We start from the raw sequence: 57,413 nt of genomic DNA on the forward strand, positions 1-57,413 counted from the left end.
GCCGCGCCAGGTGGGGCCAAAGCGGCGCGGGGCCGGGTCGATGCCTGCCGCGTACAGGATCTCCCCGACCGAAAAGGCCGCGATGGGGTGCCCGAACCGGGCCAGTTCACCCTGAATGCGGCGATGGCCCCAGCGGGGAATTTCATCAGCCAGGCGCAGCACAAGACTCTTGAGCGCGACCGCCGTCGGCGGCCGTCCGGTGCGGGAGCCGCGGGCAGAGTAGTCCCACTTCCTGGCGATCAGTTTGCGGTGCCAGGCCAGCAAAGCGCCGGGGGCGGCGGGGAAGACAGCAGCCCAGCGACCACGCGGTATCAGCGAGGTGAGGGCGGCGAGCCAGAATCGGCCGGCCGGCTCATAACGCACCCTGCCCCTCACATGCCTGCACAGGATGGCGTTCTCGTGCCGCACCACCAGCAGTTCGGCATCCTTGGCGGTGTCTCGGCGCAGCAGGACCACGGGGACGGACAACAGCGCGCGGGCGGTGCGGCAGAGCAGGAACACGATCATCAGGACACCATTACAAGTCCCCACCGACGAGCCCGGAGGCGGACGCTGACCAACAGCGACGACTTTACGAGCCCCACAGGGGCAGCTCGCGTTCCCGCCCTGGGGCGCACTGCAGCATCCGCCTGGCGCCCTCAGCGCGCAGGGAGTCCAGGAGTCGCCCCGAAACGTCACCTCTCGGCTATAACATCCCAGTGCTCGCCGCCTGCTGCTGGCGGGCTTCTCGAGCAGTAGGACGACAGCTGGGAGTTCCCCGTGACGCTGCCTCAGCGTATAGGTCCGTACAGACCCCTGCACCAGATCGGTGCCGGCGGTATGGGCACGGTCTACTTCGCCTACCACCCCGTGAGCGGGCAGCCGTCTGCTATCAAGGTCCTCAGCTCGGCGTACGCCACCGACCAGCAGTACCGACAGCGGTTCGCGCGTGAGGTCGAGGTCCTGCGGAAAGTTTCAGGCCCCTATCTGATCCCGCTGACGGACGCGGACACTACAGCGGACATCCCCTGGCTGACGATGCCGTACGTGCCGGGCGAAACGCTGCAGCAGCACGTCCAAGCCCACGGGCCTCTCCGCGGAGAGAATCTCCTCACCTTCGCCGCCGCCGTCGCCCTTGCACTCGCCTACATCCACGCTGCCGGCGTCACGCACCGCGACCTCAAGCACGCGAACGTCATCCTCGCCGAAGACGGCCCGCGCGTCCTCGACTTCGGTATAGCGGGCCACGTCGACGCCACAGCCTTCACCCGCACGTCCTTGCCGCGGTCTGGAAGCCTTGGCTGGATGGCACCTGAGCAGCTGACTCTCGGGAAGACAACCCCGGCCTGCGACATCTTCGCGTGGGGTCTCCTGGTGGCCTACGCCGCGGCCGCAGCGCACCCTTTCGGTCTGCCCACCGCCATAGACCACCGCATCGTTCACGCGAAGCCCGACCTGGGTGCCGTCCCCGATCGGCTTCGGCGGCTGGTGTTGCGGGCTCTTCGCAAGGACCCCGCCGCGCGGCCCAGCGCTGCGCTGCTTGCCGAGCAGTCCGCGGACCTGCTGGGACCGGAAGGCACCGTGGTTTTCCCAACCGTCGCCTACACGCGCCAGGCCCCGTCAACCACGGCCGAAGACTCCGCGCTAACGCACAACCTGCCCTGGTCGATTGCCGCCCCCGGAATCGACCTCACCAAAGCTCTCCCCTTTACACGGACCGAAGGCTGGCGCATCCGATCCCAGACACAGGACTTCCTCAACGACGCCACAGCCACGCTGGCTCATCTCAGGGAGACACTGGACCGCACCAAGCCAGCACGCGTGGACACGTCCGCCGCTCGCGCCGCTCTGGGTGTCGCCGACACCGCGCTTGCCACCGTACGTGAGGAGTACGACCGGGCTGGCGCCGCAGACTGCGAACCGGCATCCCGGGCCGTCGATGCGGCCACTGTCGCCACCGCCGACGTCCTCGCCACGCTGGCTGAGCAGCAGGCGGCACATCGTGAGCCGGGACGTCCGGTGCCGAGTTCTCGCGGACGGCGCAAAGCCTTCGTTGCCGCCGTGGCCGCTGTCGCCCTAGCCGGCAGCGCGGCCTACGCTATGGGGCGGTCCGCGAACCCGGCCGGAGGACAACGGCCTCGAGCGGCAGCTACCACGCCGAGCGCAGAGAAGAGCGCCGCCCCCGCCACCGTCGCTCCTACCAGCAGCAGCCCCTCCCCCACGGACACCACGACGACCGTTCCTCTCGTTCGCCCTGCGGTCCCTGTCACCCTGTTCGGCGGCCTGAAGCTCACGCTCCCAAGCTCCTGGTCCACACTTCCGGTGCCTCAGGACAGCCTGAACTTCGATGACGGGATGGACAGCAAATACGCGGTGGACCTGGCCCCCGCCGGTGCCAGCGGCGCCGGCGGCCTGGCCGTGGAGTGGGCACCTGGAATGACCAGCATCAAGGGAGGAGCCAACGGGGGCGAGAACGACAATTTTGGGATGTTCGACACGCGCTTCTCCACAGGTGGCCCCAACCCCTCCGCCGGCGGCACGTACGAATTCAACGGGGATGTTCGTCCGCAGACCGTCACACACGCCAGCGCGATGAAGCAGGTCAGCGTGGCGAACGAGGATGCTCAAGCATGGACTGTCCAAACCGACATCCTGCCGGACCACAACCACAAGCGGACCGCCGTCCACCGCGTATGGTTTCTGCCCTCCTCCCACTACGTGCTGTACGACTACGGAACCCTTGAGCCCAAGCGCGCAGCAGAGATCGAGGCCATCGTGAGGTCAGCAAAGATCACAACGATGGACATTCCGCTGGACTGTCTGGATGCGGTCGATCTCCTCGACGCCTCGGCCGCCGGCGGCGACCTCGAGGGCGACGACCCGTCACAGAGCTGTCTCGACATGACCGTGAACTTCGCTGGTTCCGGGGACACGTCCTCGTCCGAGAACGCTCTGGATCCGGGAACAGCGAAGACAAAAACCGCCGCAGCCTGCCTCAGCCTGGTCAGCGAGTACAGCATCTCCTACGTGCAAGGCGACAGCGGCTACACCCGGGTTCGGCGGAACTGCGACTTCCCCCAGAAGCCGCTAGCCTGACCCGCCGACAACGGCGCTACCACAGCCCGTCAGGCCTCCCTATGTTGACCTGTCTTCCGGACTGCCAGGTCCAGCCCGGCATGGCCTTCAAGACGTTCACGCGGTCGGCAGAGAGTTTCCCGCGACGGTGATCACGCCTGGTAATGATGACCTTCACCCCCAACGGGTAGCCGTCTTCCAGGTGGGCTTGGGGGACGCGTAGGTGGCCCTCTCTCGTTCCGAAGGCGTTCAGAGCAACAACGAACATGTTCCAGCGGGTCTCACGCCAGTCCCATGACCATCCTGGTTGAGTCTCGAGCATCTGCCGTTCCGGCTGAGGCAGCTTCCCAGCTCGGTACAGGCGCCTTTGACGCATCACCCATCGGCCAAGCTGAACGTCACCCTCAGCATGCTCGGACGGCGGGAGCGCGTGCCCCTCTCGCAGAACAAAAGCCTCCAGTGCCGACAGTCCCTCCAGGAACAGCGGGGGCGGGCTGGCCCACTGCCAAGTCGTGCGCTCTGCGGGCACGGGCTGGCTGAGTTCTCGTTCCAGGGTTTCAAGGCTTGCCGAGTCCAGGACGTTCCGCAGGTGCCCCACGATCGTGGGGATGAGCGTGTCGGCGTTCACGGGCTGGACGACAGGGACCTTGAGATCATGTTCGTCGATCGGGCCCAGCGAAGCTTCCCTGAGCCGCACGACTTGCCAGCCCGCCCGCCGCAGGGCGGAAGATTTTTCGCCATCGTGTCCTTCTCGGCCTCGGTGGTAGTAGGACCCGTCGTACTCCAGCGCCAGTCGCAGTTCGGGGATGGTGATATCGACGTACCGGGGTCGGCCGTCGGTGCGGATGACTGGAGGCCGGGAGTCGACTACGAGGCCGGGCAAGGCGTGGGCGAGGGCGGAGGCCAGGGCGAGTTGTCGCCGGGATGCGCCGTGTGGGTAGCAATAGGGGCAGCCGCCGTTGCCGCTGGCGAGGGCTCGAGTGCGTGCCCGGATGGTCATGTTCCAGGTGTGGCCGTATCCGCACGTCCACGTTGCGGGCCTGGGCGCAGTGGCTGTGACCTGGTCGGGAGTCAAGCCACCGTTGAGCGCGGGGTCGAGTTCCGCGGCTGCCTGCGGAAACCGGGTCTGCAGGCTATTGGTGACAGAAACGCGCTGACCGGCACAGAAGGGGCAGCCGTGCCCGGCTTTCGCTCGCACGGCGACGGAAACGTGCCAGCGGTGATCGGGGCCGCTCGGGCAGTTCCACCAGACCCGCTTTCTGGAGCTTTGTGCCAGCGTCTCCGGGGTCTGGGGGGCGTTTGCCTCGTGGTCGAATTCAGCGACCAGGTCGGGCCGACTGGCCAGGTGGTTCGAGACCGAAGCGCGTCTGCCCGCGCAGTACGGGCAGCCGTTCTTCTGGGCTGTCCGCGCGACGACAGGGGTGCTCCAGAGGTGGTCCGGGCCTTGAGGGCAGCGCCACATGACGGTCTCTCGAGTACCGGCCATGACCTGGTCTGGCGTGCGACCGTCGTTCAGGGCGGGGTCGAGCTGAGCGGCCAGGGCGGGGAAGCGGGTGGCGAGGCTGTTCGTCACGGACAGCTGATATCCCGCGCAGGCCGGACATCCGGTGGGGTTCCGCGAGCGAGAGCGGGCGTCCAGAGACGCCTTCCACTGGTGGTCTTCATGTACTGCGCACTGCCACCACACGGCGGTACTGCTTCCTGTGCGCACACCTTCCGGGCGGAGAGAGCCATTGCGGTCGGGGTGCCATTGCGCTGCAAGGTCTGGCCGGAGGACCGCAAGGTTGGTGTCCGCGGTCACCACGTGGCCGACGCATGCCGGGCATCCGGCACGGCGCCGGTCCGTACGGGGCCCAACCGTCGCCTCCCAGCGATGCCCGCACGTGGAACAACACCATCCCACGCGCCTGTGGGACCCCGCCACGATGCGGTCGGCGGTCAACCCTCCGGTGGCGGGCGCCTCCAGGTCGAGTTCGGCGGCGACCTCGGGGAACAGGGCGGCAAGACTGTTGGTCACCGAAGCCTGTCGTCCCGAGCAGGCAGGGCAGCCGGCGCCAGCAGCCACACGCCTGTACGGCGGTGCGGTCCATGTGTGATCGTCTGCCTCCGAGCAGCGCCAGCGGACTTCACGGCGGTTCCGGGCCCTGATCAGGCGCGCGGCACCCTCGGCGGGGTCAAGCTGGGCAGCCAAATGAGGGTAGTCGGCGACAGTGGCGTCCGCTGGCACAGGGACGCGTACGACTGATGACCTGGGCACGCGCGGAACTTACTGCCTGCCACTGACAACGGGGCGGGCACGTGGGCGAAGCGCTCGTCGGGCAGCCAAATCCCCGGCCATGTACCACCCGTCCGCCTTCGGGCTGGCCACACCTTCGGGCACCAGCTTCATGGCGTCCACCGCGCGGCGCGCCACCAGTTCGAAATCGATCGTCGGTGCAGCCGGAGCACCACCTCCGGTCGCAATGAAAGTCACGCCGACGCGACCGCCCAATGGACATCTCCACGGCGAGGGTCGAGCCGAGTCCTTCGAGCTGTAGACGGCGCCGCCGTCGCGCTGCCGGACGGAGCGGTGTGCGTGCGGTGCGGGCTGGCAGTGGTGATATGGCGCGACGGTGCGCTGCGGGCCATGGGCGGGGGCTTCGAGGCGAACTCCAGCCTGCTGCTCGGTCCCGATGCGAGCGTGTGGGTGGTGTCGGGGTCCGGTGCGACGCTCGGCACCGGCACTGTTCGATTGCGGCAGCACGGTCACCGGCTAGCCACAGCCACACCCCGAACGGCAGCGGCACCAAGTACGCCGAGGCGGCCGGGTTGGCCGGGGTCCAGGTCCCCCCGTATGCGGATGGGCCGGCGCGAGGAGGATGTCGGTGTCCGCGTCGGGGGCGGGCCGTCCCGGTCCGGCCAGGACGGCGCGCCGCGCCGGTGAACCCGCGGGCAGCAGGGCGTCGAGGGCGCGTTGGAACACCTCCGCGACCAGGCCGTCCGGGACGGTCAGCGGCCGGCCTTCCGAGGCCGCCAGCAGGTGGGCGAGCGCCCGGCCGGCTGCCGCCTCCCACTGCGGGCTCCATGACCACCAGTGGTTCGACCCCAGCCGCGATCCCCACGTGGCGATCGGCTCGAACGGGGGCGTGCCCTTCCCCTCCATCATCAGCTCCGTCCAGGAGAGCGGTGCGGCGTCCGCGGCGTCGACGCGGCGGCGGCGCACGGCGTTTGGGGCGAGCCATACCGCCTGCCAGAGCGAGCAGTCGTCGATCCTGCTCGCCACGGGCAAGCCGCATGCCTCGCAGGCCATGTTGGGGTCGTCGACCCTGTCGAGGCCGCAGCAGTAGCCGCCGTCTTTCTCCGGGATCAGCAGGGTGCCGCGTGTATCTCCGGGTGCGATGACGATCGCGCCGGGCGCGCCGTCGGACAAGGCGTAGACCGGCGCATAGATGCCGCGGGCCGCCGCCTCGTCCGGATAGATCTCCTCCCACGTCCGCCACGGCGGCCCCCAGGGCTCCGGGTCCACGGCGAACGTGCCCGACTCCATGAGCACCGGGAGCTGAATCCCGTTCCCGTACTTCTGATGGGCGTGGACCGGCAGGGCGACCTGGGACAGCGGGGTGGTCAGCTCGGCGCCGCACCCCGCACACACGAAAACGAACAAATATCCTCCGCTTGGGAAACAGGGGCATCGTCGCAGCTCGGCGACGGCCAGCCAAGGTGTTTTTCGTCCGCTGCGTGGCCAGAGGTCCGCCACGGCGTGGAGCATCAGCTCGAGCGCGAACGGGTACCGGCTGTCGCCCAAATCGACGGTGAGCGGTGGGAACGTCGCGGCGACGTTCGCAGCCCGAAGACGTTCCGCGTGCAGTGGGGCGACAAGTGGTTCTCCTACACCCTGGCCGGTGGAGCAGCCGCCACCTTCACCTGGAACGGCCCCCAGTCCGGGGCTTCGGACCCGACGGCCCGGGCCCGCACTGGCCACGGCGACGGCGGTAATCGTCGCCATGGACGTCCGCCGTCAGTCCTGACAGCACCACGCCCCCTTCGTGCGTCAGGCGCCCTCGTAGGATGCGGTCATGATTCGCGCTGTGGTGTTCGATGTCGGTGAGTGTCTGGTGGACGAGACCCGCGAGTATGGCACCTGGGCCGACTGGCTCCAGGTCTCGAGGCACACGTTCGCCGCGATGTTCGGTGCCGTCATCGCTCAGGGGCGGGACTACCGCGACACCTTTCAGGAGTTCCAACCCGGCTTCGACCTGTATGCCGAGCGGGAGAAGCGCGCGCAGGCCGGGCAGGCTGAGCACTTCGACGAGACGGACCTGTACCCGGATGTCCGCTCGGCTCTCGCGCAGCTTCGAGCCCATGGGCTGTGGCTCGGCATCGCGGGCAACCAGACTGTCCGCGCCGGCCGAATCCTGCGGGATCTCTTCTCCGACGACGTCGACCTGATCGGTACCTCGGACGATTGGGGCGCCAGCAAGCCGGACCCCGAGTTCTTCGTGCGGGTCGCCGAGGTTGTCCCGCACGAGCCCGGCGAGATCCTGTACGTTGGCGACCGCGTCGACAACGATTTGCGCCCCGCAGTGGCTGCGGGAATGCACGCCGCGCTCATTAACCGTGGGCCGTGGGGCACCATCCAGTGGAACACTGCCGAGGCCCGGGACCTGCCCACGTTCCGCGTCAAGTCGCTCCTTGAACTCCCCGAGCGGATCACGACATTCAACGAGCGAGTGCACTGACCGTCGTCGACCATCCGTACAGCCGCTCGTCCAGGTCCCGCACGCACTGCTCGTGCTGATGCGGGGTCAGGGTGCGTCGTACTTCGCGCACTCGGTCCATGCCCATCGCGTACCAGGTGACTTCCAGCTGATCGAGTGCCCGGCACGCGTATGCGCAGGCGGCTTCCGGGTTCCCGGAAGCCGCCTCCACCGCGGCAAGGTCACCGCAGATGACACTGCGCTGCTTGTCCTCGGTGGCCGGCATACCGTCGAGGACCCCGAGGAGCGTCGTCCGTGCCTGGGGTAGGTGGCCCGCCTTGAGCTGAGTGTTCCCCTTGAATGCGGCGAGGCGCACTACCGTAAACCAGTCCAGCCATGCCGGTGTTGGGTGCTCGGTTCCCGCGGCCAGGGTGTCTTCCGCGTGCCCGATCAGATGCAGGGCCGTCCTCGTGTTCCCGCATCGTGTCTCGCACTCGGCCTCTACCGCATCCAGCCACGCCCACAGTGCTGCTGGTGCGGGGCCGCGGCGGGCGTATGTGCGGGCGGCCACCATGCGTTCCACCGCCGCGTCCCGCTCGCCGGCCCACGCCGGGATGAAGGCGGAGTGTGCAAGGATCGCACTGCCGAGCAGTGGGGCATCCGCCTGGCCAGCGGCCTGGAGGGCAAGCAGGAGGGTTTTCCCAGCCTGCTCTGCGTCGCGCAGGTCGAAGAACTCAATGCGTCCGGCCAGCAGGTACGACTCCGCCAGCGCCGCGGCCACGTTGCGCCGCGTCTGCCCGGTCGTCTCGGTCAGTAGAGCGCACCCGAGAGTGGCATGGGCGACAGCCGCAGGGTGCAGGGTGGCGGGGGCAACGGACCAGTACAGACGTCGGTGTGACCTGGTGACCGCTTCGAAGTCCGCAGCCACAGAGGCGGGCTGTGTGGCGGCCGCCGTCTGCATCGGCACCGCAGCCAGACCAACCGCGGCCACGGTCGCACCCACCAGGTTGCGCCGCACCGGGTCGGGTCGGTCGCGACCTACGGGCGGGTTGAAGCCGAGCGATTCCATGTCCCGGCCGAGCAGCTGAGTGAGAGCCTGCTGCAGGTCCGGGTGGGGCCACGGCGGATTGCCAGACTCCCAGCGCCGGATCTGTCGGACGCCGACACCGAGTGCTGTGGCCAGCTCTTGCTGGGAGCGGTAGCCCGCAGCATGGCGGGCTGACCTCAGACGGACGTTGCTTGCGGGCTGCGACACGCTGCACCTCCATGACGGCGACTCAAGTCAGTGTCACAGGAGGCCCTTTCGTGGTCCAGTTGTCACCCAGATGACGGCATGAAAGTCCTCCTCGGTGTCGCAAAAAGACCTCTACAGGTCCTCGATATGCACTCCGGGAAGGGCCAGTCTTGACGCACTGCCCACCACGGCGCCCCGAGGAGCCGCAGCAATGATCACCCCCAGCATCCGCACCATAAGAGACTGCCGCCTCGAAGAGGCCGGCCGCACCTGGGACGCAGTCCGCGTACCCCGCAGCGTCGGCCTCGACGCCCTTGCCATTCTCGGAGGCCGGTCTGGAGCCGTCCTCGAAGACCCGCTCTCGGCCGCGCTGTACTGGTTCATCGTCCCCGACGATGCCACCGAGTGGGATGTGGCCGGCACCCGCGTCCTTCACGAGGACACCCACCTCGTCATCCCTCCGGACAGACGCACGTACGGCCCCGGACCGCACTGGCGCATCTGTCCCGCCACCGAGGCCTGGACGACCGATGCCACAGCCCTACAGGCCGCACTCGAAGACGCCGCCAGACCGCAGACGGGACAGGTGCAATGACCTCGGCGGCACCGGAGCGGACACCACCGGCCGAGGCCGCGTACCGGAGGTTCCTCAAACACACCTTCTCCTGCATGACGTGCCGGGCTGGAGCATCCTGCTCCACGGCGTCACGGCTCGGCCGCACATGGAAGCGAGTCCGCTCATGATCTGCATCGACTGCGACCGCGCGACCACCAGCAACTACATGGTTGCCTCACGCGGTGACTCAATTTCCGGCGCACGGCTGGACACCTACGCTCACCCACCAAAGTCCACGGAGTGCCGACTACACACCCCACGGAAGGGAAAGTTGCGGCGACTGGTCGACGGGCTGGATAGCACACCGTCGGTGCACTGATCTCCGGCCCGCTCTGCAGACCGCGCCGGTTGGCCGCGGGCGGGGCTGCCGCACGCGGTCAGCCATGAATTGATCAAGGTATCGGCAGGGACAGACCGGCTCACCCGACGGTCTTGTCAGCCATGCGAGTCCTCCCGGAGGCCGGGACGACGCGGACTCGGCGGGTCAGGAATGCGAGCTGGTCGCGGACTACGCGCTCGAATGCGTCCTGGAGTAGATGGCGAAGTGCCCGTCAGAATAGGTGATGATCTCGCCGCGTGGCGCGGCGCCCGCGTAGCGCAGCGTCGGGCCCGCCGGTGCGACAGAGTCGGTCTCGCAGACGGCGAACAGGATGGAGACCTCGATACGCACGTTCGGCGACCGGGGCGGCATGAAGGTACGGATTCCGCGCGTCCGCACGCGGCCAACCGCCGACGACGCGGGGCCCTCGGCGGCAGACCACCCACCTTCGACAAGGTCGTCTACCGCGACCGCAACGTCGTCGAACGATGCTTTGCCCGTCTCAAGCAGTTCCGCGCGATCGCGACCCGGTTCGACAAGCTCGCCGACCGCTACCGTGCCGGAGTTGTCCTGGCTTCCTTGATTCTCTGGCTCCGCGAGCCCGCCAGGTGATCATTTGTCAGACAGGCCCTAGCGGAACACACTCCGTCGGTGCGCAACTCCCACGCCGAACGGCCTGTCCATGCCGAAGCAGTCGGCGATCTGTGCGGCGCAGGTCGGGTACGCCGGGTGATAGTACCGGCGTCCTCAGCCGCTGGTTCCCCCGGCCTTGTCCTGACGTACGGGCACGAGCAGGGTGAAGCCGGTCGGACGGCGGCTGGTCAGGGAGAGCCTGCCGCCGAGGGAGGCGGCCAGATCGTGGGCGAGGGCGAGACCGATGCCCTCTCCCGTTCCGTCGCCGGTGTGTCCTCGGTCGAAGAACCGGGTCGTCTCACCGTCGACCTCACCCTCGTCGGTGACGTCGAAGGCGAGGGCGTCGTCGAGGTCCCGGACGGTGAGGCGGACAGCACCGCGGCCGTGGACGCGCGCATTGTCCAGCAGGACGCCGAGGATCTCGGCGACGAGGGCGCCGGGTGCGCACACGTCGTCCGGCACGTCACGCCTCTCGCACTCCAGGCGTCAGCCGTCGCGAGCGAGCAGCCCGTGCCAGCGTTCCTCCGTCTCCCGCAGGCACGGCAGCCCGGTGTCCGCGGCGGGGGGCCGGGCAGGCCGCGGGAACGGAACAGCCGTAGCACCTCCTCCACCGTGCCGTGCAGCCGACAGGTGGTGGCCAACGCCTCCGCGGCGGGGCGCAGCCGGGCCTCGTCGTCCTGCGCGAGGCCTGCCTCCAGGATGAGCTGAAGTCCGGTCAGTGAAGTGCGCAGCTGGTGCGAGGCGTTGGCGGCGGTACGCTGCCGCGAGGTCGGTGCAAGCAGGCTTCCCGGCCGCCGCTCGTCGGTTCAGTCCACGTTGGGCCGGGCGAGGCCGTGGTCGTAGGCGAAGATCACGGCCTGGATGCGGTCGCGGGCGCCGATTTTGGCGAGGACGCGGCCGACGTGGGTCTTGACGGTGGACTCGGACAGGACGAAGCGGGTGGCGATCTCGCCGTTGGCCCAGCCCTTGCCGACGGCGACGAGGATCTCGCGTTCGCGGTCGGTGAGGGAGCCGAGTCTCGGATCCTCGGCGGAGTCTTGGCGGTGGGCGGGGACGTAGCGGGCGAACTCGTCCAGGAGGCGGCGGGTGAGGGCGGGCGCGATGACGGCGTCACCGGCGGCGACGGCGCGGATGCCGGCGAGGAGTTCTTCGGGGCGCGCGTCCTTGAGGAGGAAGCCACTGGCGCCGGCGCGGAGGGCGGCATGGACGTACTCGTCGAGGTCGAAGGTGGTGAGCACGAGGATGCGCGAGCGGTCGCCGGCGGCGACGATGCGGCGGGTGGCTTCGATGCCGTCCATGCCCGGCATGCGGACGTCCATCAGAACCACGTCCGGGCGCAGTTCGGCAGCCATGCGGACGGCCTCGGCGCCGTGGGCGGCCTCACCGACGACGTCGGTCTCGGCGACGGAGTCCAGGAGCATGTGGAAGCCGTAGCGTTGCAGCGGCTGGTCGTCCACGATGAGCACGGTGGTCATCGGTCACCGCCTTGGGACGTGAGGTCGAGTACGGCCTCGACGCTCCACCCTCCGCCGCCGGTCGGCCCCGCGCTGACGGTCCCGCCGTACAGAGCCGCTCTCTCCCGCATGCCCACCAGGCCGTGTCCTTCCTCGTTCGGCGGTCCGGAGGGTGCGGCCGGGCCGGTGTCCTGGACCCGAATGTTCAGCCGGCTGTCCTCGACGAGGATCGCCAGGTGCACCCGGGTGTCGGTGTCGGTGTGCTTCAGGATATTGGTGAGGGCTTCCTGGACGATGCGATACGCCGTCAGCTGCACGCCACTGTCCAGGACCTCCACGTCGCCAGAGGTCCGGTAGACGACCTCAAGACCGGCGGCGCGCACCTTGGCGCACAACGCTTCGATGTCCGCGATGCCGGGCTGTGGGCTGAGTTCGGGTCCGCCCGGGGGACCATCCGTCGCCTCGCGTAGCACGCCGAGCACGTGCCGCAGCTCGCCGAGGGCCTGTCGGCCGGTATCGCCGATAAGCTGGAGGGCCTCCTTGCCGCGTTCGGGGGCGATGTCGGTGGCGTAGGCACCGGCGTCAGCGAGCGTGATGATGACGGACAGGTTGTGGCCGACGATGTCGTGCATCTCGCGGGCAAAACGGGTGCGTTCGGTGGCCGCGGCCAGCCTGCTGCGCTGGTCGCGCTCGATCTCCAGCCGGGCGGCCCGTTCCCGCAGTCCGGCGAGCTGGGCCCGGCGGATGCGTACCATCAGGCCGAGCGCGAGGGCCGCGGTCGCCGTGCTCAGCAGGAAAAACAGCGCGTCCCAGACGGACACGACCGAGGACGCGCGTACCGCGACCAGCACCATCGCACCTGCCATGGCCGCACAGGCCCACGGCAGCTGCCGCAGCTGCCCGTGCAGGGCCAGGCTGTACAGGGCGACAAAGAGGGCGATGTCCGCGCGCAGCGCCGCGCCCAGGGACCATTGGAGGACGAACACCGCGGCGATGACACCGAAGGCCGCCACGGGCTTGCGCCGCCGCCACAGCAGGGGCAGTACCAGTCCGGCCTGCAGTGCCAGCATTCCCGCGACGGGCAGCTGAGTGAAGGCGAGCCGGAACCGGCGCGGGCCGTCGCCGTCGGCGGCACCGCCGCGGAGCAGGTCGGGCAGGCAGAACATCAGGAAGACCAGGACCACGACCGCGGTGTCCAGCACCCACGGATGTGTCCGGTCGGCCTGCCGCAACCGCTGGCCGCCCCGGGAGAGCCGGGCGACCAGCGGTCCCATCCCGCTGATTTCATTGGTGGTCACGGACGTCACCTGTCCATGGTGCAGGCGTCAGACGTCGCTGCGCGCGAGCCGGTACGCCGCGCCCGCCAGCGCCAGTGCCGTCCAGCTGAGGAAGACCAGCAGCCCTGCGGCCGGCGACAGGGCCGTGGAGTCGTGGGTCAGCGCGAACATCGACTCTCCTGCGTTGGACGGCAGGTAGGGGCTGATGTCGTCCCGCCAGGAGCTCGGCAGCAGAGAGATCAGGCCCGGGATCAGCATCAGGGTGGCCACCAGCACCGAAATCCCGCCGGCGACCGACCGCAGCAGCGCGCCCAGCGCGGCGCCGATCACGCCGACCAGGCCGAGATACAGCCCGGCGCCCAGCAGACTCCGCAGCACACCCGCGTGCGAGAGGCCCATGGCCGCGGGCGTGCCCGAGACGATCCCGCTCCCGACCAAGAAGGTGACGAACGCACCGACGGTCCCCAACGCCAGCGCGACCAGCCCGAACACGGCCGCCTTGGACCACAGCACGGGCAGCCGGCGGGGCACCGCCGCGAGCGTCGAGCGGATCATCCCGGTCGAGTACTCCCCCGCCGTGACCAGCACGCCGAGCACGCCCAGGGCCAGCTGGGCGAAGTTCGTACCGAAGAGGGACAGACTCACGGCCGTCGCACCGGCGAAATCCCGGTCCAGGTGGCCGGAGTTGATCCCCGACTTGTAGCGGCTCGAGGCGATCAGGCCGAACGCCACCAGGAACAGCAGGCCCAGGCCCAAGGTGATCCAGGTCGAGCGCAGGGACCACAGCTTGGCCCATTCGGAGGAGAGCACGCGCCGTCCGGTCACCCGGTAGGCAGGGCGGGCGGGGGTGGTCCGGGGTTCCTCGGCGGTTGCGGTGAGGGTGCTCATGCGGGCCTCCCGAGGGTCTCGATCCCGCTCGTGGAGCCGTGGTACTCCACGGCATCCCTGGTCAGGTCCATGAATGCCTCCTCCAGCGACACGGTCCGCGCGCTCAGCTCGAACAGCGCGATCCCGTACTGCGCGGCCTTCAGCCCGATCTCGCGGGCGGTCAGCCCGGTCACCTGCAGCTCCTCGGAGCCGATCCGGCCGGTGACTTCGACGCCCGGCCCCGTCAGCACGTCCCGCAGCCGCGCCGGGTCCTGCGTCGCAACCTTCACTGTGTCGCCGCCCGCCTCGCGGATCAGGTCTGCCACGGTCGTGTCTGCCAGCAGCTGCCCGCGCCCCACGATGATCAGGTGGTCCGCGACCAGAGCCATCTCGCTCATCAGGTGCGAGGACACGAACACCGTCCGGCCCTCGTCGGCGAGCGTCTTCAGCAGGTTGCGGATCCAGAGCACACCCTCCGGGTCCAGCCCGTTGACCGGCTCGTCCAGCATCACCGTCTGCGGATCGCCCAGCAGCGCCGCCGCGATACCCAGCCGCTGGCCCATCCCGAGGGAGAAGGCGCCGGCCCGCTTCTTCGCCACGCTGCCCAGTCCGGCGAGGTCGATGACCTCGTCGACCCGGCTGCCCGGAATGCCGTGGGTCAGCGCGAGGGCCTTGAGGTGGTTGTACGCCGAGCGGCCTGGGTGGATCGACTTCGCCTCCAGGAGAGCACCGACCTCCTGGAGCGGTGCCTGGTGGTGGGCGTAGTGGTGGCCGTTCACGGTGACGGAGCCGCTCGTCGGGGCGTCGAGGCCGACGATCATGCGCATCGTCGTGGACTTGCCCGCGCCGTTGGGCCCCAGAAAGCCGGTCACGGTGCCCGGCTTCACGACGAAGTCCAGCCCGTCGACGGCCGTCTTCTCGCCGTACCTCTTGGTCAACTGCCGTGCGTCGATCATTCGCGTTCTCCCTGTTGAGCTCCGGTGTCCGTCGCTTCCGACGCCTCACCGGCCACGCTAAGAGCCGAATCACCCCAATCCGGTGGTACCGGGAGGCTGAACTACGCCGGACGCGTAGTACCGCGGTACTACGCGACTATCCGAGGTGCCTTCCGCATTCGTCGCCCGCCCCCAGTACCTGGCCTGCCTTCAGACTCCCAGGCCAACTCGTCCACCAGGCCAAACAAGGGGGGTACTGCATCTTCAGTGGCCGGCCGTGCCCGCATAGGCGGGCTGGACGGGCCGGGCGCCGGCCCGATGGGCGGTGTGGCGGGAAAAAATGCCCACCGCATAGGGCAGGCTGCGTTCCTCCAGGCCCAGGCGGAAGGCGGCGGCATCACCGTATCCGGCGTCCGCGACGACCAGGGGGATGTCGATGCCCCACAACCGGGTCGCGTCGATCATGTCCAGGGCCAGCTGCCACTTCTCCACATGCCCCGCCTGCGCGGGGATGCCGCAGCGACTGCAGCGGGCGACCTTGTCCGCATCCTCCTCCGGCGAGGCCGGATCCCAGGAAGCGGGCAGGAACAGCCGCCAGTTCACCGCGGCCGAGGCATGATCGCTAGCCAGGTGCAACGACACCCCGACCTGGCAGTTGGTGACCTTGCCCGCGATGCCGGTGTACTGCCGGGACACACACGCCGAGGCGTCCCCGTCCTTGAGGAAGCCGGTGTCATCGACGATCAGCGCCTCCGCGCCGATGACGTCGGGTTGCTACGTGTGGATCCGCCTCTCAGTGTCCTCTCAGTGGGCGTCACCCAGGCTGGGAAAGTCACCGAGGACGACCGATGACCATGTCGTACCGGATCGCCAACCTGCCTGAAGCCTCGGCATGGCCTGTCTGACTACGGGATGGTTCGGGGCGCCACCCTATGCCGCATTCGAACAAACGCAGCATTTGCTTGTCTCCAGGGGTTCTGGTGCTTCTGGAGCCGCGGCAGCAGCCGTCAGGCCAGCTGATCTTCATGGTGGCGTCCCGGAAGCGTGATGGGTTTGCGGTGGATGGCGATGATGGCGGCATCGTCGCCCAGGTGTCCGCCGACGTAGGCGAGGAGGTCGCCTCGCAGGTGGTGCAGGAGTGTCTCCGGGGGGCTCTCGGTCCACCGGGCGGCGCGTTCGGCGAGCGGGTAGAAGTCGCCGTCTCGGTTGCGTGCTTCGATGACGCCGTCGGTGAAGAGGAGGAGGGCGTCTCCGGCCTCGAAGGTGAACACATCGCTGGTGTAGTCGGCCGGTCCCATGTCGCCGATCCCCAGCGGGGGTGCGGGGTGCAGACTCGGGACGGTCACTGCGTGTCCTTGGCTGAGCAGCAGGGGCGCGGGATGCCCGCAGCTGGTCATTCGGCTGATGTGGCGCTCGTCGGGAATCTCCAGCAGCAGGGCTGTGACGAAGCGTTCCGTGGCTTCATTCTCATCGTACGGCTCGACGTCGGCGTGGTAGCGGGAAAGGCTCTGGTCGAGGGCCGCAGCCAGTGTGGGCAGGTCGGCGTGCTGGTAGGCCGCCTCGCGGAAGGCGCCGAGCAGGAGGGCCGCTTCTCCGATGGCGGGCATACCCTGGCCCCTGACGTCACCGATCATCACCCGGGTTCCGCCTTCGATGCGGGCGGCCGCGTACAGGTCACCTCCGATCAGAGCCTCGTCCTCGGCGGCCAGGTACAAGGAGGAGATCCGCAGCGGGCCGATCCGGTCCGGGAGCGGCCGCAGCAGCACGTTCTGTGTGGCTTCGGCCACCGACCGCACCCGCGCGAGCTGTCGACTGCGCTGCTCGCGTATCAGGCAGAAGAACACGGTCAGGGCCGAGAGCATCGCTAGGGCGCCGATCTGCACCAGAGCGTTCCGGGAGGTCAGTACGCCGGAGTTCAGGCTGATGTATGCCTGGGCTGTCACGGCCAGGAGCCCGATCATCCCGGTCAGCACAGGGCCTTCGAGTGAGGCAGTAATCGCGGGCGCCATGACCAGCAGCGGTCCCAGATAGATGTCTTCCGGCAGCAAGATGTCCAGCGCCGTGATCACGCCAATGAGCACGACGGGAATCACCAGCAGCGCATGGCCCGGCCGCCATGACTCCCTCAGATACGCAATGCGTTCCGTGAGGCTCACATCTTCCACAGTGCACCCGCTCGCGGGCGGCTGACGACTCGGCCAGGTGGTCGGCTGAGCCGATGTCCGGATGAGGTCGAGTTCCCGGTTGGTTCGGGCGAGAAATTGTTGAGATACTCCGTTGCCCCTTTGCCGCCTGGCCTTAATTCGGATGCGTACGCCGGAAGGAAGGGGAGCGGTGGTCGTGGGGCGTGTTACGCCAGGTCGGCGACGGCGGGGCCGCCCGCCTCGCTCATCGAGCGCGTCTCCCAACCTGCCCCGCCAACCTCACCGCTTCGATCATCACGACGACAGGGCCGGTCGACCCCGATAAGGGACCACTCGACCCCACACGGAAGTCCGTGATTCATAGCCGTGTCGTTGATCAAACTGGCCGCCCCGCTGCCATCGGCCCTGTGTCGCAGAGCCTGCTTCCCCTGCACTGGACGTTACGTTGCGAGCGTCCGTCGCGGTATTGCCAGCTTCAGCAGTGGGGGCACCGTGCGCAAGGAGAATGCACTGCCATTGGACGGCGCCGGGTGCTCCCGTGGGTTTCCCGGCGCCGCCCGGTGTGACCTGCCGGTGGGTCAGTGCTGCCGCAGCCTGCGGTGGTGATGCCACCGACCGAGGCACCGGTCTCGGCGAGGTTCCCGCCCCGAACGTAGGGTGATGATCCCTGTTCGTTTCGTGATCGAAATGGGGAAGTACGAAGGGGGTTTTCCTGTCCGAGAACCTCGGCACGCCGGGAATGCACACCGACGGACGACAGCCCAGCGTTGGGCGGACCGTTACTGGCTGTCCGGCGAGGCGGGCATGGCGGACCGGTCAAGCCGTCCGCACACCAGCCCACGCCGGGCTCCGACGCGGACCGAACGACGGATCATCAAGGTCCGGATCCTGCGACGGTGGGGCCCTGCCCGCATCGCCCACCTGCTCAGCCTTAACAGCCGCCCTGAAGCGAGCTGTTCGCGCAGTGTCCGGCGGCGCTCGGCGGGGGTGGTGCGGGTGTGCAGCGTCAGAACAGGCTCTTCGGGCGCTGTGCGTCGTACGCGGCGACCGCGGCGGTGTCGACGGCCGGGCAGAGTTTCGCGAGCCAGGTGCGTCCACCTCAGTCAAACGGCCCGCCGCGTCCAGGAACGTGTCCTGCGCGGCGATGATGCCGCGCAGCAGGTCGGCACCCCGAAGCTACGGCGAAGTGACAAGTAGCTCTCCGATCACCGGCATGAACGCGCCTATGGAGCCATCCGAACTCCTCACGCCCTCGCCCGCGATTCTCACCGACGTCCGGATCGGGTACGCCCGGCTCTCGACCGGCGGGCAGAAGCTCGACCGCCAGGTTGATGCGCTCACCGCGCCGAGCTCAAGGCGTGCCACGCCTTCCTCACCCCTGGCGACACCCTGGTCGTCCCCTCCCTCGACCGCTACGGCCGGTCACTCCAGGACCTCGTCAACATGGTCGCCGAACTCCGTGAGCGCGGCATCGGCTTCCAGTCCCTGCACGAGGCGCGCGACACCACAGCCCCGGGCGGGCGCCTGATCTTCCACGTCTTTGCCGCCCTGGCGGAGTTCATCCGCGAACTCATCGTCGCCGGCACCCACGAGGGCCTGGCCGCCGCCCGCGCCCGCGGCCGTACGGGAGGGCGCCCCACCGTCGTCAACGAGGACCTCATCCGCGCGGCCCGCGACATGCTGCCCGACCCGGCCAACAGCGTCACCACCATCGCCAAGATCCTCGGCGTCTCCGTCGGCACGCTCTTTAACCACATCCCGGAGCTGAAAGAGCTCCGGAACTCCCGCGTCCCGCGCCAGTTGGAGGGAACCAGCCAACCGCCCCCACCGCTCCTTGCGGTCGGGGGCGGAGGCACGAGCTCTGAACCTGACCTCCTATTCGGTGCGCAGGGCCGTGGCGGTTCGGGCCCTGGCGGCCCAGCCGGCGGGCAGGAGCGCACCCAGGGTGGCGATGAGCAGGCCGCCGAGTGCGAGCGGGAGCAGTTCGGCCCCGTGGTAGACGGCGATGACGGAACCGGGGAGGCGGAGCCCCACGCTGTCGCCCATCGCGGGGATGACCCAGCCGTGCAGGGCCACGCCGAACGGCACGCCCAGAGTGCCCGCGACCAGTCCGGTCACGACGACCGAGGTGATGACCATCGCGATGGTCTGCCGGGGGGTCATGCCGAGCGCCTTGTGGACACCGAGCTCCCGCACGCGCTCGCGGGTATCGAGCAGCACGCCGTTGAGCACGCCGAGCGCGGCGACGGCGACGAGCATCAGCGTGAGGATCACGGACAGCGCGTTGAGCGTGACGACCATGTCGCCGCCGGCGTCGAGCCCGCCGGCCCGAGCGGTGGCCCCCAGCGGTGCCAGGTCGTTGTTCAGCGCGTCGACGTAGCGGGTCACGTCGGTGCCTGACGTGATCGCGATGTGATGGCTCGTCTCCGTCAGGTCGGGATGTGCGGCCGTGAGGGTCGAGGCGTCGGTGAAGACCTGCATGCCGTCGTTACGGGGGTCGAGGACCTCGCCGACGATCCGGACCGTGACCGGCTCGGCCAGGCCGTTCAGGGTGACGGTGTCGCCGATGCGGGTGCCGGTGGCGGCCAGGAGGGGGGTCGGGGCCACGGCCTCGCCGGGCTTGTCGATCCAGCGGCCCGAGACCATCGTGTAGCCGCCCCAGGAGGCGTCGCCGGTGAAGGCGATCACGTCGATGGTGCCGGTCAGGCCGGACACGGTCGCCCGTACCGTCGCGGCGCTGTAGTACTTCCCGGTTCCGGCGGCGGCCTCGATGGCCGCGGCGACTGCAGCGGGATCGGCCTTGGGCTGCTTCTCGCGGCCAGGGCCTTGAGGTCCGAAGTCCGGCAAGGGCGCGGGCACGACGACATCGGCGGCGTCGTGGGCCTTGGCTTTCATCAGCTGGCCGAGCGAGGCGCCCATCCCCACGGTGAACGTGACGGCGATGGCGCCGAACAGGATCGCCGTGCCCATGGCCAGCGTGCGGGCGGGCCGTGCGAAGGGCCGGGCCAGGCCCAGGGCGACCGGCTGCGGCAACGGCAGCCGTCCGACCAGGCGGGCCGCCCACCGGCCGCGCCCTGCCGAAGCGGTACGCCCGACGGCGAGCGCATCGACCGTACGCAGCCGGCCGGCCCGCCAGGCACTCCCCCACGCGGTCGCCGCCACCAGGCAGAGCACCCCGGAGATCACCGCCAGGTCGACCCAGGGGGCGATGGCCAGGGACGAGGTGCCGTAGACCTCCTCGGTCTCGGCCAGTACGGGGACGGCGAGCAGGTGGCCGGCGAGGACACCGAGGGCCATGCCGACGGCGGCCGGGATCAGTGCCTGGCCCACGTAGGCCCGCACGACCTGGGCCGGTGTGAAGCCGACGGCCTTGAGGATGCCGATGCGGCGCGTTCCCGTGCCGACGGCCGACGCGACGACGTTGCCGACGATGAGCACCGACATGACCAGGCCGAGGGCGCCGAACGCGATGAGGAATGGGACGTAGAGGGCGGTGCCGCGCTCGGCGGTCTTCTTGACGGTGAGCCATGACTGCTCGCCGACGGCCGTTCCCGGCGGCAGGGATTCCGTCACGGCCGTGCCGCCCGCGGTGATCTGCGCGGCGCTGCCCGCGTCGGTGAAGCGGTAGAGCATCTGGTAGCCGCCGCTGCCGGGCGCGGTGAGTGCCGGCATCTGGGACGGAACCACCCAGGCGTCAGCGGTCTGCGTGACCGAGCGGGCCACACCGACCACCGTCAGAGTCGGACCGCCGGACAGATCGGGGAAGGTGAGCTTCATGCCCATGGTCGGGAAGAGCGAGGAGTTGGCGGACAGCACGATCTCGCCGGGGTGCGCGGGCCACCGCCCGTCGAGCAGTGCCACCTCGTCCACGTCCCGGCCGGAATCGCCCCGGCCGACCACGGTCATCGGCCACCCGGGGCCCGCCCCGTCCGACCGTGGGGTGACCGTCGCCGTACGGAACGGCCCGGCCGCACTGCTCACCTCTTCGGCGTCCTTGGACTTCGACAGCTGCCCGGCACTCACCTTGCCCGCGTCGAACTGCACGGACAGATGCGCGCCGTGCTGCTTGGCGAAGGCGTCGTCGAAGGGCGCGCCGGATACCACGAGCAGCGATCCGCCGAGGACGGAGGCGGCCGCCGCCATCATCGTGGCGAGCCCGATCACCATCGTCTGCACCCGACGTCGTCCCACCCCCGAGCGCACCACCTTGCCGAGCGCGCTCATCGGACGGCCTCCGAGGCGACGGCCTGCGACCGGACGTCTTCGGTGATCCGGCCGTCGGCGATCCGGACCGTACGGTTCGTCCAGGACCGGGCCAAAGCCAGGTCGTGGGTGACCACGACGATGGTCTGGCCCTCGGCATTGAGGCCGGTGAGCAGCCTGCTGACGTCCTGTCCGGCGGCCGTGTCCAGGGCCCCGGTCGGCTCGTCGGCCAGGAGCAGCGCCGGCCGGTTCATCAACGCCCGGGCCACCGCGACCCGCTGCCGCTCGCCGCCGGACAGCCGCCCCGGGTAGGCGCGGGCGTGCCGGTCGATGCCCAGCAGTTCCAGGAGTTCCGCCGTCCGGCGGTCTGCTTCGCCACGTGCCATACCCGTGAGGCGCGCGGGCAGGACGACATTGTCGGTGACGGTCAGATCGTCGAGCAGGTTGAAGAACTGGAAGACCATGCCGATCTTCGACCGCCGGTAGAGCGCCGATCCGGTTTCGCCCAGCTGGTCCACCCGCACTCCGCCCACGGTGACGGTCCCCGTATCGGGCCGGTCCAGGCCCGCGATCAGATTGAGCAGCGTGGACTTGCCGCTGCCGGAAGGACCGAGGATCGCGACGGCCTCGCCGGGCTGCACGGTCAGCGACGCCTCGTGCAGAGCGGGCGGGCCGTCGTCGTATCGGCGGCTCACCTCACGCAGTTCGATCACCAGCGTGGTCATGGAGGGCTCCTCAGGTACGGGCAGCTGTCGCCGCGAACGCTAGGAGCGGGCCCGCCCTACACGCGTCGTCCGCCCGAACCCATTGCGGTACCGCGCTGGGCTGAGCCCCGGAAACGTCATCCCTGCGATGTAGGCGGGTGATGTATCCGGTGCGGTGGGAATGACCACCTGGACGGACTCCGCAGGTCCGCGCGGCGACGACAATGAACCGGTGATGGACGTACGCACGACGCTGGAGCGGCTGCGGGAAGCCGTCCGCCGGACGGTCCGCGACGCCAGGCTTCCGAGTGGTCCACCGCTGCGGCCCACCCGGCGCGCCTGGCAGTTCGACGCGCTGGTGGCACTGGCACTCGGAATCGCCACCGTCTACTACGGCATCGACAACGCCGACAACGTCGTGGTGCGTGAGATCGCACCCGGCGTGGAGCGCGTCGTGCCGCGCCCGTCCGGCCCCGGCGGCCTGGCCTTCATGGTGACCCTCGCGGTCATTGCCTCGGGTGCCCTGGCGCTGCGCCGCCGCTACCCGCTCGCCGTGCTGTGCATCGTGACGGCCGCGACACTGGCGACACCGCAGAGCGTCCTGCGGCTGACCTTCTACGCGTTCGTCATCGCCGTCTACAGCGCCGCTGTGTACAGCCCGTACCGGGTGGCGACCCTGGCGGCGCTGCCGGTGTCGGTCGTCCTGGTCGGCACCTCGGGGAACTCGGTGACACCGATCGTCCCCAACGAATACATCGCCCTGCTGATCCTGGTACCGATGGCCGTGGCCGCCGTCGGCCTGCGTACCTGGAAACTCCGAACCGACGAGGGCCGCACCCGGCTCTCCGCCCTGGAACGCGAACAGGCCGAGGCGCTGCGCCGGGCCGTCGAGCATGAGCGGGCCAGGATCGCCCGCGAACTGCACGACGTCGTCACGCACAACGTCAGCGTGATGATCATCCAGGCGGGCGCCGCCCGCAAGATCATGAAGACCTCCCCCGAGCAGGCCGGCGAGGCGCTGCTCGCCGTCGAGGCGGGCGGGCGGGCGGCCATGACCGAGCTGCGCCACGTCATGGGACTGCTCACCATGGCCGACGAGGCCGAGGGGACGGACGGAGGTGCAGACCTGGCCGATACGGCGGCGAAGTTGGCCCCGCAACCCGGCCTGGACCAGCTGGAAACGCTGGTCGGACGGGTCCGGGACACCGGACTGCCCGTCGACCTGACCGTGACCGGCCCGCCCCGCCCCCTCTCGCCCGGCCTCGAACTCGCCGCCTACCGCGTGGTCCAGGAAGCCCTGACCAACACCGTGAAACACGCGTCCGGCGCCACCGCCGCCGTGACCGTCGAATACGGCCCGGAACGGCTCCGCGTGGAAGTCACGGACACCGGTGGACGCCCGGGCGCGGGCGCGGGGAACGGCCGGGGCCTGATCGGCCTGCGCGAGCGCCTCGCCGTCCACGACGGAACCCTGAACACCGGCCGGCGCCTGACCGGCGGGTACCGTGTGGAGGCGCTGATCCCCTTGGAGGCACCGTGACCGAGCCGCTGCGTGTGCTCCTCGCCGACGACCAGACCCTGGTCCGCACCGGATTCCGGTTGATCCTCGGCGCCGACGGCATCGACGTCGTCGCCGAGGCGACCAACGGAACCGAAGCGGTCGAAGGGGTCCGGCGAACCCGTCCCGACGTGGTCCTGATGGACGTCCGGATGCCCGAGATGGACGGCCTGGAGGCCACCCGCCGCATCCTCACCGGCGCCCCCGGCGAACCGCGCGTCATCATCCTGACCACCTTCGACCTCGACCGATACGTCTACGCGGCACTGTCCGCCGGGGCCAGCGGCTTCCTCCTCAAGGACGTCACCCCCGAGCATCTGACCGCGGCCGTCCGCACGGTCCGTACCGGCGACGCTCTCCTCGCGCCCGCCATCACCCGCCGCCTCGTGCAGCGGTTCGCCCAGCGCGGCAGCGACACCGCCGCCCTCCACCGCGACCTCGCCTCGCTCACCCCGCGCGAACTGGAGGTCCTCGGCCTGCTGGCCCGAGGGCTGAGCAACGCCGAACTCGCGACCCGCCTCCACCTGGCCGAGGCGACCGTCAAGACGCACGTCGCCCGCATCCTCGCCAAGCTCGGACTCCGTGACCGTGTCCAGGCCGTCATCGTGGCCTACGAGACAGGGCTGGTCAGCGCCGGCGCACGCGAGGCCGCCCAGCAGCCCACCGAGCAGACGTAGACCGAAGCCGAACTTTCGGATCAGCAGCCGGGGCAGCAGGTTGAAGCCGAGCATGTGGGCGAAGGCGAACCCGACGATCGAGGCGCCGTGCGAGTCGGTGTACTGCCGGTCGATCTCCCCACGTAGCGGTCAGGCCTGGAGGTGGGCCAGGACTGCGTCGTGAGCGGCTGCCACGGCGTGGCGGGAGTCGTCGGTGTGGTCCGTCGCGTCGAACCCGTGGTGGCCGGCCGGGACGTCGATGGTCTCGATCCGGGCGTCGGCGGCCTTGGCGGCGGCCAGGAACTCCTCGACGGTGGCCGCGAATTCGGCGTGCTCCAGGCCGGCCCGGGTGAGGACGATCGGCAGCTCCCCGGCCGTCCGCACCGCGGCCACGGGGCGGAACCGCGCGTCCACGGCGCTCCAGCCGGGGAGTGGCGCGAGGACCGGGTAGTTCGCGGCGACGCAGCGCAGCCACGGCGGTGGCGCGGCGAGCCAGTCGGTGGCGAGCAGCCCGCCGGCGGAGAAGAACCACAGGGCGATGCGGTCGGCGTCCACTCGCGGGTCGGCCCGGACGAGTTCGACGGCCGCGGCAATGTCCTCGGCGGCCTGCGCGTAATCGGTGAGGGCGTACAGACCGTGGTCGACGGTCACGCCGACGACGCCCCGGCTCGCTGCGTACCGGGCGTGGCCGGTGTAGACCGGCCAGTCCCGCGGGGTGGGCCGCAGCTCGGCAGCGACGGGACCGCCGTGAACGAACACGACGGCGGGCCGGGGCCCGCCCGCGTCCGGCAGATGGAGGTCGACCGAACCGATCCGCTCGCACGGCCGCTCGGGGACGTCCAGCACGAAGGGCTTGAGGTAGAAGGGCTGTTCGTCGCCGCTCGCGGTGATCCGATGCCCCTCGCCGGCGGCCGCCCGGAGCAGGACAGTGGCCAGCTCGTCGGGGGTGGAGAGCATCGGCCAGTGCCCGGTGGCGAGTTCGAAGAAGCTGACCTGGGGGTCGGCGAGCGCCCGGAACTGCGGCGGCCCGCTCCGAACCAGCGTCTCGACCATGGCGATGGTCACCCCGCCGGCAGTGCAGAAGACGCCAGTGGTGGGCAGTCCGGCGAGCGCCCCGGTCAGCCGCAGCGACTGGACGAGGGTGCCGGCCGGATGCGGCGCGGCGTAGCGGTCCAGCCGGGCCAACGCGTCCGCCGGGAGGCCGGCGGTGCTGCCCCAGCGCTGCCACTCGTCGCGCTGCGGCATGGGGATCCGCCAGTCGTGCTCGGCCGGCCCGTCCCGGCGCAGCAGCCGCTCGCGGACCTCCTGGTTCGGGACGAGGGCGAGGGCGGCGTCGCCGTCCTGCGGCAGGCCGGCGTCCAGGTGAACGATCCGGCTGATCCGCTCCGGGCGGTGATCGGCGGCGCCCAGCACCGGGTGGATGGCGTAGTCGTGGCCGACCAGCACCAGCTCCGGCGCGTCGAGGTGGTCGATCAGCTGCACCACGTCCTCGATATGCGTATCCAGGTCGGTGCCCGGCCCGGCCAGGTGTCGGCGCTCCCCGAGGCCGGTGAGGGTCAGCGGGTGCACCTCCGCCCCCAACTCGCGCAGCCGTTCGGCGGTCTCCCGCCAGATCCAGCCACCGGTGAAAGGTCCGGAAACCAATACGAACGCCGTCATGATCGCCTCCTTGCATGCCGCGGTCCGCGCGGCCGGCCGTACCGGTCGTCCGCGCTCGCAGGTACGGTAGGAACTCCCCCTGAGGGAGGTTCAAGCCTTGTCCCCTGACGGAATGTGGAGCATCGGCGAGCTCGCCGAGCAGGCGGGCGTCACCGTGAAGACCGTCCGCTTCTACTCCGACCGCGGCCTGCTGCCCGAGGCCTCCCGTAGTTCCGGCGGACACCGGCGGTACGGGCCCGACGCGTTGGAAAGGCTGCGGCTGATCCGCTCGCTGCGCACCCTCGATCTGCCGGTGCCGGAGGTGGGCCGGGTGCTCGACCACGGCGACGGGCTGGCGGACGCGCTGGAGGACGCCATCGACGGACAGCTGCGCGAGCTCGGCTCGCAACTGACCGCGCTGCGCTGGCGGGAGGCCGCCCTGCAGCTGATCCGGGACTGCCCGGCCGAGGAGCGCGCAGACCGCCTGCGGTTGGTCGGCAGGGTGTCCGCCCCGCCCAGTACGGCGCCGCTGGCGCGCTTCTGGCGGGGGGCGCTGCCCGTCCGGCTGTCGCCCCGGCTGGTCTCCTCGATCCTCGAGTACGCGGTACCGCAGCCGCCGGCGGATCCGACGCCGGCCCAGGTGCTGACCTTCGCCCGGCTGTACGCCATCGCCACCGCGCCCTGCCCGGCCACCGACCCGCGTCGGCCGGCGGGCAACCGGACCGACAAGGTTCGCCGCCCCGACGTGCTGTACGACGGCCTCTTCGATGCGTACACGCTGGCCGCGGCTGACCTGAAGACGAACCGGGCACCGAAGCGGGGGCAGGCACTCGACTGCTTCGTCGCGGCCCACGCCGACTCGCGCGGCCTGCGGGACAGCCCGGAGTTCCGCCGCAGGCTCAGCGGGCTGCTGGCGCTGGCCGCCGATCCGATGGTCGACCGGTACTGGGAGCTGACCGGCGAGCTGTCCGGCTCGCCGGAGCCGACCCTCGGGGCCGCACACGAGTGGCTGCGGGCCTCGCTGGACACCGATGTCGCCGCAGCGGCCGGCTGAGCGGGGCACGCCCCCTCAGCCGGCCGCTCTGGGGTCGGTATGGAGGCCACCGCCCAGGTGAAGTCGACGAACGTGCACGCCGACCGTGCCTGAGCGGGCCGGGCGTCAGCCTCCAACCCATTCATCAATTCATCAGGTCACCGGGTCACCGAGTAGGAGTGGGCGCCGGTTCCGGCCAGGGCTCCTCCGTCGACGATCTGGTACTCGTCACGGATCGGACGGCCCGCGAACCAGGACTCCAGGATCTCTCGGGTACCGGCCGCGTACCGGGCCTGCGCGGAGAGCGAGGACCCGGAGATGTGCGGGGTCATGCCGTGGTGCGGCATCGTGCGCCAGGGGTGGTCGGCGGGGGCCGGCTGCGGATACCAGACGTCTCCCGCGTATCCCGCCAACTGTCCGCTGCGCAGGGCGCGTTCGACGGCGTCCCGGTCGACGATGCGCGCCCGGGCCGTGTTGATCAGATACGCGCCACGCTTCATCGTGGCCAACAGCTCGTCGCCGAACAGTCCCTCGGTCTCGGGGTGCAACGGCGCGTTGACCGTGACGACGTCGCAGTGCGGCACCATGTCCACCGCGCTCTCATGGAAGACCAGTCCCAGCTCCCGCTCGACGTCCTCGGGCAGCCGGTACCGGTCGGTGTAGTGCAGCTTGACGTCGAAGGGAGCGAGGCGGCGCAGTACGGCCAGCCCGATGCGCCCGGCGGCGACCGTGCCGACATGCATGCCCTCCAGGTCGTACGACCGGGCCACGCAGTCCGCGATGTTCCACCCGCCGTCCAGGACCACCTGGTGGGAGGGCAAGTAGTTCCGCACGAGCGACAGCGTCATCATCACCACGTGCTCGGCGACGCTGATGCTGTTGCTGTACGTCACCTCGGCGACCGTCACACCGTGCGCGATCGCCGCGTCGAGGTCGACGTGGTCGGAGCCGATGCCCGCAGTGATCGCGAGCTTGAGGTTCTTGGCGGCGGCGATGCGCTCCGGGGTCAGGTACGCGGGCCAGAAGGGCTGCGAGATCACGACATCGGCGTCGGGCAGCTCCCGGTCGAAGACCGAACCGTCGCCGTCCTTGTCGGAGGTGACGACGAGGGTGTGCCCGGCCTTCTCCAGAAAGTCACGCAGACCGAGTTCGCCGGACACACTGCCGAGCAGACGACCCGGCGTGAAGTCGATCGCCTCGGGGGTAGGAGTGGTCTGGCCGCTGGGGTAGCGGTCGATGGCGGGGAGATCGTCACGGGCGTACGAGGTCAGATATCCGTCGGTGGGGTCGTCGTACAGGACGCAGAGCACCTTGGCCATGGTCACGGCTCCTCAACTACGTTGCCAGTAGGTGACGTTCACGATCCTCGGGGTCGAACGCCCTGGTCAAAGCGAACCTCGCTATGCCCGTATAGCCGATGGCTATCGCCGTCGGGCACCGGCCGTCCGCCCGCCGTCATCCGTGTCCGCCGAGGTAGGTGTGCAGGAGTTCGTCCAGCGCCTGTCGTACGTCAGCTGCCCGGGCCACCGCCAGCAGGGCCGCGGCGAGAACCGAGGGCGGGTCGTCGGGGCCCGTGACCAGCCCGACCCGTGGTCCGTGCGCGGGCCCCTCCAGCGGAACCACCCTCATGCCGTCCGGTACGCCGAACATGTGCAGCCACGCATGCGAGATCACGCTCGACCAGCGGCCACCGGGCAGGTGCGCGTACAGCCCGGCGACGCTGTCCGACTCGATCGCCGGCGCGGCGGTGGCGCCGTCGGCGGCGAAGCACTCGTCGATGATGCGACGGTTGCGCATACGTGGGCCGAGCAGGCACAGCGGAAGCGCGGCGGCCTGTACCCAGCGGGCTGTGGCCGCGGTGGCGAGCGGGCCATCGACCGGAGTGAGCAGGACGTACCGCTCCTCGTAGAGGGGCAGTCGGCGCAGACCGCCGCCCCGGGTGTCGTCGTCGAGGTACGTCATCGCCGCGTCCAGTTCGAACTCGGCCAGCCCGTGCGTGATCTCGGCCGAGGACAGCGACTCGATGCTCACCCTGGCCTGCGGGTGACGCTCGCAGAAGGGGTTCGTGAGGAGGGAGGCGGTGGGCAGGGCGGTCGGGACCACGCCCAGGCGGAGGGTGCCGGTCAGGCCGTCCCGTAGCGCCGACAACTCCTGCCGCAGCCCGTCCCGTTCGGCGAGGAGGCGGTGCGCCCACGCCAGCACCACCTCGCCCTCCGGTGTCAGCCCCTCGTACCGTCGCCCCCGGCGCACGATCGGCACGCCGAGTTCGTGTTCGAGACGGCGGATCGCGGCGGACAGCGACGGCTGGGAGACGTAGCAGGCGGCCGCCGCGCGGACGAAGTGGCGTTCGCGGGCGAGGGCGACCAGATATTCCAGCTGACGCAGCAGCATGCACGACCTCCGAGGGAGATTGCGGGGCAGGGCCTAGGGTTTCGGTGTGCCGACGTACAGCATTGGGCAGGCCGCGCGCCTGCTGGGTGTGAGTCCGGAGACCGTGCGCCGGTGGGCGGACGGGGGTCGGCTGCCGATGGGACGTGGCAGCTCGGGGAACCGGGTGATCGACGGGGTGGGGCTGGCCCGGTTCGCGAAGGAGCGTGCTCTCGGTGGTGTGCACGGTATCCCCGGCGACGCGCCGCCCACCTCCGTGCGCAACGCGTTCACGGGCATCGTCACCGCCTTGACGGTGGACGACGTCGTGGCCCGGGTCGAGGTCCAGGCCGGGCCCCACCAGGTGGTGTCGCTCGTGACCCGCGAGGCGGTCAAGGAACTGGACCTCGCGGTCGGCATCACGGTCACCGCGCGCGTGTAGTCGACGAGCCTGCACGTCGATCGCCCGCGGCGGGGGAGTTCGTAGTCGGCGGCGTCGGGGTGCCCAGGCACAGCAGCGCGGTCCACAGGTCGAGGCGGTCGGCGAGGCTGGACAGGTCCGGCCGGTGAAGTGCTCGATGCGCTGGACGCGGTAGTGGACGGTATGGACATGCAGATGCAGGGCATCGGCCGTGCGCATGATCCACGCGTCAGCGGACGCGCACGGCGCGGGCCAGGAAGTGAAGGGAGGCGTCTTCGTAGCAGTCCAGGGACCATCCGACGGCGTGCAGCGCGGGCCGCAGGTTCTCCTCGGCCAGCGGGTCGTCCGGGTCGAGCGGGCGGCCGTGGCGGGCGGCCCGCTCGGCGCGGCCGGAGGGGTGGAAGAGCAGGAGCACTCCTCCCATGGCGGTCACCCTGGCCCACTCGCGCAGCGCCGCCGCGGGGTCGGACACGTGGTTGATCAGGCCGGCGCTGAAGATGCCGTCCACCGCCTCGGCGGCCAGGGGCAGTCGGCAGGCGTCCGCCATGAGCAGCCGGGCGAGGTCTGCGCGGCCTTCCTTTGCCATGGCGGTGAGCATCGCCGGGGTGAGTTCCACGCCGAGGACCACACCTTCGGCGCCGACTTCCGCACGCAGTGCCGGCAGTGCGCGCCCGCTGCCGCAGCCGACGTCCAGGGTCCGTCGGCCCGGGCGGAGCCCCATCCGGGCGACGGCCGCCGCATACCGGGGGCCGTCGGCGGAGAAGCGTTCCTCCCACGTCGCCGCCCTCGGCGTGAAGAACGTCCGGGTCGCGCTGCGCGCCGCACGGGCAGTGACCAGTGCCGCGAAGTGCTCGAAGAAGGTGTCGCGGTGCGGGGCGAGAGCCGCGAGGTGTCCGGGGGCGGACGCGACGAGGTCCGGGACGGTGGCGGCTTCATCGGGGAAGGCCGCGGCGAAGGCGTCCACGGCCGCTTTGTCGACCTCCAGATGGAACTGCAGGCCCCACGCCGAACCGCCGATCCGGAACGCCTGAACCGGGAAGCGGTCGCAGGAGGCCAGGAGCGTTGCTCCAGCGGGCAGCTCCATGGTGTCGCCGTGCCAATGCAGGACGCGCAGGCGTCCGGGGAGGTCGACAAACAGCGGATCGGTATGCGCGGCCGGGGCAGCTCGTACGTCACCCCAGCCGATCTGCGGTCCCGAACCGGGGCGGGCCCTGCCGCCCGCTGCCTCCGCGAGGAGCTGGGCGCCGAGGCAGACGCCGAGCACGGGAACCTCCGCTTCCAGCGCCGCCCGCAGCAGTGCCAGCTCCGCCATGCGGCCGGGAAAGTCCTCGTATGCCGACGTGGGCCCGCCCATCACCACCAGGGCGGCGGCGTCTCCGAGCGAGTCGGGCACCGGATCCCCCGCCCAGGTCCGGCACGTCCGCACCGGCAGCCCGGCTGCCTCCAGCGCCGTACCGATGACGTACGGGCCTTCCTGCGGCGCGTGTTCGACGACCAGGACGTCCGCGGTGGGATTTGGGCTCACTCGGTTCCTTCCGTCACGTCCACGCGGGGTAGCCACCGTCCACGCGGATCGCGTTGATCCCGCTGATGTGCCGTGCTCCGCAGCGGTCCTGGGGCAGGACGAGCTGAGGGCCGGTGCGGTCGAGCGGGGTGCCATCGATGGTGACCGCGAGCAGTACGGGTGCGCGGCCGAAGTCGGGGTCGATCTCCGCCCAGGACAGCAGCGCGTGGTGGCCGTCCGTGCCGGACACCGCGATCAGGAAGCGCAGGCGGTCCTTGCGTCGGGCGGGGGCGAAGCCGGGTCCTGCGGCCGCGAGGACGTCGTGCAGCAGCGGTCCGGTGAAGCGGTGGTGCCGGATACCGCTGGTGGCGCACTCAAAGCTGACCTCGGCCTCGTGCTGCGGCCAGGCGAGCAGGTCGGGCACGGTCAGCCGGGCAGGACGGATCAGATCGCCGGTGAGGGCGAGTTCCGCCAACAGGCCGGCGGCCGTACCGGCAGCTGCGAGGTCCTGACTCACGGGCTACCACCTCCCGAATGACCGTACCCGAACCCACGCCCCACGCAAACGCATATGCCGTCAACGTCGGTCACACATCCGGCTCATGCGAAGCGAAAGAAGACTTTCCCCTCGCATCTGCGGCAGCATCATCACCGCACGCACACCTACCGGATCGGGGACGCTACCGCCTTGCTCGGTGTCAGCGCCAGAAGGTCCTCACCGAGGCCGGGTTCCTCAACCGTGATCCCGGTCGACAAGTCCGGCGCCGCGACCGAGACCTCCAGGGTGGGCCGCGGCGTCGGCGCGTCCCACGCCCAGCGCGCCCGAGAACACGCACGGGCCGGGCTGCGTCCACGGCCTGCGAGGCACCGCCCGCTCCATGCATCGCAGATGCGATGGTGTCGAAGCCGACCCTGTCCAGCCCCGACTACGGTGGGCCACAGCAGGATCCGAGCGCGACAAATCAACCCTTGTTCCGTGAGGTGTTCCGTCATGAGCCTGAGCATCCGCAACCAGATCCCCGGCACCGTCACCGCCATCACCGTCGGCGAGGTCATGGCCACGGTCAAGGTCCGCCTGGACGGCGGCCAGGACCTCACCGCGGCGATCACCCGGGAGGCCGTCGAAGATCTCGGCCTCGCCGAGGGTTCCGCCGTACGCGCCCTGGTCAAGTCCACCGAGGTCGCCCTGGCCACCGGCGTGGTAGACGGCCTGTCCATCCGCAACCGGCTGCCCGGCACCGTCACCGACGTTGCCACCGGCGCCGCCATGGCCTCCGTCAAGGTCACTGTCGACGGCGGCGAACTGACCGCAGCGATCACCAAGGAGGCCGCCACCGACCTCGCCCTTGCGGCTGGATCATCCGTCGTCGCACTGATCAAGTCGACCGAGGTATCCCTAGCCGGGGCGTGAGGTAGCACCGGGCGAGAACACGAACGCACGGGCGTGCCGCGGCCCGGGGTGCCGCCACGCACGCCGTACGCAGCCCCGGCCTCGGCACCACCACGCGTGAACGCTCAAGCTGCTCGGACCACAGACGTGGCAGGAGCCGAGAGGGAAGCCGCCAGGACGAAGATCACGGCGAGGCCGCCGAGGAACTCCGCGGCGGTGAACTGCCAAGCCATCAGCAAGGCGAGGATGGCGCCGAGTTCGACCATCAGGCTGGCGGAGGCGGATCTCGAAGGCCATCGCGAATTGGAGCTGGTGACCACCCGCAAGGAGGGTTGCCGGGTGATCTATGGCGGACAGGCATCTGTGCCGTTCGTCGCGGAGGCGCTCGATGTGGCGGACCACCCGCTGACCGGGCGCGCACCCCACGCAGGAGGCCAACGCCCGGCCAGTGGTCTCACGTCGCAACCGGTGCCGGTGCTGCGGCCGGAGCGGGTCGCAGATGGCCGGTGCGGCGAAGCCCTGTCAAGGCTGCGGCGCAGGCGAGTCCGAGTGCGGTCAGTGCCGTCCAGGGCAGCCAGGGGGCATGCGCGCTGACAGCGAGGTCGAACAGGGCGCCCACGGCGAGGTTCCCGCCGGCGACGGCGATGCCGCCCACGGTGCTGTAGGCGCCGTAATAGGTCGCGACCAGGCGCTCGCCCGAGAGTCGGACCAGGGTGTCCATCTCGAACGGGTACAGCAGAACGGAGCCCGCCGCCAGCAGCGCCGCGCAGACCACCAGGCCCGCGAGCCCGAGCACCGCAGCGAAACCGTGGGCGGACTGGTGAGGACCGGGCAGCAGCGGCAGGAACGCCGCACCCATGACAGCCAGACCGATCGCGATGGCCTTCGGCGGATCCAGGCGATTCCTTGCCCAGTTGGTCAGCCGCAGCTGGCCCGCGACCGCAACCAAGGCGGAGACGGCGAAGACCACGCCCATCGCGGTGCCGTTGCCGTCACCGAAGAGAGCGCGGGCCTGCAGCGGCAGGGCGAGGTAGGTCTGGAAAGCCAGCAGATAGGAGCCGGCCATCGCGGCGGAGAACAGCACGAAGGGCCGGTTGCGGCCAATCGTCCGCCAGTCCGCTGCGATCCCCCGCCACCCGCTCGTGCGCTGCAGATCCGGTGCCGGGCGCCGAGCTGGGAGAGCGCGGGTCTGCACGATTGACAGGGCCGCGAAAATGACGGCCGAGCCCGCGCACACCATGCGGAAGTCGAAGGTGAGCAGGGCCAGTCCGGCGAGCGGGCCGAGCAGAATGCCTGCCTGGTAGAAGACGTTGAAGCAGGCGAACGCCTCCACCCGCCGTTCCCCGGCCCCGTCCGCGAGGTAGGCGCGTACCGCTGGGTTGAACAGTGCCCCGGCGAACCCGGTGGCCGCGGAGGCGATGATCAGGGCGGGCAGGGTGTCGGCGAAGGCCAGCAGTGCGAATGCCGCGGTCCGCAGGACGCATCCGGTAAGGATCATCGGCTTGTAGCCAATCCGGTCGGCCAGGGTTCCTCCCAGCCAGAACATGCCCTGCTGGGAGAGGTTGCGTACGCCCAGCACCAGGCCGACTGCCCACGCGGCGAGGCCGAGGCCGTGGGCGAGGTGGTCGGCGAGGTAGGGCATGAGCATGTAGAAGCCGAGGTTGATGCCGAACTGGTTGACCATCAGCAGCCGGACGCCGGGATCGAAGGAGCGCACCTGGGAGCGCAGTCGCCTCACCGGGCACCTGCCAGGACGGCTCGGGCGGCGGCCGGGGCCGGGTCGGTAACCGTGGTGCAGCGCGTCCAGGACGTCACCGCCCGCTCCCCGGGCTCTTTGATCTCCTCCGGCTCGATCGGGGGCGGTGTGCCGAGCAGGTTGTGTCCGCGGCACCAGCCGTCGTTGTAGATCGTGTCGAGGTAGCGGTGGGGTCCGTCGGGGAAGATCGCGACGATGCGGGTTCCGGGCGGCCAGGTACGGGCGGCCCATCCGGCAACCAATGCGACCGCTCCCACGCTCCACCCGCCCGAGGCGTAGTGGCGGCGTGCCAGGGCACGGCATGCCCACACCGCCTCGGCGGGTGCGACCCAGTGGACCTCGGCGAAAGCGTCGTAGGCGACGTTGCCCGGGTGGATGCTGGAGCCGAGTCCCCGCATGAGGCGCTGTCGCGCGGGCTGTCCGAAGATCGTCGATCCGATCGCATCCACCCCAATCAGGGCCAGGTCGGGGAACGTCCGCCGCAGCGCGGCTGAGATTCCCGCCGAGTGACCGCCGGTGCCGACGGAGGCGACCAGGACGTCGATGCGGCCCAGCTGGGCGACGAGTTCGGCGGCCAGTGGGGCGTAAGCGGCTGCGTTGTCAGGGTTGTTGTACTGATCCGGACACCACGCGCCCGGCTGTTGGGCCATCAGTTCGGCCACCTTCTCGCGCCGGGCCTGCTGCCAGCCTCCAACGGGGTGGGCTGCGGTGACGAGTTCGACGCGGGCGCCATAGGCGGTCAAGGCCCGGCGGATCGCGGGTTCGAGGCCGGGGTCGGTGACCACGGTCACCAGGTGTCCAAAGGTGATGCCAGCCAGGGCAAGGCCCAGCCCGAGAGTGCCGCTGGAGGATTCGATGATCGGCGCACCGTCGGCCAGGTCGCCCCGGGCTCGGGCCCGGGCCACCATGTGCAGGCCGGGGCGGTCCTTGATGCCGCCGGGGTTGGCGCCTTCGAGCTTGGCCCAGAAACCGTGGTCGGCGCTGGCGAAGGGTTCGGCGATCCACAGGACCGGCGTGTGGCCAACCAGGCCAGACGGGCCGCGGGCAGAGGTGGGGGCAGGGTTGTACGCAAGGGGGTTCATGAAGGTGTCACGGCTCCTCGCCCCGGCTGGAATCAGCAAGCTCGGGGCATCGGCGAATCAGGGCGCGGACACACAGGCGCCCAGGACCCGTCCGGCGTCGCCGGACAGCGTGACGGAAGGCGGCTGTGCGGGACCGGTCAGGTCCGCGCCACACACAGGCCTGTGAGAATGCAGCGTCCGCCCACGGCACCCTGGTCTGGGGCCCGGGCGGCCCCGGCACCGGCCAGAGCGGCGGTGGGCGCGTCCGGCCGGGCACCCACCGAGAGCGCGCCGCCGAGTGCCGGCGGGGACGGAGCGTCGGCACGGATCCGGTCCACCGTGTGGTCGCCCGTCTCGGGGCAGCACGGCACGTGTTCCGGAGAGGAGGCCGTGGCCCCGCTGTCAGGCGCGACCACCGCAGCGGCACCCACGGACAGCGTGGTCAACTGATGGTGTTGGCTCTGGAACGCCGGACCGTGGCTGTGCATGCAGCCCAGGAGGTGGAAGGCCACCCAAACCAGCACGACGAGCACGCCGCCGTCCCTGAGGCGGCGATGAGCCGGGGAGAGCGACGCCGCACCGATCATGCACACAAAGTATCGCCATGGGCACCCAAAGTCACATTGCGGCGAGTCGGCCCCGCCGCAATCTGATGGTGGCATTCGGGGACGGATCAGTGTTCAGGAGAGCCCGGCACACGGTCACCGTCTGCCCCGTCTGCCCCGGCTGCTGCTGCCAGAACACCTCCCGCCCCCGCAACCACGCACGCACACGCCGCGAACGCCCGCTGTCGCGTAGCCGTTCGCCCTACTGTCCTCGGCCAGGGTTCTCCTTGCCGCGCATCAATGATTCCTTGGTGATCGCGGTGATGGTGCGAACGGTGCGACGCGGACGGCGTTCGGAGAGATGTCCGTACGAGAAGGGGCGGCCGTCGACGAAGAGTCCGGCTTGCGGGTCACGACTTTCGTCCGGCCTTGAGATCGGAGGTCGCGGCCTCCATGGGCAAGCCACCGGAGGACGGTGGGCACAGCCACGCGGCGCGAAGGAACTGGAGGAGAAGCATGAGCCGCAGACCACGCCCGCTCACCGCGTTGCCGGGGGACAACCAGACATGGCGACGGCCTCAGCCACCGACATAGGCCGATCGGCCCCCAGGCATAGGCCCCTTGCCCCTCGGTTATGGTCGGCAGCGGAGGTAAGCGCGATGATGCAGCAGAACAGACGAGCAGTGGGCGTGGCAGCACGCCTCCTGTTTGTCGTGATGCTGGCACTCGGCGTGTTCATCATGCATACCGTCGGTCACCCCGCCGAGGGTTCCGGCGCGGGGACGTCCTCCTCGACGCACACGGTCGGCATGGGCGAAAGATCCGCGCACGGACGCCAGGCGGATGCCGTTACGGATACGGGCCCGCTCCATGACCTGCCAGCCACGAGCCCGTATGCCGGCCCGGCGCTGACCAGCGCCGCCGTATCGTCGAATGAGCCCGGTACGGCCATGGACATGGCCTCGCTATGCCTGGCGATCCTCGGCACGTGGGCTCTGGCCGCGCTGCTGCGCGCAGTCTTCGTGGGTCGACGCGACTGGTTCGCCAAGCTCGTCACCGGAGTTCTCGCAGCCGTAAGTCCGAACCCTCCGCCCAGGGCGCCTAATCTCGCACAACTGTCGATTCTGCGGATCTAGGCCGGTCTTCCTGCGCAGGGTGCGCCCTCCCGGGCTGCCCGCCAGACGCCTGCCCATCTGCTCATTCGGAATCGATCGCACGAGGTACACAGACATGACCGCCTTCAAGCATGCCGTCAACCGGCCGCTGCGCCGCCGGATGGCGGTGGGAGCCATTGCCACCAGCGCCCTGTTGCTCGCCGCCTGCAGCGACAACAGCGCAGACTCCTCCTCCGCCGCCGCGCCGGAGACGTCCCCCGCCCCGATCAGGCATGTGCACGGGCTCGGCATCGACCCAGCCGATCAGCAGCTGTACGTAGCCGCCCACGACGGGATCTTCACCACGGGCAAGGGCGGCGAAGCCGTGCGGGTCGGCAGGAGCAAGGACGATTTCATAGGCTTCACCGTGGTCAAGGCCAAGACGTTCCTGGCCAGCGGACAACCCGCCCTCGGCACCGGCCCCAGCGACCGTGGGCTGATCGAGAGCACCGATTCGGGGAAGACCTGGAAGACCCGCTCGCTGGCCGGCAAGGCCGACTTCCACGCCCTCAACTACATTCACAACACCATTTATGGCTACGACAGCACCAACGCCCTGCTGCGCGTCAGCAAGGACGGAGCCGCCTGGGACGACCGGGCCCACCTCCAGGCACTGGACATCGCCGTCAGCCCCGACGGCCCGGACACCATGCTGGCCACCACCGCCGACGGCATCGCGAGGAGCACCGACGGCGGAAGAACCTTCGCCGCAGGCCAGCAGCCGGCGATGGCCTTCCTATCGTGGCCAAAGCCCGGCACGCTGTACGGAATCGAAGACTCGGGCGGGCTCAACCGGAGCACCGACGGTGGCGCCACCTGGCAGAAGGCGGGCACGGTGCCCGGCGGACAGGCCCAGGCGCTCACGGCGGTAGACGCCGCGCACATCCTGGCCGCCACCCAGAACGGCGTGTACGAGTCGCGGAACGGCGGCAAGACCTTCACCAAGCGGTTCACAGTCGCCGCCGGCGACAGCCACTGATCCACACAAGCGGAAGACGCCGTCAGGGCAACGACGTTGCCCTGACGGCGTCGGGCGTTCCGCCCTCCGGACACCAAAAGATCAGGGCCCGGTTGCGTTCCCCCGGGCCGGGGCCCGGGTGGGCGCGGCTGCGTCCGTGGGCTGTGACGAGGTGCGCTGCTCGTACTGTTTGCGCTGCCCGTAGCGGGTCCGGCCCTGCGGCTTGTACACCGACAGTGCCGTCGCAACGAGGAGCACCAGCACAGCAGCACCGGACTGGATCACGAGCTGGGTCCTCAAGCCGTCGAGTTCACCACTGGACCAGTCCGCTCCCGCCGCTATACCGGCGATGTAGCTGACCGGCTGCATGTGGACCAGCAGGACGATGGTGGACAGGGCCGTGATCACGAGTTTCACCACGACCCAGTAGTAGCGGACCAGGCCCCAGGTAGTACCCAGGGACGAGACAACCCCGGTCAGCAGCGAAGCGAAGCACAGCGGGACGATGACGAACCAGCCGGTCAGGTCCATCGCGACATACGCGGACCGCGCCGTCTGGGCATCCCGGCTGGTCAGGCCCGCGACGGCGAGCGCCAGGAAGACGGCGACCGCACCGAGCCAGCCCACCGAGGCCGTGATGTGCGCGGTGAGCGCGACCTTGCGCGGGCGCGGCGTCATGGCCATCAGTGGTGGCCCCCCATACCACCGCCGGCCACGTGCACGATCACGAACGCCAGGACCAAGGCGACAGCGACGACGGCGAACACGATCACCCATCGCGGCCTACCCGTGGCCGGAGTGGGACCCGGCCTCCCCGCGTCCGTCCCGTCGCCTGAGTGGGGAGCAGGGGAAAAGTCAGCCATTGGTGTGTCCTCCGCTGTCGCGCGTGGTTACCGAGCCCTTCATGACGGCCACTTTTTGCGATACAGACTGTCGCTGTCAAGTCGTAGTGTCACGGGACCGTCGTCGCGTATATTTGAGGGATGCCGAAGCTCTGGAGCGAGACGATCGAGGCGCACCGCCACACAGTGCGCGAAGCGACCCTGGACGCCGCCGCGGCACTGGTGGCAGAGCACGGTCTGCTCTCCGTGACGATGTCGCGAATCGCCCAGGAGACCGGCATCGGGCGGGCGACGCTGTACAAGTACTTCCCGGACGTCGAATCGATTCTGACCGCCTGGCACGAACGTCAGATCGCCGGGCACCTCGAACATCTCACCGCCGTGAGAGACCAATCCGACGGTGAACGCGAGAGGCTCGAAGCCGTGCTGACGGCATACGCGCTCATGACCCACGGGCGGCACGGACACCACGGCACCGAGGTCGCGGCACTCCTGCATCAAGGCACGCACGTCGCCCGGGCGCACCAGCAACTCAGAGAACTCATCAGCGACTTGCTGGCCGAGGGCGCCAAGGCCGGCGACCTGCGGGACGATGTCGCGCCCGACGAACTCGCCGACTACTGCCTCCATGCCCTCGGCGCAGCCGGCAGCCTGCCCTCCGAGGCCGCGATCCTAAGACTCGTCACGGTCACCCTGGCCGGACTGCGCTCCCCGGCTGAAGCCGGCAGCCCGGCCTCCGTCGGCCGGAAGGCGGTTGACCAGGAACAGCGCCTGCACCACCACCGACGGCACGGCGCCCACTGACCGTCGGCCTGAGGTGTTGCGGCCGCCTCTGACGGGCACGGGTCGTTGTCAGCGCCTACGCGCACTTCCCGCCCGCTTGGGGCGAACGCCCGCACCAGAACTTCCCCGACGATGCACGCCTGGAGATACTTCGGCGAGCAGGCCATGCGGCCCTACCCTGGCCGGGTTACAACCGACACCGAACCCTCAGTTGCCCCAAGGTCCGGACCATTCCCGGGCCAAGACCACCAGGGAAGCCGTTTTCGCCGGTCAACGCGGTGCGGATCGTGTACCACCAGCACACGAAGAATCTTCTGGTGTCGTCACCTTGTCACCGGTGAGCAAGGTGACGGTATGTGAAGTCGCCTGCTGGGTCGCGGCGCCGGTCGAGGACGGTTCCGGGGCCCTGGTCCCTGGGGTGGCAGAGGCCGAGCCCGGCAGCTGGGCCGCGAAAGCGGCCAGCGTCACCCCGGCGGTGGCCAGGGCTACCCGTCTACGGGCGGATATGGATGGCATCGCACTTCCTTGCGCAGATACGGCAAAACGTGTCCGATATGACTGTTCGAAAATGACCGACCGTCAATCACCTTGGTCGGACGACTGAATTGGCCAGAAGATCGGAGGCGCACCGGCCCGCACCGAGCCCAGAGCATGTATGCGGGGCTGACCGAGGCCGACCGGTGCTGAACCGGGGCGTGCGCGTGCTCACCAGTGCACGGCGATGTACTTGCTCTCGGTGAACTCCAGCAACCCGTCGTGGCCGCCCTCGCGTCCGACACCGGACTGCTTGACGCCGCCGAACGGGGCGGCCGGGTCCGAGACGACCGGACGGTTGAGGCCGACCATGCCGGATTCCAGCGCCTCGGACACCCGAAGGCCCTCGGCCAGGTCCCCGGTGTAGACGTACGACACCAGGCCGTACTCGGTGTCGTTGGCCATCCGGATCGCCTCGTCGACGTGGTCGAAGGAGACGACGGGCGCGACCGGGCCGAAGATCTCCTCCGTCAGGATGGGCGCGTCCGGGGGGACGTCGCCCAGCACGGTCGGGAGGTAGAAGTAACCGGCGCGGTCAGGGACCGTGCCGCCGGCCAACAGCCGGGCGCCGGCGTCGACGGTCCCTGAGACGAGCTCACCGACCTTCTTCCGCGCCGCCTCGTTCACCAACGGTCCGACATCCACACCTGCGTTCAGTCCGGGGCCGACCGTGAGCGCCGACATGGCCGAGGCGAGGCGGCGGCCGAACTCCTCGGCAATCGAGGCGTGGACGTAGAAGCGGTTGGCGGCCGTGCACGCCTCCCCGCCGTTGCGCATTTTGGCGACCATCGCCCCGGCGACCGCCTCGTCGAGGTCGGCGCCGGCGAGGACGAGGAAAGGTGCGTTCCCGCCGAGTTCCATGGAGACGTTCACCACCGATCCGGCAGCCTGGCGCAGCAGTTCCCGCCCGACCTCGGTGGAACCGGTGAAGGACACCTTGCGGACCCGGGGATCGGAGAGCAGGACCTCGGCGATCTGGGCGGAGCGGCGTGAGGGGACGACGTTGACCACACCGTCCGGCACGCCCGCCTCCTCGAGCAGCGCCCCCAGCGCGAGCGCGGTCAGCGGGGTGTCGGAGGCCGGCTTGAGGATGACGGTGCAGCCCGCCGCAAGCGCTGGGCCGATCTTGCGGGTGGCCATGGCGGCGGGGAAGTTCCACGGCGTGATGAGCAGTGCGACGCCCACGGGATGGCGCAGCACCATGATCTTGTTGGTGCCGGCCGGTGCTGTCTGGACGGATCCGGCCGCACGCACCGCCTCCTCGGCGTACCAGCGGAAGAACTCCGCCGCGTAGGCCACTTCGGCCCGCGCGTCCGCCAGGGCCTTTCCGTTCTCCCGGACGATGAGTTCGGCGAACGCCTCGGCGCGCTCGGTCATGAGCTCGAACGCCCGACGCAGGATCTCGCCGCGGTGGCGCGGCGCGGTGGCCCGCCAGCCGTCCAGCGCGGCATGGGCGGCGTCCACGGCCGCCACCGCGTCCTCGACGGTGGCGTTGGCGACCTCCGCGAGAGGTTCGGCGTACGCGGGGTCGACCACCTCCAGGGTTCCGCCGTCCTGGGCCGGCGCCCACCGGCCGCCGATGAGCAGCCGGGTGGGGGTTTCCTTACGAGTATTCACGATCGGCCTCCCGGAGCCGGTCAGTCGACGCTCTTGGCGACGGTCTCGACGATGCGGGCGGTGCTGGGCAGGGCCGCGTCCTCCAGGGCGTCGGCGGCCGGCAACGGCACATGCGGGGTGGTGATCCGCACCAGCGGCCCGTCCAGGGAGGTGAAGCCCTCCTCCGCGACGATCGAGACCAGCTCGGCGCCCCAGCCGCACAGCCGGGGGTTCTCCTCAACGGTGAACAGGCGACCGGTGTGCTCGAGGGAGCCCAGCACCGTGCTGACGTCGAGCGGGACCAGGCTGCGCAGATCGATGACGGTGGCGTCTATGCCGTGCTGCTGCTGGAGCTGCTCGGCGGCGGCGAGCGTGCGGGGCACCATCAGGCCGAGCGAGACGAGCGTGACGTCCCCGCCGTGGCGCAGCACCTTGGCCGTGCCGAGCTGGTCGACGATGTCGCCCTCGGGCACTTCGGCCTTGGTGGGGTACAGCCCCTTCGCCTCCAGGAAGACGACGGGATCGGGGTCGCGTACGGCCGCGGCCATCAGGCCCACGACATCGGCGGGGCTGGAGGGGGCGACGACCTTCAGTCCCGGGACGGCCATGGCCCAGTTGGCGATGTCCTGGGAGTGCTGGGCGCCGAAGCGCAGACCGCCGCCGTTGCCGGACTTGATGACCAGGGGGAAGGACATCTGGCCGTTCGTCATATACCGGGACTTGGCGATCTGGTTCACTACGATGTCCCAGCAGACCGCGAAGAAGTCGGAGAACATGATCTCGGCGATGGGCCGCAGGCCCGTCATGGCCGCACCCATCGCGGCGCCCAGGATCGCCTGCTCGGAGATGGGCGTGTCGCGCACGCGCGCAGGGCCGAACTCGTCGAGCAGGCCGGCCGTGGTCTTGAACACTCCTCCGGCGGCGGCGATGTCCTCGCCGAGGAAGACGATCGACTCGTCCCGCCGCATCTCCTGCGCGATGCCGCGGGCGACCGCATCGCGGTAGGTCAGTTGCGCCATGTCGCACCTCCGTCAGCCCATATGTCCTTGAGCACCAGGTCCTCGCCCGGCTGCGGTCCCGCCTTGGCCTCAGCGGTCGCCTCGTCCACCAGGCGGGCCGATTCGGCCTCGATCTCGCCGAGAACGGACTCCGCGACGCCGAGGTCGAGCAGCCACTGCCGGTAGGCGGGGATGGGATCACGCTTCAGCCACTCCTCGACCTCCGCCGCGGGGCGGTACTTGGCCGGGTCGGCCCGGGAATGGCCGCCGTGCCGGTAGGTCTTGGCCTCGATGAGGGAGGGGCCCTCGCCCGACCGGGCACGCGAGAGGGCCGCGACCGCGGCCTCGTGGACCGCCTCGGGGTCGTTACCGTCCACGACGACCGGCTGCAGCCCGTACGCCGCGGCCCGGTCGGCGGCCGGGTTCGGCACGGCGGTCACCGAGCCGATCGCCGTGTACTCCATGTACAGGTTGTTCTCGCACACGAACACCACGGGCAGCTTCCAGACGGCCGCCAGGTTCAGCGCCTCGTGGAAGGCGCCGATGTTGGTGGTGCCGTCGCCGAAGAAGCAGACGGCGGCCTGGCCGGTGCCACGGTACTGGGCCGACCAGGCGGCTCCGGTGGCGATCGGCAGGTGCGCGCCGATGATGGCGTAGGACCCCATCATCCCGTGCTCGACGGACGTCAGGTGCATGCTGCCGCCCTTGCCTGCCATCAGGCCGTTGGCCCGGCCCATCAGCTCGGCCAGGATGCCGGTCATCGGTACGCCGCGGGCGAGGGTGTGGGCGTGGCCGCGGTAGGTGGCGAAGGTGTAGTCGTCGTCGCGCATGGCGACGCCGAAGCCGGCGGCGATGGCCTCCTGGCCGAGGGACAGGTGACTGGTGCCCTTGACGAGGTTCTGCAGGAACAGGTCGTAGGCGCGCTTCTCCATGCCGCGCATCTGCACCATCTGACGGTAGAGCGCCAAGCGGGTGGGCTCGTCGATGCCCGGCGCGGCGTGCCGGGTCTGCGTGGTGGTCACGATCCCGTACCTCCTTTTCCGGTGGTCTAGTAGGGGTTGGCGACGAACAGCTCCTGCGCGGGGAAGAGGGTGAGGACACGTGCGCCGTCGGCGGTGACCACGACCTCCTCCTCGATGCGCGCGGCGGAGTAGCCGTCCGATGCCGGGCAGTAGGTCTCCAGCGCGAAGACCATGCCTTCCTCGATCTCCGCCGGATGCTCCAGGGAGTTCAGGCGGCTGATGATGGGCCGCTCGTGCAGGCCCAGACCCAGCCCGTGGCCGAACTGGAGGCCGAAGCAGTCCATTTCGGTGGCGAATCCGAAGTCGGCTGCCTTGGGCCAGGCCTTGGCGATGACGTCGGTGGTCTGCCCGGGGCGTACGAGCTCGATGGCGGCGTCGATCCACTCGCGTGCCCTGGTGTAGGCGTCGCGCTGCGCCGGGGTGGAGGAGCCGACGTTCAGGGTGCGGTAGTAGCAGGTCCGGTAGCCCTGGTAGGACTGGATGATGTCGAAGAAGCAGGTGTCACCGGGCCGGATGAGCCGGTCGGTGAAATTGTGCGGATGGGGGTTGCACCGCTCGCCCGACACCGCGTTGATGGCCTCGACGTCGTCCGAGCCCTGCTCGTAGAGGTACTTGTTGGCCAGCGCGACGATGTCGTTCTCGCGCACGCCGGGCTTGAGGGCCTCGGAGATCTGCTGGTAGGCGCCGTCGACCATGGCCGCGGCCTGCGACAGCAGCATGATCTCGTCGGGGTTCTTCACGGCGCGGGCGTCCAGCATGACCTGCTGCGCGTCGACGACGGTGAGCCCGGCGTGCTGCATCTCGAAGAGGAACGGCGGCTCGACGATGTCGATGCCGATGGGCGCGTCGGCGACAGTGTGGTCGGCGAGGATGCCGCGCAGTTCGGCGACCGCGCGCCGCATCAGACCCACCTCGGGTGCCACGGCGCCCCGCAGGCCCAGCATTCCGGCGCGGCAGTTCTCCGGCCGCAGCCAGGGCGCGTACAGCTGGTGGTGGCGGGCGGCGGAGCCGAAGTCCCAGACCATCGGCTCGTGGTCACGGGTCAGCAGCGCGTAGCGGGTCATCTTGTCCCGCGACCACTCGCCGATCATCGTGCCGGTGACATAGCGGATGTTGTTGACGTCGAAGAGCAGGACCGCGCCCAGCTCCGACGCCTCCAGGGCGGCTCGGGCGCGGGAGAGCCGGTAGGCGCGCAGACGGTCGAAGTCGACGCGGGTCTCGAAGTCGACGGCGGTGTGCCCGGGGGCCGCCGTCAGCGGGGTGGTGGTCACCATCTTCTCCTGGTCTGTGTGACGGTGGTTCACGAGGCAGGGCTCAGGCCGTCGGAGACATCCGCGTTCTCGGATGCGAGGGTCAGTCCGGCGCAGCCGGCGGCCTCCGAGAGCAGCACGGCGAAGTCGGTGTCGTCGTGGCCCCGGCCGACGGACTGCTGAACGATGTGGTGGGTCAGCGCCGCCACCGGCATGGGGACCTCCAGCTCCCGGGCGGCGGCGAGGCCGAGGTCGAAGTCCTTGCGCAGCAGTTCGGGCGTGAAGGTCGGCGTGAAGTCGAGGTTCACGAAGGCGGGGGTCTTGTAGCGGGTGAAGACCGAGCCGAGGACCGAGCCGTTGAGGAAGTCCAGGAACGCGGCCCGGCTCACGCCTCCCTTCTCGGCCAGCACGGTGATCTCGGCCATGGACTGGGTGACGACGCCGAGGAAGATGTTGTGGGCGAGCTTCACCAGCCGGGCCACATCGTCCGGTCCGGCGTAGGTGACCGAGGGGGCGATCGTGGTGAGCAGCGACTCGGTCTCGTCGAAGGCCTCGCGGGGGCCGGAGGCGACCATCGAAAGCCGGCCGGCCTTCGCCACCTTGGCGTTGCCCGACACGGGGGCGACCAGCAGTGCGGTGCCGACCTGTTCGGCCTCCGCGCGCACCTGCGCCGAGACGTCCTTCGAGACGGTGGAGCAGTCGACGAGGATCGGGGGCTTGGCGGACTGCCGCAGGATGCCGTGCTCGCCGAGGGTGACCTCGGCGAAGTCCTTGCTCGCGCTGACCATGGTGAACACGATGTCGCGGTCGGCCAGTTCCCCGGCGGTGTCCACGATGGTGGCGCCCAGCTCACGCAGCGGCTCGCACTTGCTGCGGGTGCGGTTGTAGACGGTGACGTCGTGGCCCGCGCGCAGGAGGCGGGCGACCATCGCGTAGCCCATGCGGCCGGTGCCGGCCCAGCCGATGGTGGGACGGGGCGTGTGATCGGTCATGAGTCAGTCCTGTGAGGTGGGGTCGCCGTGCGACGACGGGGCGGAGGAGGAGGCGAGAGATGCGGAGGGCCGGGCGCCGGCGCCGAGGTACAGCCGGCCGACCTCCGGATCGGAGAGCAGGTCGGTGCCGGTGCCCGTCAGGGCGACCCGGCCGCCCTCGAGGACGACGCCGGTGTGCGAGACGGCCAGGCCGGAGCGGGCGTTCTGCTCGACCAGGAGGATGGAACGTCCGGAGGCCGCGAGGTCGGCGACGCTGCGGAAGACGGCGGTGCGGGACTTGGGGTCGAGCCCGATGGAGGGCTCGTCCAGGAGGATGAGGACCGGGTCCAGCATCAGGGTCCGCGCAATCTCGACGGTCTTCTGCTCGCCACCGGACAGGGAGCCGGCGTGGGCGCCCGCCCGGTCTGCGACCAGTGGGAAGGAGGCGGCGATGTGCTCCCAGCGCTCGGCGACCAGGCGCCGGTCGCGCAGGACGTAGCCGCCCATCTCTACGTTCTCGCGTACGGTCATCGCCGGGAAGAGGCTGCGGTCCTGCGGCACGTGGACGATGCCCCGCAGGAGCCGTTCCCGGGCACTGAGCCGCGAGATGTCCTCGCCCTGGAAGGTGACGGTGCCAAAGGCCGGCTTCAGCAGGCCCGAAATCGTCTTCAGGGTCGTGGACTTGCCCGAGCCGTTGGGCCCGATGAGGCAGGTGACCTGCCCGGCGGCGACCGTCAGGTCAACGCCCCGCAGGATCAGGCCCGCGCCGTATCCGGCGGTGACGCCGTCCAGGGTGAGCAGCGCCGTCGCGGGTTCGGAGGTGGTGTGGGTCATCATTCCCCCAGATAGGCGTCGAGCACCCGGGGATCGGCCTGGATGTCGGCGGGTCCGCCGGCCGCGATGGGCCGGCCGCGGTCGAGGACGACGACCGGGTCGCACAGCCGCATCACCAGCGGCATGTCGTGCTCGACGATCAGGAAGGTCACTCCCTGCTCGTTCCTGGTGCGTACGTGGCGCTCCATGGTCTCGATCATCACCGGGTTGACCCCCGCGGTGGGTTCGTCGAGCAGCACCATCCGTGGATCCGCCATCAGCACCGCGGCGAACTCGCACAGCTTGCGCTGGCCGTAGGAGAGTTCGGACGCCTTCAGGTCGGCCTTGGCGGACAGCCCGAAGTCGTCCAGCAACTCGTCGGCGCGTGCCCGGTCGGCCCGGGCGGCGCGCGGGCAGAGCAGTGCGGTCCAGCGGTGTCCCGCAGCGGCGATCAGGTTCTCCCGTACGCTGAGCGAGCCGAAGATCCGGGCCTGCTGGAACGTGCGGGTGAGTCCGCGGCGGTAGAGCAGCGCCGGGTCCGGCCGCCGGTAGGTGGTGCCCGCGAACCGGAGCGAGCCGGAGTCGGCGGCCAGATAGCCGGTGATCATGTTGAACGCGGTGGTCTTCCCCGACCCGTTGGGACCGATGAGCGCCGTGACCGAGCCTTCCTCGACGTCGAACGAGCAGTCGTCCACCGCCCGCACCCCGCCGAAGGACTTCGTCAGACCGCGCACTTCGAGCAGCGCCGTCATCGTCCGCTCACCCGCTTCCCGAGCCGGTCCGCGAGCGAAGGCAGGATGCCGCGGGGAAGCACGAGCATGACGACGAGGAACAGGGCCGCGTATCCCACCAGGTGCAGCGAGTTGGCCCCGAGCTGGTAGGCGAGGTATTGCTGCACGGGTACGACGAGGAACGCTCCGAGCACCGGCCCCCACAACGTCCCCCGCCCGCCCAGGTACACCATGAGCACCATGCCGATGGTCACCAGCGGGTCCACCGCGAACGGCGGGTAGACGAAGGACACGTAGTACGCCCACACCGCGCCGACGGCGCCGGTGAGGCCGACCGACAGCGCGAACGCCGCGAGCTTGGCCACCGCCGTGGGGGCCCCGATGCCACGGGCTTTGTCCTCGTCATCGCGGACGGTCGCCAGGATCAGCCCCAACCGGGACCGCATGATGAGGGCGGTCATCGCGACGGCGACGGCAAGCAGGGTCACCAGCACGTAGTAGAAGGGGAAGGCGAAGTAGGCGACGCCGAAGGGGGCCGGACCGATCCCGATGCCCTGCGCACCGCCGGTGAGGGCGCGGGCGTTGAACGCGAGAGTCTGGACGACGAAGACCAGTGTGATCGTGACGATCGCGAAGGTCGCCGTCCGGGTACGCATGGCGATCCAGGCGACCGGCAGCCCCACCAGCGCCGTGCCGACGGCCACGGCCGGCAGCGCGACGAAGGGCTCCCAGCCGGAGACCGGCGGATGGTGATGGAACCAGATCGCCTCGCCGTAGGCGCCGATGCCGAAGAACGCCGCGTGGCCGAGCGAGGGATAGCCGGCGAGGCCGCCCACCAGGTTCCAGGCGCTGGCCATCGTGGCGTACATGAGCGTGAAGATCAGCAGGTTGACGATCCAGGGCTGGCCCACGGTCCAGGGCGCGGCCAGCAGCGCCGCGAAGACGACGACCGGCACGGCAATGCGCCACAGCCTCGGATGGCGTACGAATCCGGAGCGAGGGGCAGCGGACACGGGTGTCGCGGAGAGAGTGGAGGTCACAGCGCCCCCCGAAGCCGTGCCCCGAACAGCCCCTGCGGCCGCAGCAGCAGGACGAGGAGCAGCGCCGCGAAGAAGGTGAATCCGGCCCATGACGGTGACCAGGTCGCGGCCACCACCGCCTCGGCCACACCCATCAGCACACCGGCCACGACGGCGCCGCCGAGGCTGCCGAGTCCGCCGAGCACGACGATGGCCAGCAGCCGCGCGATGAGGTCGTAGTGGCTGCCCGAGTTGAAGGGATAGACGAGGCCGAACACCGCGCCGGCGGCTCCAGCGGTTGCCGTGCCCAGGCCGAAGCCGAGTGCGGAGACGCGTTCGGGGTTGACACCGAGCAGCCGGGCCGCGGTCGGGTTCTGCACCGTGGCCCGCACCGAAGCGCCGAAGCGCGTGTGGTGCAGCAGCAGCCACAGCCCGCCCAGGACAGCGAGGGACAGTCCGCAGGCCGCCAGCCTGGTCACCGGGAGCCGGTAGTCGCCCAGGTGCCAGGCGGCGTCGCGATATGTGGTGTTGATGGAGCGGAAGGTCGTCTTGTAGACCGACGCGAGTACGCCTTCGACGGCCAGGGCGACGGCGAACATCACGAGCAGGCTGAGCTCGCCGTCTCCGCTCTTGAGCGGCCGGAGGAACACCCACTGCACAGCGACCCCGAGCACGAACATCACCGGGGTGACGATCAGGATGCCGAGGAACGGGTCGATCCCGGCCCAGGTGAACAGGGTGTACGACAGGTAGGCGCTGAGAACCACCAGCGCACCCTGCGCCAGGTTGATCACCCTCATGATGCCGAAGACGAGGGTCTGGCCGCTGGCCATCAGGGCGTAGACACCGCCGGTGAGTACGCCCAGGAGGACGGCCTGGAGGAGTGTGTGCACGACCGCTCACTTCCCCCAGGCCGGCTTCGTGGTCAGTGGCCTGGCGACTGCCGTGTCGACCGGGTAGACCGGCGTCAGCCGGTTCTTCTGCCACTGGACGAGGGTGTAGTGACCCTTGGGCTCGCCGTTGGCGTCCCAGGACAGGTCACCCACCGGGATCTGCCAAGTGCCGGAGTGCAGCGTGGAGATGATGGTCTCGTTATCGAGCTTCCCGGTCTTCTTCGCGACCTGCTCGATCAGCGTGCCGACCGAGTACGCCTCGGCACTGGTGGTGTCGATGTCCGTCTCGGCGCCTCCGTACTTGGCCAGGTACGCCTTGACGAACTCGGGAGCGCCGGGCTGCTTGGAGCCGGCGAACCAGTCGCCGGTGGTGAAGATGCCCTCGGTGTTGTCCTTGCCGACCTTGTCGGGGAACTCCACCGGATTGTTGGCGCCGTTGGAGACGAACAGCCAGCGGGGGTTGAAGCCCAGCTGGATCATCGCCTTGACCTGGGCGTAGGCGTCCTCGGACTGCGTTCCGGAGACGAGCAGATCGGGCTTGGCGGAGGCAACCTTGGTGATCACCGGGGTGAGGTCGGTGAGGTTGTCGGGGTAGGTCTGGGCGTACACGGTCTTGATGCCGGCCGCTTCCAGCCGCCGCCGGACGTTGTCGGCGAGCGGGGCGGCGAACGGATCGTCAAGTGAGGCGTATGCGGCGGTCTTAGGGCGCTTGGTCGGCGGCAGAGAGAGCAGGTAGTCGACGAAGATGTCGCCCTGCTTGACGATGGCGGCGGGCTGGACGAAGAACAGGTTGTCCAGGTGCTGGGCGAACACCTTCGGCCCGCCGCCGGCCGGCTCGAGGAAGGCGTAGCCGTAGCGCTTGGCCACCTGCGAGGCCGGGATGGTCAGCAGACTGGAGTACGGGCCGACGACCAGATCGACCTTGTCCTTGGTGATGAGGTTGGTGTAGTTCGTCGTGACCTGGTTCGGGTTGGACGTGTCGTCGACGATCTTGAGGGAGACCTTGCGGCCGAGCACGCCGCCGCGGGCGTTGACATCGGACACCCACAGGTCGTACCCGCGCTTGGCAGCCTTGCCGGGATCGGCGAAGTCCCCCGTCAGGGAGAGCGAGATGCCGATCGTCAGCGTGTCCTTGCCGGGGTCCTTGCCTGCCCCCTGGGCAGGCCCGCCGGTCGCGGGCCCGCAGGCGGTGAGCGCCGCCGCGGTCGTGGCCGCGACGGCCGCCAGGAACCCACGGCGGCACCATCGGTGCCCTCCGACTCTCAATGACAATCGATTGTCTTCCACGGCGAGCCGTCCCTACGCTCGAAGAGGGGGAATTTCATGGCCGTTCAGGGCGCCGCAACAGTGCGCCACACCGTGTCGCGCGCTTGGCTGCGCAATCGGTTGTCGTGAAATTAGGCTCGCGGCCGCGGGGTGTCAAGATCTACGGCAAGCCCTGATGCAATCCATTGTCATCGCGCCTGCCCCGGCATACGGTGTGACTTGTGACGAGGTTGAGCGACGTGGCGCAAGCGGCCGGCGTCCACCCCGGCACGGCGTCGAGAGCCCTGAATCCCGACACCCGCCACCGGGTGTCGGCGGAGACGGTCAGGCGCGTTCTCGCCGAGGCCGAAAGGCTGGGCTACCAACCGAACTCCGTCGCGCGTGCCCTGCGCACCCGGCGCTCCCGGATGGTCGCGATCCTCATCCCCGACCTGACCAACCCCCTCTTCCCGCCCATCGTCAGGGGCGTGGAGGAGGCGCTCGCCGTCGAGGGCTACTCGGCGCTGCTGGTCAGCACGGACAACGACGAAGACAAGGAAGCGCGGCTCTTCGCGGAGTTGCGCGGCCGTCAGTGTGACGGCTTCGTGGTCGCCACCGCGCGCCGCAAACACCCCCTGCTCGAGCGCGCGGCGGCGGACGGGGTCCCGATGGTGCTCGTCAACCGGGTCCTGGACAGTCGGCACACGCCGTCGGTCACGGCGGACGAGGCGGCGGGCGTCGACGCCGTCGTCCGGCACCTCATCGGTCTCGGGCACCGGCGCATCGCACACCTCGCGGGCCCGCAGGAGCTGTCGACCGGCCTGATTCGGCGCCGCGCCTTCCTCGACTCCTGCGAGCAGGCCGGGCTGGACCCTCGGCACACCACCGTCGTCGACGCCACGGCATTCAGCGAGGCCGCGGGTACCACGGCCATGGACAGACTCCTCTCCACGTACCGAGGCACCGAACGTCCCACAGCCGTGTTCGCCGCGAACGACCTTCTCGCTCTCGGAGCGCTGGACGCGCTGGCGGCGTTCGGGCTGCGCTGCCCCGAGGACATGTCCGTGGCGGGTTTCAACGACATGCCGTTCCTGACGCGGATGACCCCGCCGCTGACGACTGTGCACGTGCCCCAGCAGGAAATCGGCGCCGAGGCGGCACGCATGCTGCTGAAGTGCATCGACCAGCCGGGACCGCCCCGGTCACTGCTGCTCGGCTGTGCGCTGGTCGTACGCGCCTCCACTGGGCCGGTGCCGCGGGACTGACGATCCGCTCGCGCTTGCCTGGGCCAGGGCTCTGCGCCGACGGGCGGTTCGCGCTTGCCGGAAGGGTGGTGGCGTCCCGTACGCCTGCTGCCGTGTGCTCGACGGCCCCCTCGGAGCACCGATGACGTCGCTCGATTTCCGGGGCGGACGACGTAGCACGCGTCAGGCTGCGGATGCCGGCAGACCGTGACACTCGAAGTGGCCGACTGGAACGCTCAGCCGCAACCGGCGTGGCCCGCAGCGACAGTTGGCCAGTCGCACTGCTACTGGCCAGTCCGCCGCGGCATCAATGCTGCCCGACGGCCCGGTCGGGCACCCATGATTCATGGGCTGCCGGTGGGGTCAGTCGCCGTCCGCTTCGAGGCTCTCGTAGCTCTGGAACCAGTGGACGTCGAAGTAACGGGCGGTCGAGAAGGGGTGGTGCTGGTCGGTGAGCAAGCGGTGGATGAACTCCGCGGTCGAACCGTCGAATCGCTGCCATGAGTCGGGGATTTCCTCCGACATGACGATGGGCCACTTGTCCGGGTCCGGGCCCTCGGTGAGCCAGTAGAACCGATCCGCCTGCTCGGATCCAGCCCACTCGAGCAGCCCGCCGGGCGCCGGGAACAGGTCGTACGGCTCCCACAGGCTGTTGCCGTGCGCCCGGGCCCACTCGGCCAGCCACTCGGTGTGCCGGACGATGTCGGCGCTCGTGAATGGGGCATCTGGGACGGAGAGCTGGAGGAATCCGTCGAAGGCGCCATGCCCGAAGAGCTCGGCCAGCCGCTTGTAAGCGCTGGGCAGCGCGGTCCCCAGCCGGGCCTCGACCGCTGTCCAGTCGACCGTACGGGCCCGGTCCGAATCCCACCCTGTGACCGCGACGACCCGATCCACCCACGAGGCGTCCTCCGGCAGCCCGTCCGCCGCGGGATCGGGCCGCTCGGCGACGACCACGACAGGCCGTATGCCCTCGCTGGTACGCGTCGCACCGCATCCGATCCACCGGCCGGCGTACGCCCACGCCCCCATCTCAACCAGCCGCTCCCCGAAGGGGACGAGAAGCGGCAGCCCGGTCCGCTCGGTCACCGCCGGATCGACGTGCCCGCCCACGGCAAGACCGTGCGGCTGCCCGTACCGGCCGCTGAGTTTCTCGGTCAGCGACGAGAGGCCGACCTCGTCGGAAGTCGCCAGGCACACGTGCCCTGCCGAGTGCCCCGCCTCCGGGCACTCCAAGGCTCCCGTGCCAGGCCAGAGCAAGCCGTGGACAGCTGCGAGCACTTCCTCTTCAGTCATGGCAGACAGTGAAACGTACGCCACTGACAACAGGGTCCAGCCGATGGCGGTCCCGAGGGGGAGCCCGCGCCGGCGATTGGTGAGCATGCCTGGCAACGTGACTGATTCCTCATGCCGTTCGTCAAGGCGCGAGCGCGTCGGTCGATGTGCTCCGGTAGCACCGTCTGTCTCGGAGAAGGGGCCACAGGACGTTGACGCGGCAGCGAGCATGGGCCAGGACTGCCTGGTCAGGGACGCGGCTGGCCTGACAAACCCAGGGGCGCCTGGATGTTCCGGACCACCACCAACGACGAGAACTCCGACTTCCCCACCGCGGATGGAGACTCCAACTCCGGCCCGGTCGGCACCTGAACCCACCTCGTCGCCGCCTACCGCGCACCGGTCACCGGTCACCGACGACCCCAGCAACGGCAGCACGGCCCTCTACCAGAACGGCACCCTGATGGGGGCCTCCACCGACCTCGGCCCTCAGTACGACTCCTGCATACCCCTCACCATCGGCGGCTGCGTCAACAGCCCCTCCGCCACGACCCCGTACATGGCGTTCCCCGGCTCCGTCGCCGATGTCCACGTCTACCCGTGGACCTTGTCGGTCGGAACGCGTCATGTCCGTCTGGCGGAGGGGAGCCAGCGCCCAGCCGCAACGGTCGGACTCCGCAGGGTCCACCGGCGGGGAGACACGCCGCCACCACGCAATGCACCGCCATTCCGTCGACGGCCACTCCCGGTTTCGGCACCTCTGCGACCAACCGCGCGCCTCACCCTGGAGTGCACCGGCAGAGTCACGGGGGGGGCCAGCCGGGCCAATCGTCTGCATCGCGAAATGCCCGCTGATCACCGGGCCAGCCTGTCGCCTGGGGAGCGCTGTCCGGCATCGCCCTCGGCCGGAGGTCGCTCATCGCCCCCTCCCCACCCAAGATCCGGACCAGTCACGGGCCAAGGCACTGCGCAGGTTCCCTGACGTGCCCCATCAGTGAAGGTCAGAAGGCATCACGCTCGTGCACCACCAGCAGACGAAGAATCTCCTGGCGAGATCAGCCCCTCGCCGGGATCAGGTTCTGACTGCGGTTGCAGTAGCCAGGGACTTCGCGTCCCTGCAGCGCCAGTCCCGCGGAAAATGGGATGCCTGGGGGACTGTCCACCCGAAACTCCTGTCTGGACGACGGCATCGGTGAGCTCGTCACACTCCTGGACCTGCTGGCGCCCCACGTCGAAGACTCCGGAACGGCGGATTCATGCGCGAGGAGCACGACTGCAAGCCGTCGATCTTCACGTTCCGCGACGGAGCCTACGACCTGGAGACGGACTGACTTCGGCCCTCGATCAGGCATGGCGCCACGAACGTCACGCGGCGGCTGTGTGATCCAGCCGGCCTGGGTGTGCGCTGTGATTGGCCCGCAGGTGTGATCTTCGGCGCTGGTTCAGGCACCGGAGGCTCGGGCCGAGCGGAGTTGAGTGCGCAGGGCAGGCAGCCGGGCGCAGTCCGCGGATTCGGCCAGGCCTTCACTCAGGGCCAGGAGCGAAAGGAGCTGTACCGGGCGACCAACTGTGGCCGCGGCCTCCAGTTTATGGTGACCGTCGAGAAGGAAGTGGGTCAGGCCCCAGTGCTGGTAGTGGTCGGTCTGCACGCCAGTGGCGGGTTCGCACACGTCCAGCGTTGAGACCGCCACGGCCGTCGGGACCGTTCCTCGGCCCATGAGTTCGACGTACTCCTCGACGCGCTCGCTCGCGTTCCACGTCGGGGGAACCATGGGCACGACGAACTCATAGAGGTGAGCGGACGCGTCGACTGTCGTCTCGAAAGTCCGGTAGTACGGCGTGTACGGGTATTCCGGGAGGCCCCAGAACTGGTCGAGCCCCCACGTGGCCACCTGCTCGCCGCTGAAGTAGCCGCCTTCCTGGCCGGGGACGACCAGGCGGGACTCCACGCGGAGCAGCACCGGAAGGTACTCGCCCTCTGGCAGCAACGCGCCGAACGCTTCGATCACGCCGCCGTCGCCCGGATCGGCCAGCGTGCCGGTGAGCCGCTCCTGCACGCTGTCCAGTGACAACGTCTGCCGTGCGGTCTCCAACCGGCGGAACAGGAACGGGCATGTTCCGCACCAGAAGCTGAGTTCGAAGGCGGGTTCCCCGTCGACCAGGAGCAACCTGCGCCCTGGCCCGCCCCCGGTCTCCCGCCGCTCCGCCTCGAAGCGCAACCGCGCCTCAGGGGCCGAGGCACCGAGCCTGCGCGGCTCGCCCAATTTGATCATCACGGACCGACCGTATGGGACGCTGCGGATCGGCACCACCGACTATTGAGCGCGTATCTGGCCGATCGGGCCAACCACGTCGCTCAGTCACAGGCCCCCTTGTGACTCGGCACGCCAACTGTCGCGTTTGGCTGTGTCACCTTCTCCGGGAGGCACATATAGCCGTCTTCGGGCGTCACACATCGCTCTTGGATGCGATCGATATCGGTGAGAACTGAAGTCGCTCACGCGTGCGAGCGCTCGTGCCGGTATGGAGGAGTAAGACCGTAGAGTAGACGCCTCAACAAGGTGGTAGGAGCAAGGCTGTGGAGATCACTGTCCAGTGGATCCGGACGACCTGGACGAAGGAATCTCGGGGAGGGGACGCTGCGGCTCGAAGGAACGCGGCCCCGGTCGGCTTCACTCTCCCGCATGAGGCGGCCCCCCTCGCGCATGTGATCCGGATGCACGAGCGCGACGGCTTCGAGCCGTATGACAGCCGGGAAATCCTGAGCAAGGTCGATGTCCAGCTCCGTGAAACAGGTGATCGACTGCGGGTAATTCCGCGAGTGCAGCCCATGTTTGCCTTGCCGCCTCGGAAGCGGCGGCCACCGGCTGTCCGGCTCGTCCCTGGCCAATGGGTCCGCTGGCAGCTCAACTACCGTTTCAGCAGTGCACTGGGGATTCGGGGCTGGACGTACTGGCTGGACACGTTCAACATCGCATACGGCCCAGTGAATGACGATGTGTTCTTGTCTGCACCCACCGTGTTCATCGATGAGCGCGGATCACTCCGGTAGTCCGAGTGGACGTGGTCATCCGATGGATCGTTCGGCCTGGGCTTTGGTTTGGGCGAGGCGGTAGGAGTCGGTGCCGGTCTCGATGATGTTGCCGCCGAAGGAGATGCGGTCGACGATGGCCCCGCAGGGCCTGGGATCGGTGAACGTCTTCGTCCACCTGCCGAACGACTCGTTCGAAGCGATCGCCACAGAATTCATTTCCTCACGCTCCGTCAGAACCTGGAAGGGGAGTTCGGCCCCTCGGCGGTCGAGTTCCATGTAGCCGAGTTCATCAATGCATAAAAGATCGACGCGCCCATAGCGGGCGATGGTCTTGGCCGGCTGCTTCTCGTCGGCGGCCTCGACCAGCTCGTTGACCAGCTTGGTCGCCAGGACATACTTCATCCGATATCCCTTCATCGCGGCCTCAGTCCCCAGCGCAATCAGCAGATGGGACTTGCCCGTGCCCTACTCACCTACACAGCCACGCGTTTGCAGGACGACTGTCATGTGCCCGCGGCGCGCCGCGACTGCTGAGACTGAGCACCGGTGTTGGTCCTTTCGGCCTCTCCTCGCCCCCGCTGAGTGCCGCGGTTCCCCACGAAGACGGATGAGCCGCAACCGTGATCTGCGGGTCGCCGTGTGTCTAATTCCCTCGACAGAGCGCGAACCGGACTGGCAGGCTGCGCGCATGACCTACGGAATCGAGTTCCACCTTGCCCGGTGAGCGCCCAGGAAGAGCGCGACGCGCTCACCCTCCCGCCCGCACTGTACGACCGCGCTCTGCATTTGCTGCGTGAGTCCCCCGACGGGGTCCCGCCTCGGCGCGGTTTCTCCCTTTCTCAGCGGCCCGAACCGAGTGAGGTTCCGCTGTCCCGCGAAGAGGCGCAGAGCGCCATCCGGGAAGCGCTGAACCCTCTGCCGGACGACTCAGCCACCCTGCACCGCCGCTTCGCCCCGCTCGGCATGGGCCGCCGCCACATGCACCTGATTCGGTCTGCCGTCGCCAACC

Annotated in this window: 47 protein-coding genes and 10 pseudogenes (1 of these 57 running past the window's edge); 17 read left to right on the top strand and 40 right to left on the bottom strand. The window is 69.6% G+C overall.

Translation table 11 applies throughout. The features are described from left to right. A pseudogene (locus ACWCP8_RS35375) lies at positions 1-507 on the bottom strand (integrase core domain-containing protein); the annotation flags it as partial. 252 nt (positions 508-759) lie between these two features. Between ACWCP8_RS35375 and ACWCP8_RS35380 the strand changes: the two are divergent. Next, positions 760-3,075 (top strand): serine/threonine-protein kinase, encoded by a 2,316-nt coding sequence (locus tag ACWCP8_RS35380; protein ID WP_451120429.1) that lies wholly within the window; start codon positions 760-762, stop codon positions 3,073-3,075. A gap of 16 nt (positions 3,076-3,091) precedes the next feature. Here ACWCP8_RS35380 and ACWCP8_RS35385 read toward each other — a convergent pair whose 3' ends face one another. The 3 genes and pseudogenes from ACWCP8_RS35385 to ACWCP8_RS35395 form a co-directional block, all read right to left on the bottom strand. Continuing rightward, complete coding sequence (locus tag ACWCP8_RS35385) at positions 3,092-4,627, bottom strand: zinc-ribbon domain-containing protein (protein ID WP_451120473.1); 1,536 nt, start codon at positions 4,625-4,627, stop codon at positions 3,092-3,094. Between the two features lie 24 nt (positions 4,628-4,651). Beyond that, positions 4,652-5,311, bottom strand: a pseudogene (locus tag ACWCP8_RS35390) (zinc-ribbon domain-containing protein); the annotation flags it as partial. A gap of 493 nt (positions 5,312-5,804) precedes the next feature. Next, positions 5,805-6,697: pseudogene (locus tag ACWCP8_RS35395) on the bottom strand (hypothetical protein); the annotation flags it as partial. A gap of 412 nt (positions 6,698-7,109) precedes the next feature. Here ACWCP8_RS35395 and ACWCP8_RS35400 point away from each other — a divergent pair. Next, positions 7,110-7,772 (top strand): HAD family hydrolase, encoded by a 663-nt coding sequence (locus ACWCP8_RS35400; protein WP_352270367.1) that lies wholly within the window; start codon positions 7,110-7,112, stop codon positions 7,770-7,772. On the opposite strand, the gene ACWCP8_RS35405 is transcribed toward ACWCP8_RS35400, so the two are convergent. Then, positions 7,753-8,985 (bottom strand): helix-turn-helix domain-containing protein, encoded by a 1,233-nt coding sequence (locus ACWCP8_RS35405; RefSeq protein ID WP_352270369.1) that lies wholly within the window; start codon positions 8,983-8,985, stop codon positions 7,753-7,755. The genes ACWCP8_RS35400 and ACWCP8_RS35405 overlap by 20 nt on opposite strands. 190 nt (positions 8,986-9,175) lie before the next feature. Here ACWCP8_RS35405 and ACWCP8_RS35410 point away from each other — a divergent pair, with 190 nt between their 5' ends. Beyond that, positions 9,176-9,559 carry a hypothetical protein gene (locus ACWCP8_RS35410; protein WP_352270370.1) on the top strand — a complete coding sequence of 128 codons (384 nt, stop codon included), beginning with the start codon at positions 9,176-9,178 and terminating at the stop codon, positions 9,557-9,559. 529 nt (positions 9,560-10,088) lie between these two features. Here the strand turns inward: ACWCP8_RS35410 and ACWCP8_RS35415 are convergent. Continuing rightward, positions 10,089-10,298 (bottom strand): hypothetical protein, encoded by a 210-nt coding sequence (locus ACWCP8_RS35415; RefSeq protein ID WP_451120481.1) that lies wholly within the window; start codon positions 10,296-10,298, stop codon positions 10,089-10,091. Here ACWCP8_RS35415 and ACWCP8_RS35420 point away from each other — a divergent pair. Beyond that, positions 10,299-10,533 (top strand): annotated as a pseudogene (locus ACWCP8_RS35420) (IS5/IS1182 family transposase); the annotation flags it as partial. A gap of 113 nt (positions 10,534-10,646) precedes the next feature. On the opposite strand, the gene ACWCP8_RS35425 reads toward ACWCP8_RS35420, so the two are convergent. The 7 genes and pseudogenes from ACWCP8_RS35425 to ACWCP8_RS35455 form a co-directional block, all read right to left on the bottom strand. Then, positions 10,647-10,994 (bottom strand): ATP-binding protein, encoded by a 348-nt coding sequence (locus ACWCP8_RS35425; RefSeq protein WP_451120432.1) that lies wholly within the window; start codon positions 10,992-10,994, stop codon positions 10,647-10,649. Positions 10,995-11,338: 344 nt separating this feature from the next. Beyond that, entirely contained in the window at positions 11,339-12,007 is a 669-nt protein-coding gene (locus ACWCP8_RS35430; RefSeq protein WP_352270373.1) for a response regulator transcription factor, read from the bottom strand. Beyond that, positions 12,004-13,260, bottom strand: a complete 1,257-nt coding sequence (locus tag ACWCP8_RS35435) for a sensor histidine kinase (RefSeq protein WP_451120475.1) — start codon at positions 13,258-13,260, stop codon at positions 12,004-12,006. The genes ACWCP8_RS35430 and ACWCP8_RS35435 overlap by 4 nt, the downstream gene beginning before the upstream one ends. Before the next feature lie 51 nt (positions 13,261-13,311). After that, positions 13,312-14,151, bottom strand: a complete 840-nt coding sequence (locus ACWCP8_RS35440; protein WP_352270375.1) for an ABC transporter permease — start codon at positions 14,149-14,151, stop codon at positions 13,312-13,314. After that, the gene (locus ACWCP8_RS35445; protein WP_352270377.1) at positions 14,148-15,086 is read right to left on the bottom strand and encodes an ABC transporter ATP-binding protein; all 939 of its coding nucleotides are present in this window, start codon (positions 15,084-15,086) and stop codon (positions 14,148-14,150) included. Before ACWCP8_RS35445 ends, ACWCP8_RS35440 begins: the two co-directional genes overlap by 4 nt. A 229-nt stretch (positions 15,087-15,315) precedes the next feature. Further along, positions 15,316-15,833 (bottom strand): annotated as a pseudogene (locus ACWCP8_RS35450) (IS701 family transposase); the annotation flags it as partial. A 239-nt stretch (positions 15,834-16,072) separates the two neighbouring features. Then, complete coding sequence (locus ACWCP8_RS35455) at positions 16,073-17,221, bottom strand: PP2C family protein-serine/threonine phosphatase (protein WP_352270379.1); 1,149 nt, start codon at positions 17,219-17,221, stop codon at positions 16,073-16,075. Between the two features lie 648 nt (positions 17,222-17,869). Here ACWCP8_RS35455 and ACWCP8_RS35460 point away from each other — a divergent pair. Further along, positions 17,870-18,145: pseudogene (locus ACWCP8_RS35460) on the top strand (helix-turn-helix domain-containing protein); the annotation flags it as partial. Between the two features lie 453 nt (positions 18,146-18,598). Further along, a pseudogene (locus ACWCP8_RS35465) lies at positions 18,599-18,772 on the top strand (recombinase family protein); the annotation flags it as partial. A gap of 312 nt (positions 18,773-19,084) precedes the next feature. Here the strand turns inward: ACWCP8_RS35465 and ACWCP8_RS35470 are convergent. Beyond that, positions 19,085-21,433, bottom strand: coding sequence for an ABC transporter permease (locus ACWCP8_RS35470; protein WP_451120435.1), 2,349 nt, complete (start codon positions 21,431-21,433; stop codon positions 19,085-19,087). Next, a complete protein-coding gene (locus tag ACWCP8_RS35475; protein ID WP_451120437.1) occupies positions 21,430-22,137 on the bottom strand; it encodes an ABC transporter ATP-binding protein in 708 nt (235 codons plus the stop codon). The genes ACWCP8_RS35470 and ACWCP8_RS35475 overlap by 4 nt, the downstream gene beginning before the upstream one ends. A 214-nt stretch (positions 22,138-22,351) precedes the next feature. On the opposite strand from ACWCP8_RS35475, the gene ACWCP8_RS35480 reads away from it, so the two are divergent. After that, positions 22,352-23,656: a sensor histidine kinase gene (locus tag ACWCP8_RS35480; protein ID WP_451120477.1), complete on the top strand. Its 1,305-nt coding sequence runs from the start codon at positions 22,352-22,354 to the stop codon at positions 23,654-23,656. Continuing rightward, the gene (locus tag ACWCP8_RS35485) at positions 23,653-24,351 is read left to right on the top strand and encodes a response regulator (protein ID WP_451120439.1); all 699 of its coding nucleotides are present in this window, start codon (positions 23,653-23,655) and stop codon (positions 24,349-24,351) included. The genes ACWCP8_RS35480 and ACWCP8_RS35485 overlap by 4 nt, the downstream gene beginning before the upstream one ends. Positions 24,352-24,387: 36 nt before the next feature. Here the strand turns inward: ACWCP8_RS35485 and ACWCP8_RS35490 are convergent. Both ACWCP8_RS35490 and ACWCP8_RS35495 read right to left on the bottom strand, forming a co-directional pair. Further along, positions 24,388-24,465 (bottom strand): annotated as a pseudogene (locus ACWCP8_RS35490) (hypothetical protein); the annotation flags it as partial. Positions 24,466-24,480: 15 nt separating this feature from the next. After that, complete coding sequence (locus tag ACWCP8_RS35495) at positions 24,481-25,989, bottom strand: alpha/beta hydrolase (RefSeq protein ID WP_352270385.1); 1,509 nt, start codon at positions 25,987-25,989, stop codon at positions 24,481-24,483. Positions 25,990-26,086: 97 nt separating this feature from the next. On the opposite strand from ACWCP8_RS35495, the gene ACWCP8_RS35500 reads away from it, so the two are divergent. Then, positions 26,087-27,022 carry a helix-turn-helix domain-containing protein gene (locus tag ACWCP8_RS35500; RefSeq protein WP_356004845.1) on the top strand — a complete coding sequence of 312 codons (936 nt, stop codon included), beginning with the start codon at positions 26,087-26,089 and terminating at the stop codon, positions 27,020-27,022. Positions 27,023-27,159: 137 nt separating this feature from the next. On the opposite strand, the gene ACWCP8_RS35505 is transcribed toward ACWCP8_RS35500, so the two are convergent. Together ACWCP8_RS35505 and ACWCP8_RS35510 are read right to left on the bottom strand one after the other, a co-directional pair. After that, on the bottom strand, positions 27,160-28,320 hold the full coding sequence (locus ACWCP8_RS35505; protein WP_451120441.1) for an NAD-dependent formate dehydrogenase: 1,161 nt from the start codon (positions 28,318-28,320) through the stop codon (positions 27,160-27,162). Between the two features lie 136 nt (positions 28,321-28,456). Continuing rightward, positions 28,457-29,392, bottom strand: coding sequence for a LysR family transcriptional regulator (locus ACWCP8_RS35510; RefSeq protein WP_352270962.1), 936 nt, complete (start codon positions 29,390-29,392; stop codon positions 28,457-28,459). Between the two features lie 46 nt (positions 29,393-29,438). Between ACWCP8_RS35510 and ACWCP8_RS35515 the strand changes: the two genes are divergently transcribed. After that, positions 29,439-29,810: a TOBE domain-containing protein gene (locus tag ACWCP8_RS35515; RefSeq protein WP_451120443.1), complete on the top strand. Its 372-nt coding sequence runs from the start codon at positions 29,439-29,441 to the stop codon at positions 29,808-29,810. A gap of 153 nt (positions 29,811-29,963) precedes the next feature. Here ACWCP8_RS35515 and ACWCP8_RS35520 read toward each other — a convergent pair. The 3 genes and pseudogenes from ACWCP8_RS35520 to ACWCP8_RS35530 form a co-directional block, all read right to left on the bottom strand. Continuing rightward, positions 29,964-30,008 (bottom strand): annotated as a pseudogene (locus ACWCP8_RS35520) (hypothetical protein); the annotation flags it as partial. Between the two features lie 10 nt (positions 30,009-30,018). Further along, positions 30,019-31,314, bottom strand: coding sequence for a methyltransferase domain-containing protein (locus ACWCP8_RS35525; RefSeq protein ID WP_451120445.1), 1,296 nt, complete (start codon positions 31,312-31,314; stop codon positions 30,019-30,021). A gap of 13 nt (positions 31,315-31,327) precedes the next feature. Next, on the bottom strand, positions 31,328-31,810 hold the full coding sequence (locus ACWCP8_RS35530) for a molybdopterin-dependent oxidoreductase (protein ID WP_352270957.1): 483 nt from the start codon (positions 31,808-31,810) through the stop codon (positions 31,328-31,330). 474 nt (positions 31,811-32,284) lie between these two features. Between ACWCP8_RS35530 and ACWCP8_RS35535 the strand changes: the two genes are divergently transcribed. Then, the gene (locus tag ACWCP8_RS35535; RefSeq protein ID WP_356004836.1) at positions 32,285-32,704 is read left to right on the top strand and encodes a TOBE domain-containing protein; all 420 of its coding nucleotides are present in this window, start codon (positions 32,285-32,287) and stop codon (positions 32,702-32,704) included. A gap of 104 nt (positions 32,705-32,808) precedes the next feature. Here the strand turns inward: ACWCP8_RS35535 and ACWCP8_RS35540 are convergent, their stop codons facing one another. The 4 genes from ACWCP8_RS35540 to ACWCP8_RS35555 all read right to left on the bottom strand — a co-directional run bounded on the left by ACWCP8_RS35540 (position 32,809) and on the right by ACWCP8_RS35555 (position 36,087). Further along, positions 32,809-32,949, bottom strand: coding sequence for a hypothetical protein (locus ACWCP8_RS35540; RefSeq protein ID WP_451120447.1), 141 nt, complete (start codon positions 32,947-32,949; stop codon positions 32,809-32,811). Between the two features lie 188 nt (positions 32,950-33,137). Beyond that, positions 33,138-34,421: an MFS transporter gene (locus ACWCP8_RS35545; protein ID WP_352270954.1), complete on the bottom strand. Its 1,284-nt coding sequence runs from the start codon at positions 34,419-34,421 to the stop codon at positions 33,138-33,140. Further along, positions 34,418-35,521: a PLP-dependent cysteine synthase family protein gene (locus ACWCP8_RS35550; protein WP_451120449.1), complete on the bottom strand. Its 1,104-nt coding sequence runs from the start codon at positions 35,519-35,521 to the stop codon at positions 34,418-34,420. Before ACWCP8_RS35550 ends, ACWCP8_RS35545 begins: the two co-directional genes overlap by 4 nt. A 137-nt stretch (positions 35,522-35,658) precedes the next feature. Beyond that, a complete protein-coding gene (locus tag ACWCP8_RS35555; protein WP_352270951.1) occupies positions 35,659-36,087 on the bottom strand; it encodes a hypothetical protein in 429 nt (142 codons plus the stop codon). Positions 36,088-36,704: 617 nt separating this feature from the next. On the opposite strand from ACWCP8_RS35555, the gene ACWCP8_RS35560 reads away from it, so the two are divergent. Next, positions 36,705-37,181: a DUF6153 family protein gene (locus tag ACWCP8_RS35560; protein WP_451120451.1), complete on the top strand. Its 477-nt coding sequence runs from the start codon at positions 36,705-36,707 to the stop codon at positions 37,179-37,181. A 94-nt stretch (positions 37,182-37,275) separates the two neighbouring features. Further along, entirely contained in the window at positions 37,276-38,178 is a 903-nt protein-coding gene (locus tag ACWCP8_RS35565; RefSeq protein WP_352270947.1) for a F510_1955 family glycosylhydrolase, read from the top strand. Between the two features lie 81 nt (positions 38,179-38,259). Here the strand turns inward: ACWCP8_RS35565 and ACWCP8_RS35570 are convergent, their stop codons facing one another. Further along, positions 38,260-38,835 (bottom strand): hypothetical protein, encoded by a 576-nt coding sequence (locus ACWCP8_RS35570; RefSeq protein ID WP_352270945.1) that lies wholly within the window; start codon positions 38,833-38,835, stop codon positions 38,260-38,262. Positions 38,836-39,140: 305 nt separating this feature from the next. On the opposite strand from ACWCP8_RS35570, the gene ACWCP8_RS35575 reads away from it, so the two are divergent. Then, positions 39,141-39,803 carry a TetR/AcrR family transcriptional regulator gene (locus ACWCP8_RS35575; RefSeq protein WP_352270943.1) on the top strand — a complete coding sequence of 221 codons (663 nt, stop codon included), beginning with the start codon at positions 39,141-39,143 and terminating at the stop codon, positions 39,801-39,803. A 684-nt stretch (positions 39,804-40,487) separates the two neighbouring features. Here ACWCP8_RS35575 and ACWCP8_RS35580 read toward each other — a convergent pair. From ACWCP8_RS35580 to ACWCP8_RS35625, 10 genes are read right to left on the bottom strand one after another with little or no spacing between them, the layout of a single operon-like run. Next, positions 40,488-41,933 (bottom strand): NAD-dependent succinate-semialdehyde dehydrogenase, encoded by a 1,446-nt coding sequence (locus ACWCP8_RS35580; protein ID WP_451120454.1) that lies wholly within the window; start codon positions 41,931-41,933, stop codon positions 40,488-40,490. A 20-nt stretch (positions 41,934-41,953) separates the two neighbouring features. Beyond that, on the bottom strand, positions 41,954-42,931 hold the full coding sequence (locus ACWCP8_RS35585; RefSeq protein WP_451120456.1) for an alpha-ketoacid dehydrogenase subunit beta: 978 nt from the start codon (positions 42,929-42,931) through the stop codon (positions 41,954-41,956). Beyond that, a complete protein-coding gene (locus ACWCP8_RS35590) occupies positions 42,919-43,932 on the bottom strand; it encodes a thiamine pyrophosphate-dependent dehydrogenase E1 component subunit alpha (RefSeq protein WP_352270939.1) in 1,014 nt (337 codons plus the stop codon). The genes ACWCP8_RS35585 and ACWCP8_RS35590 overlap by 13 nt, the downstream gene beginning before the upstream one ends. Before the next feature lie 26 nt (positions 43,933-43,958). Continuing rightward, complete coding sequence (locus ACWCP8_RS35595; RefSeq protein ID WP_451120458.1) at positions 43,959-45,206, bottom strand: M24 family metallopeptidase; 1,248 nt, start codon at positions 45,204-45,206, stop codon at positions 43,959-43,961. Between the two features lie 26 nt (positions 45,207-45,232). Next, a complete protein-coding gene (locus ACWCP8_RS35600; protein WP_451120460.1) occupies positions 45,233-46,174 on the bottom strand; it encodes an NAD(P)-dependent oxidoreductase in 942 nt (313 codons plus the stop codon). Positions 46,175-46,177: 3 nt separating this feature from the next. Next, positions 46,178-46,987 carry an ABC transporter ATP-binding protein gene (locus tag ACWCP8_RS35605; protein ID WP_451120462.1) on the bottom strand — a complete coding sequence of 270 codons (810 nt, stop codon included), beginning with the start codon at positions 46,985-46,987 and terminating at the stop codon, positions 46,178-46,180. Beyond that, positions 46,987-47,718: an ABC transporter ATP-binding protein gene (locus tag ACWCP8_RS35610; protein ID WP_451120464.1), complete on the bottom strand. Its 732-nt coding sequence runs from the start codon at positions 47,716-47,718 to the stop codon at positions 46,987-46,989. Before ACWCP8_RS35610 ends, ACWCP8_RS35605 begins: the two co-directional genes overlap by 1 nt. Next, positions 47,715-48,710 carry a branched-chain amino acid ABC transporter permease gene (locus ACWCP8_RS35615; protein WP_352270931.1) on the bottom strand — a complete coding sequence of 332 codons (996 nt, stop codon included), beginning with the start codon at positions 48,708-48,710 and terminating at the stop codon, positions 47,715-47,717. Before ACWCP8_RS35615 ends, ACWCP8_RS35610 begins: the two co-directional genes overlap by 4 nt. 23 nt (positions 48,711-48,733) lie before the next feature. After that, entirely contained in the window at positions 48,734-49,609 is an 876-nt protein-coding gene (locus ACWCP8_RS35620; RefSeq protein WP_352270929.1) for a branched-chain amino acid ABC transporter permease, read from the bottom strand. 6 nt (positions 49,610-49,615) lie between these two features. Continuing rightward, entirely contained in the window at positions 49,616-50,896 is a 1,281-nt protein-coding gene (locus ACWCP8_RS35625) for an amino acid ABC transporter substrate-binding protein (protein ID WP_356004736.1), read from the bottom strand. 200 nt (positions 50,897-51,096) lie between these two features. Here ACWCP8_RS35625 and ACWCP8_RS35630 point away from each other — a divergent pair, with 200 nt between their 5' ends. After that, positions 51,097-52,119, top strand: a complete 1,023-nt coding sequence (locus ACWCP8_RS35630; RefSeq protein WP_451120467.1) for a LacI family DNA-binding transcriptional regulator — start codon at positions 51,097-51,099, stop codon at positions 52,117-52,119. Positions 52,120-52,461: 342 nt separating this feature from the next. Here the strand turns inward: ACWCP8_RS35630 and ACWCP8_RS35635 are convergent, their stop codons facing one another. Next, complete coding sequence (locus tag ACWCP8_RS35635) at positions 52,462-53,391, bottom strand: hypothetical protein (protein WP_352270924.1); 930 nt, start codon at positions 53,389-53,391, stop codon at positions 52,462-52,464. A 1,421-nt stretch (positions 53,392-54,812) separates the two neighbouring features. Then, on the bottom strand, positions 54,813-55,643 hold the full coding sequence (locus ACWCP8_RS35640) for a hypothetical protein (protein ID WP_451120479.1): 831 nt from the start codon (positions 55,641-55,643) through the stop codon (positions 54,813-54,815). A gap of 305 nt (positions 55,644-55,948) precedes the next feature. Between ACWCP8_RS35640 and ACWCP8_RS35645 the strand changes: the two genes are divergently transcribed. Continuing rightward, entirely contained in the window at positions 55,949-56,422 is a 474-nt protein-coding gene (locus ACWCP8_RS35645) for a hypothetical protein (protein WP_451120469.1), read from the top strand. 15 nt (positions 56,423-56,437) lie between these two features. Here the strand turns inward: ACWCP8_RS35645 and ACWCP8_RS35650 are convergent. Next, positions 56,438-56,869, bottom strand: a pseudogene (locus ACWCP8_RS35650) (ATP-binding protein); the annotation flags it as partial. Positions 56,870-57,124: 255 nt separating this feature from the next. Here ACWCP8_RS35650 and ACWCP8_RS35655 point away from each other — a divergent pair. Further along, a protein-coding gene (locus ACWCP8_RS35655; protein WP_451120471.1) for a hypothetical protein crosses the window boundary here: on the top strand, positions 57,125-57,413 show its 5' portion. It continues 1,535 nt past the right edge of the window; the window shows 289 of its 1,824 coding nt (coding positions 1-289); the start codon lies at positions 57,125-57,127; its stop codon lies beyond the right edge, outside the window.

The organism is Streptomyces sp. NPDC002206 (assembly GCF_053593595.1).

Coding starts and splice junctions, on each gene's coding strand:
- ACWCP8_RS35635 (WP_352270924.1), bottom strand. CDS start 53,391: ATGACTGAAGAGGAAGTGCTCGCAGCTGTCCACGGCTTGCTCTGGCCT.
- ACWCP8_RS35540 (WP_451120447.1), bottom strand. CDS start 32,949: ATGGTCGAACTCGGCGCCATCCTCGCCTTGCTGATGGCTTGGCAGTTC.
- ACWCP8_RS35505 (WP_451120441.1), bottom strand. CDS start 28,320: ATGGCCAAGGTGCTCTGCGTCCTGTACGACGACCCCACCGACGGATAT.
- ACWCP8_RS35400 (WP_352270367.1), top strand. CDS start 7,110: ATGATTCGCGCTGTGGTGTTCGATGTCGGTGAGTGTCTGGTGGACGAG.
- ACWCP8_RS35475 (WP_451120437.1), bottom strand. CDS start 22,137: ATGACCACGCTGGTGATCGAACTGCGTGAGGTGAGCCGCCGATACGAC.
- ACWCP8_RS35610 (WP_451120464.1), bottom strand. CDS start 47,718: ATGACGGCGCTGCTCGAAGTGCGCGGTCTGACGAAGTCCTTCGGCGGG.
- ACWCP8_RS35595 (WP_451120458.1), bottom strand. CDS start 45,206: ATGGTGACCACCACCCCGCTGACGGCGGCCCCCGGGCACACCGCCGTC.
- ACWCP8_RS35640 (WP_451120479.1), bottom strand. CDS start 55,643: ATGATCAAATTGGGCGAGCCGCGCAGGCTCGGTGCCTCGGCCCCTGAG.
- ACWCP8_RS35445 (WP_352270377.1), bottom strand. CDS start 15,086: ATGATCGACGCACGGCAGTTGACCAAGAGGTACGGCGAGAAGACGGCC.
- ACWCP8_RS35585 (WP_451120456.1), bottom strand. CDS start 42,931: ATGGCGCAACTGACCTACCGCGATGCGGTCGCCCGCGGCATCGCGCAG.
- ACWCP8_RS35410 (WP_352270370.1), top strand. CDS start 9,176: ATGATCACCCCCAGCATCCGCACCATAAGAGACTGCCGCCTCGAAGAG.
- ACWCP8_RS35600 (WP_451120460.1), bottom strand. CDS start 46,174: ATGACCGATCACACGCCCCGTCCCACCATCGGCTGGGCCGGCACCGGC.
- ACWCP8_RS35510 (WP_352270962.1), bottom strand. CDS start 29,392: ATGCTGCTGCGTCAGCTGGAATATCTGGTCGCCCTCGCCCGCGAACGC.
- ACWCP8_RS35575 (WP_352270943.1), top strand. CDS start 39,141: ATGCCGAAGCTCTGGAGCGAGACGATCGAGGCGCACCGCCACACAGTG.
- ACWCP8_RS35435 (WP_451120475.1), bottom strand. CDS start 13,260: ATGGGACCGCTGGTCGCCCGGCTCTCCCGGGGCGGCCAGCGGTTGCGG.
- ACWCP8_RS35495 (WP_352270385.1), bottom strand. CDS start 25,989: ATGACGGCGTTCGTATTGGTTTCCGGACCTTTCACCGGTGGCTGGATC.
- ACWCP8_RS35570 (WP_352270945.1), bottom strand. CDS start 38,835: ATGACGCCGCGCCCGCGCAAGGTCGCGCTCACCGCGCACATCACGGCC.
- ACWCP8_RS35440 (WP_352270375.1), bottom strand. CDS start 14,151: ATGAGCACCCTCACCGCAACCGCCGAGGAACCCCGGACCACCCCCGCC.
- ACWCP8_RS35555 (WP_352270951.1), bottom strand. CDS start 36,087: ATGATCGGTGCGGCGTCGCTCTCCCCGGCTCATCGCCGCCTCAGGGAC.
- ACWCP8_RS35430 (WP_352270373.1), bottom strand. CDS start 12,007: ATGACCACCGTGCTCATCGTGGACGACCAGCCGCTGCAACGCTACGGC.
- ACWCP8_RS35550 (WP_451120449.1), bottom strand. CDS start 35,521: ATGAACCCCCTTGCGTACAACCCTGCCCCCACCTCTGCCCGCGGCCCG.
- ACWCP8_RS35560 (WP_451120451.1), top strand. CDS start 36,705: ATGATGCAGCAGAACAGACGAGCAGTGGGCGTGGCAGCACGCCTCCTG.
- ACWCP8_RS35535 (WP_356004836.1), top strand. CDS start 32,285: ATGAGCCTGAGCATCCGCAACCAGATCCCCGGCACCGTCACCGCCATC.
- ACWCP8_RS35605 (WP_451120462.1), bottom strand. CDS start 46,987: ATGACCCACACCACCTCCGAACCCGCGACGGCGCTGCTCACCCTGGAC.
- ACWCP8_RS35480 (WP_451120477.1), top strand. CDS start 22,352: ATGGACGTACGCACGACGCTGGAGCGGCTGCGGGAAGCCGTCCGCCGG.
- ACWCP8_RS35565 (WP_352270947.1), top strand. CDS start 37,276: ATGACCGCCTTCAAGCATGCCGTCAACCGGCCGCTGCGCCGCCGGATG.
- ACWCP8_RS35470 (WP_451120435.1), bottom strand. CDS start 21,433: ATGAGCGCGCTCGGCAAGGTGGTGCGCTCGGGGGTGGGACGACGTCGG.